The organism is Vibrio sp. 704 (genome assembly GCF_033339295.1).
This window is the reverse complement of the sequence record NZ_JAWOUH010000022.1, coordinates 1-57671: the sequence shown is the minus strand read 5'-3', so window position 1 is coordinate 57671 and position 57671 is coordinate 1. Positions and strand designations below refer to the sequence as shown.

General features: G+C 44.0%; 54 protein-coding genes. 23 read left to right on the top strand and 31 right to left on the bottom strand.

Going from position 1 to position 57671, the window contains the following annotated elements; genetic code table 11:
• Positions 1-60: 60 nt before the first annotated feature.
• Positions 61-405, top strand: coding sequence for a DUF3316 domain-containing protein (locus R7R24_RS21010; protein WP_005377323.1), 345 nt, complete (start codon positions 61-63; stop codon positions 403-405).
• 608 nt (positions 406-1013) lie between these two features.
• Here the strand turns inward: R7R24_RS21010 and R7R24_RS21005 are convergent.
• Together R7R24_RS21005 and R7R24_RS21000 are read right to left on the bottom strand one after the other, a co-directional pair.
• On the bottom strand, positions 1014-1988 hold the full coding sequence (locus tag R7R24_RS21005; protein WP_054579513.1) for a porin: 975 nt from the start codon (positions 1986-1988) through the stop codon (positions 1014-1016).
• Between the two features lie 140 nt (positions 1989-2128).
• Positions 2129-3052: a LysR family transcriptional regulator gene (locus R7R24_RS21000; RefSeq protein ID WP_005377321.1), complete on the bottom strand. Its 924-nt coding sequence runs from the start codon at positions 3050-3052 to the stop codon at positions 2129-2131.
• A 378-nt stretch (positions 3053-3430) separates the two neighbouring features.
• On the opposite strand from R7R24_RS21000, the gene R7R24_RS20995 reads away from it, so the two are divergent.
• From R7R24_RS20995 to R7R24_RS20985, 3 genes are all read left to right on the top strand, one after another.
• Positions 3431-4600, top strand: a complete 1170-nt coding sequence (locus tag R7R24_RS20995; protein ID WP_064353960.1) for an efflux RND transporter periplasmic adaptor subunit — start codon at positions 3431-3433, stop codon at positions 4598-4600.
• Between the two features lie 12 nt (positions 4601-4612).
• Positions 4613-7753: an efflux RND transporter permease subunit gene (locus R7R24_RS20990; protein ID WP_005377311.1), complete on the top strand. Its 3141-nt coding sequence runs from the start codon at positions 4613-4615 to the stop codon at positions 7751-7753.
• Between the two features lie 145 nt (positions 7754-7898).
• Positions 7899-8828 (top strand): LysR family transcriptional regulator, encoded by a 930-nt coding sequence (locus tag R7R24_RS20985; RefSeq protein WP_191116238.1) that lies wholly within the window; start codon positions 7899-7901, stop codon positions 8826-8828.
• Between the two features lie 1233 nt (positions 8829-10061).
• Here the strand turns inward: R7R24_RS20985 and R7R24_RS20980 are convergent.
• Positions 10062-10961, bottom strand: a complete 900-nt coding sequence (locus tag R7R24_RS20980; RefSeq protein WP_017821689.1) for a LysR family transcriptional regulator — start codon at positions 10959-10961, stop codon at positions 10062-10064.
• Positions 10962-11073: 112 nt separating this feature from the next.
• Between R7R24_RS20980 and eamB the strand changes: the two genes are divergently transcribed.
• From eamB to queC, 3 genes are all read left to right on the top strand, one after another.
• Positions 11074-11658, top strand: a complete 585-nt coding sequence (gene eamB / locus R7R24_RS20975) for a cysteine/O-acetylserine transporter (protein ID WP_005388201.1) — start codon at positions 11074-11076, stop codon at positions 11656-11658.
• Positions 11659-11957: 299 nt separating this feature from the next.
• Positions 11958-12296 (top strand): helix-turn-helix domain-containing protein, encoded by a 339-nt coding sequence (locus R7R24_RS20970; RefSeq protein ID WP_005388200.1) that lies wholly within the window; start codon positions 11958-11960, stop codon positions 12294-12296.
• 58 nt (positions 12297-12354) lie between these two features.
• Positions 12355-13011 (top strand): 7-cyano-7-deazaguanine synthase QueC, encoded by a 657-nt coding sequence (queC, locus tag R7R24_RS20965; protein WP_005377298.1) that lies wholly within the window; start codon positions 12355-12357, stop codon positions 13009-13011.
• 310 nt (positions 13012-13321) lie between these two features.
• Here queC and queE read toward each other — a convergent pair whose 3' ends face one another.
• Positions 13322-13972, bottom strand: a complete 651-nt coding sequence (queE, locus tag R7R24_RS20960; RefSeq protein ID WP_053350378.1) for a 7-carboxy-7-deazaguanine synthase QueE — start codon at positions 13970-13972, stop codon at positions 13322-13324.
• 216 nt (positions 13973-14188) lie between these two features.
• Here queE and R7R24_RS20955 point away from each other — a divergent pair, with 216 nt between their 5' ends.
• On the top strand, positions 14189-14998 hold the full coding sequence (locus tag R7R24_RS20955; protein ID WP_017821691.1) for a Cof-type HAD-IIB family hydrolase: 810 nt from the start codon (positions 14189-14191) through the stop codon (positions 14996-14998).
• A 160-nt stretch (positions 14999-15158) separates the two neighbouring features.
• Here R7R24_RS20955 and R7R24_RS20950 read toward each other — a convergent pair whose 3' ends face one another.
• The 10 genes from R7R24_RS20950 to R7R24_RS20905 all read right to left on the bottom strand — a co-directional run bounded on the left by R7R24_RS20950 (position 15159) and on the right by R7R24_RS20905 (position 28651).
• On the bottom strand, positions 15159-16604 hold the full coding sequence (locus R7R24_RS20950) for a bifunctional NUDIX hydrolase/phosphatase PAP2 family protein (protein WP_054579509.1): 1446 nt from the start codon (positions 16602-16604) through the stop codon (positions 15159-15161).
• A 385-nt stretch (positions 16605-16989) separates the two neighbouring features.
• Positions 16990-18321 carry a trypsin-like serine protease gene (locus tag R7R24_RS20945; RefSeq protein ID WP_054579508.1) on the bottom strand — a complete coding sequence of 444 codons (1332 nt, stop codon included), beginning with the start codon at positions 18319-18321 and terminating at the stop codon, positions 16990-16992.
• Between the two features lie 191 nt (positions 18322-18512).
• The gene (locus R7R24_RS20940) at positions 18513-18992 is read right to left on the bottom strand and encodes a GNAT family N-acetyltransferase (protein WP_054579507.1); all 480 of its coding nucleotides are present in this window, start codon (positions 18990-18992) and stop codon (positions 18513-18515) included.
• Positions 18993-19181: 189 nt separating this feature from the next.
• Positions 19182-21059, bottom strand: coding sequence for a propionyl-CoA synthetase (locus R7R24_RS20935; RefSeq protein ID WP_054579506.1), 1878 nt, complete (start codon positions 21057-21059; stop codon positions 19182-19184).
• 77 nt (positions 21060-21136) lie between these two features.
• Complete coding sequence (prpF, locus tag R7R24_RS20930; protein WP_005377286.1) at positions 21137-22333, bottom strand: 2-methylaconitate cis-trans isomerase PrpF; 1197 nt, start codon at positions 22331-22333, stop codon at positions 21137-21139.
• A gap of 9 nt (positions 22334-22342) precedes the next feature.
• Entirely contained in the window at positions 22343-24934 is a 2592-nt protein-coding gene (acnD, locus tag R7R24_RS20925; RefSeq protein ID WP_191116240.1) for a Fe/S-dependent 2-methylisocitrate dehydratase AcnD, read from the bottom strand.
• Positions 24935-25090: 156 nt separating this feature from the next.
• Complete coding sequence (prpC, locus tag R7R24_RS20920; RefSeq protein ID WP_005377283.1) at positions 25091-26233, bottom strand: 2-methylcitrate synthase; 1143 nt, start codon at positions 26231-26233, stop codon at positions 25091-25093.
• A 132-nt stretch (positions 26234-26365) separates the two neighbouring features.
• Positions 26366-27262: a methylisocitrate lyase gene (gene prpB, locus R7R24_RS20915; protein ID WP_054579504.1), complete on the bottom strand. Its 897-nt coding sequence runs from the start codon at positions 27260-27262 to the stop codon at positions 26366-26368.
• 12 nt (positions 27263-27274) lie between these two features.
• Complete coding sequence (locus R7R24_RS20910; RefSeq protein WP_005377279.1) at positions 27275-27988, bottom strand: GntR family transcriptional regulator; 714 nt, start codon at positions 27986-27988, stop codon at positions 27275-27277.
• A gap of 264 nt (positions 27989-28252) precedes the next feature.
• Positions 28253-28651 (bottom strand): GFA family protein, encoded by a 399-nt coding sequence (locus R7R24_RS20905; RefSeq protein ID WP_005377278.1) that lies wholly within the window; start codon positions 28649-28651, stop codon positions 28253-28255.
• Positions 28652-28917: 266 nt separating this feature from the next.
• On the opposite strand from R7R24_RS20905, the gene R7R24_RS20900 reads away from it, so the two are divergent.
• The 5 genes from R7R24_RS20900 (at position 28918) to R7R24_RS20880 (ending at position 33815) form a co-directional block, all read left to right on the top strand.
• The gene (locus R7R24_RS20900; RefSeq protein ID WP_005388181.1) at positions 28918-29889 is read left to right on the top strand and encodes a tripartite tricarboxylate transporter substrate binding protein; all 972 of its coding nucleotides are present in this window, start codon (positions 28918-28920) and stop codon (positions 29887-29889) included.
• Positions 29890-30127: 238 nt separating this feature from the next.
• On the top strand, positions 30128-30622 hold the full coding sequence (locus tag R7R24_RS20895) for a tripartite tricarboxylate transporter TctB family protein (RefSeq protein ID WP_005377273.1): 495 nt from the start codon (positions 30128-30130) through the stop codon (positions 30620-30622).
• A gap of 19 nt (positions 30623-30641) precedes the next feature.
• Complete coding sequence (locus R7R24_RS20890) at positions 30642-32168, top strand: tripartite tricarboxylate transporter permease (RefSeq protein WP_005377271.1); 1527 nt, start codon at positions 30642-30644, stop codon at positions 32166-32168.
• Between the two features lie 279 nt (positions 32169-32447).
• Positions 32448-32963: a hypothetical protein gene (locus tag R7R24_RS20885; RefSeq protein ID WP_005377268.1), complete on the top strand. Its 516-nt coding sequence runs from the start codon at positions 32448-32450 to the stop codon at positions 32961-32963.
• 81 nt (positions 32964-33044) lie between these two features.
• Entirely contained in the window at positions 33045-33815 is a 771-nt protein-coding gene (locus R7R24_RS20880; RefSeq protein ID WP_005377266.1) for a sulfite exporter TauE/SafE family protein, read from the top strand.
• Positions 33816-34108: 293 nt separating this feature from the next.
• Here the strand turns inward: R7R24_RS20880 and R7R24_RS20875 are convergent, their stop codons facing one another.
• The 13 genes from R7R24_RS20875 to sctW all read right to left on the bottom strand — a co-directional run bounded on the left by R7R24_RS20875 (position 34109) and on the right by sctW (position 44948).
• Positions 34109-35080, bottom strand: coding sequence for a TAXI family TRAP transporter solute-binding subunit (locus R7R24_RS20875; RefSeq protein ID WP_005377264.1), 972 nt, complete (start codon positions 35078-35080; stop codon positions 34109-34111).
• 205 nt (positions 35081-35285) lie between these two features.
• Positions 35286-36290: a type III secretion system translocon subunit VopD gene (gene vopD, locus R7R24_RS20870; RefSeq protein WP_005377262.1), complete on the bottom strand. Its 1005-nt coding sequence runs from the start codon at positions 36288-36290 to the stop codon at positions 35286-35288.
• Positions 36291-36300: 10 nt separating this feature from the next.
• Complete coding sequence (vopB, locus tag R7R24_RS20865; RefSeq protein WP_005377260.1) at positions 36301-37500, bottom strand: type III secretion system translocon subunit VopB; 1200 nt, start codon at positions 37498-37500, stop codon at positions 36301-36303.
• Positions 37501-37507: 7 nt separating this feature from the next.
• Positions 37508-37993 carry a SycD/LcrH family type III secretion system chaperone VcrH gene (vcrH, locus tag R7R24_RS20860; protein ID WP_005377258.1) on the bottom strand — a complete coding sequence of 162 codons (486 nt, stop codon included), beginning with the start codon at positions 37991-37993 and terminating at the stop codon, positions 37508-37510.
• Between the two features lie 12 nt (positions 37994-38005).
• On the bottom strand, positions 38006-39829 hold the full coding sequence (locus tag R7R24_RS20855; protein WP_031778956.1) for a virulence-associated V antigen: 1824 nt from the start codon (positions 39827-39829) through the stop codon (positions 38006-38008).
• Positions 39830-39839: 10 nt separating this feature from the next.
• Positions 39840-40124 carry an LcrG family type III secretion system chaperone gene (locus R7R24_RS20850; protein ID WP_005377254.1) on the bottom strand — a complete coding sequence of 95 codons (285 nt, stop codon included), beginning with the start codon at positions 40122-40124 and terminating at the stop codon, positions 39840-39842.
• Between the two features lie 60 nt (positions 40125-40184).
• Positions 40185-40598, bottom strand: coding sequence for an LcrR family type III secretion system chaperone (locus R7R24_RS20845; RefSeq protein ID WP_005377252.1), 414 nt, complete (start codon positions 40596-40598; stop codon positions 40185-40187).
• On the bottom strand, positions 40598-42724 hold the full coding sequence (vcrD, locus tag R7R24_RS20840; protein ID WP_086013853.1) for a SctV family type III secretion system export apparatus subunit VcrD: 2127 nt from the start codon (positions 42722-42724) through the stop codon (positions 40598-40600). The genes R7R24_RS20845 and vcrD overlap by 1 nt, the downstream gene beginning before the upstream one ends.
• Positions 42708-43049, bottom strand: a complete 342-nt coding sequence (gene vscY / locus R7R24_RS20835; protein ID WP_005377248.1) for a type III secretion system chaperone VscY — start codon at positions 43047-43049, stop codon at positions 42708-42710. Before vscY ends, vcrD begins: the two co-directional genes overlap by 17 nt.
• A gap of 5 nt (positions 43050-43054) precedes the next feature.
• Positions 43055-43432, bottom strand: a complete 378-nt coding sequence (gene vscX, locus R7R24_RS20830; protein WP_005377246.1) for a type III secretion system protein VscX — start codon at positions 43430-43432, stop codon at positions 43055-43057.
• Complete coding sequence (gene sycN / locus R7R24_RS20825) at positions 43429-43803, bottom strand: type III secretion chaperone SycN (RefSeq protein ID WP_005377240.1); 375 nt, start codon at positions 43801-43803, stop codon at positions 43429-43431. The genes vscX and sycN overlap by 4 nt, the downstream gene beginning before the upstream one ends.
• Positions 43790-44074: a TyeA family type III secretion system gatekeeper subunit gene (locus R7R24_RS20820; RefSeq protein ID WP_005377239.1), complete on the bottom strand. Its 285-nt coding sequence runs from the start codon at positions 44072-44074 to the stop codon at positions 43790-43792. The genes sycN and R7R24_RS20820 overlap by 14 nt, the downstream gene beginning before the upstream one ends.
• Positions 44055-44948, bottom strand: a complete 894-nt coding sequence (gene sctW / locus R7R24_RS20815) for a type III secretion system gatekeeper subunit SctW (protein WP_005377238.1) — start codon at positions 44946-44948, stop codon at positions 44055-44057. Before sctW ends, R7R24_RS20820 begins: the two co-directional genes overlap by 20 nt.
• Positions 44949-45133: 185 nt before the next feature.
• Here sctW and vscN point away from each other — a divergent pair, with 185 nt between their 5' ends.
• The 10 genes from vscN to R7R24_RS20765 all read left to right on the top strand — a co-directional run bounded on the left by vscN (position 45134) and on the right by R7R24_RS20765 (position 53690).
• Positions 45134-46456 carry a SctN family type III secretion system ATPase VscN gene (gene vscN, locus R7R24_RS20810; RefSeq protein ID WP_005377237.1) on the top strand — a complete coding sequence of 441 codons (1323 nt, stop codon included), beginning with the start codon at positions 45134-45136 and terminating at the stop codon, positions 46454-46456.
• Positions 46453-46914, top strand: coding sequence for a type III secretion protein (locus tag R7R24_RS20805; protein WP_005377236.1), 462 nt, complete (start codon positions 46453-46455; stop codon positions 46912-46914). Before vscN ends, R7R24_RS20805 begins: the two co-directional genes overlap by 4 nt.
• Positions 46915-46923: 9 nt before the next feature.
• The gene (locus tag R7R24_RS20800; protein WP_005377235.1) at positions 46924-48129 is read left to right on the top strand and encodes a type III secretion system needle length determinant; all 1206 of its coding nucleotides are present in this window, start codon (positions 46924-46926) and stop codon (positions 48127-48129) included.
• A complete protein-coding gene (vscQ, locus tag R7R24_RS20795; RefSeq protein WP_005377234.1) occupies positions 48126-49094 on the top strand; it encodes a SctQ family type III secretion system cytoplasmic ring protein VscQ in 969 nt (322 codons plus the stop codon). Before R7R24_RS20800 ends, vscQ begins: the two co-directional genes overlap by 4 nt.
• A complete protein-coding gene (vscR, locus tag R7R24_RS20790; RefSeq protein ID WP_005377232.1) occupies positions 49091-49741 on the top strand; it encodes a SctR family type III secretion system export apparatus subunit VscR in 651 nt (216 codons plus the stop codon). The genes vscQ and vscR overlap by 4 nt, the downstream gene beginning before the upstream one ends.
• Before the next feature lie 13 nt (positions 49742-49754).
• The gene (vscS, locus tag R7R24_RS20785) at positions 49755-50021 is read left to right on the top strand and encodes a SctS family type III secretion system export apparatus subunit VscS (protein ID WP_005377227.1); all 267 of its coding nucleotides are present in this window, start codon (positions 49755-49757) and stop codon (positions 50019-50021) included.
• Positions 50018-50803, top strand: a complete 786-nt coding sequence (sctT, locus tag R7R24_RS20780) for a type III secretion system export apparatus subunit SctT (RefSeq protein WP_031778955.1) — start codon at positions 50018-50020, stop codon at positions 50801-50803. The genes vscS and sctT overlap by 4 nt, the downstream gene beginning before the upstream one ends.
• 15 nt (positions 50804-50818) lie before the next feature.
• Positions 50819-51868, top strand: coding sequence for a SctU family type III secretion system export apparatus subunit VscU (vscU, locus tag R7R24_RS20775; protein ID WP_005377219.1), 1050 nt, complete (start codon positions 50819-50821; stop codon positions 51866-51868).
• A gap of 102 nt (positions 51869-51970) precedes the next feature.
• On the top strand, positions 51971-52681 hold the full coding sequence (locus R7R24_RS20770; RefSeq protein WP_021707757.1) for a helix-turn-helix domain-containing protein: 711 nt from the start codon (positions 51971-51973) through the stop codon (positions 52679-52681).
• A 106-nt stretch (positions 52682-52787) separates the two neighbouring features.
• A complete protein-coding gene (locus R7R24_RS20765) occupies positions 52788-53690 on the top strand; it encodes a DMT family transporter (RefSeq protein WP_373921414.1) in 903 nt (300 codons plus the stop codon).
• Between the two features lie 89 nt (positions 53691-53779).
• Here the strand turns inward: R7R24_RS20765 and R7R24_RS20760 are convergent, their stop codons facing one another.
• The 4 genes from R7R24_RS20760 to R7R24_RS20745 all read right to left on the bottom strand — a co-directional run bounded on the left by R7R24_RS20760 (position 53780) and on the right by R7R24_RS20745 (position 57391).
• Positions 53780-55258: a hypothetical protein gene (locus R7R24_RS20760; protein WP_017821337.1), complete on the bottom strand. Its 1479-nt coding sequence runs from the start codon at positions 55256-55258 to the stop codon at positions 53780-53782.
• Between the two features lie 9 nt (positions 55259-55267).
• Entirely contained in the window at positions 55268-55726 is a 459-nt protein-coding gene (locus R7R24_RS20755) for a CesT family type III secretion system chaperone (protein WP_005377211.1), read from the bottom strand.
• Between the two features lie 230 nt (positions 55727-55956).
• Positions 55957-56934 (bottom strand): type III secretion system effector VopR, encoded by a 978-nt coding sequence (gene vopR / locus R7R24_RS20750; RefSeq protein ID WP_054579503.1) that lies wholly within the window; start codon positions 56932-56934, stop codon positions 55957-55959.
• Positions 56935-56944: 10 nt separating this feature from the next.
• The gene (locus tag R7R24_RS20745) at positions 56945-57391 is read right to left on the bottom strand and encodes a type III secretion system chaperone (RefSeq protein WP_025768119.1); all 447 of its coding nucleotides are present in this window, start codon (positions 57389-57391) and stop codon (positions 56945-56947) included.
• Positions 57392-57671 lie beyond the last annotated feature (280 nt).

The following is a 57671-nucleotide window of genomic DNA, read 5'->3' as shown; positions in this document are numbered from 1 at the left end:
GATATTAACAAGGATTCGTTGGACATCTTGACTTTGTAATACAAATAAAAAGGTGACTATATGAAAAAACTAATGACGCTCTCATCACTATTATTATTCAGTTTATCTGCTACTGCTGGTATTCATGTCGAACACTCTACAAACAAAGTTGTTCTCAATGACTTTACGACAAAAGATGCCGCTTATAGCTCTGCGTTTGATCTTGTCGATGAATACCAAACGCTATCAAAACATGAACTTAGAAATCGTCTAAACATCATTGGAAGCGGTTTCCCTCGTGATATTGCAATCGATGATAGTAAAGTGAGAGTTGAAGAATACGCACTTAACCGTGATGAAGTTAAATATCGTGCAATCATAAACTTCGATTATCACTTCAGAACAAGTGACGGCGGTAAAAACTAAAAAATGATCTGCACCTTTACTTTCTTAGAGCCCTTCCTATTTTAAGAAAGTAAAGGTGTCTAATCATATTGAAACGACTGCTTTTCATAAATCGCTCTCTCCTTACATAAACAGTATCAATCCCTACCTCTATCGTTTACATAAAAATAATTTTTCCAATCTTCATTGAGATAAATTTCGTCGTTTGGCGCTTTATCATTCACTTGGTTCGCCATATGGATTCCACATCACTTAAATGAAAAAGACCCTTGAAATTGAGTTTAATTTTCTATGAAGATTAACTAAATCTAAGATCGACAATTGTCGTTACATTTTTATCGTTTATAGCAATATATAAAATGACTCTTTTTTTAATTAACCATAAAGCGTGAAAATAAAAAAAGGCAACAAGACACTTCTTGTTGCCAAAGAAAAAATACATCATTCAGAAAATATGAAAATGAAAACTAGCAGTGGACTAGCTAACAAAACAATTATATTCAAAACACTTAAACAAGTAACGATCAATATAATCCATTATATATGGATGAAAATCATCACTTATAAAATCACACCGATAAATAAAAAAGCCTGAAAATAGTTTCAGGCTTTTTAGATTTATTAATTTTTTAGAATGAATATCTCGCAGCTATTGCAAGAATATCGTCTTCATTGTCTACATCTGTAATTCTGTATTCTGCTAGTGCTTTAAAATTAGAAGTCAAATCGTACTCTGCACCTAGTGAGTAATAATCGACGACATCTTCATCATCACGCTCTAGGTTGTTATAGCCAACTAGTGCCCAAAGCTTATCTGTTACTTCATAAGTGGCAACTGCTTCAATACCGGTGTAATCAATATTACTTTCAGAACCATCTTTAGCCCAGTTTTCACCATCACTGTATAAAACAGAGGCATAAAACTTGTCGTATTCAAATGCAATAGCACCCGTTAGCAGCTCTGCATCTTCTGCACCCGATTGCCCTTCACCTTCGTTATAACCAAGCGCAACTTTGAAGCCATATGGCAACTTGTAGTCAGCCGCCGCACCATAAGAGGCTGCATCTGTTGACACTTCATCGTTTTCAGCCTGATAGCTAACATGAATATTCAAACCTTCATAGCTTGTCGTTAGCTTAAATACTGAATCGGAGCGACCGGTACCATATAGATCCGCACTTACGCCAGCAGCTTCATTACCAAACTCCGGGAAAATATCCGTGTAGTCAGATACTAAAGTGACCGCACCGTATTGACGTCCATAACTTACTGTTCCGTAATCTGCACCAACTCCTACATAGCCTTTTCGGATATCAAATTCATCATCTTCAATCCCATCAGCATCTCTGCGATTAGACTTAAATTCCAACTCATATAAGCCGAAGGCATAAAGATCTTCATTTATTTTAGACTCACCTGAAAGTCCTACACGAATGTAGCTATTATCTCCGTCAGCATTTTTATCATCAGAGAAATAATACATCCCTTGCGCTCGGCCATGAATATTTAACACTGATTCTTGATCTTCATAAACTACGGCTGAATTTGCAGCACTTGCAGAGAAAAGTGCTGCGATTGTGATCGACGTTCTTGTCATTTTCATTTAATTACCACTACTTGTGTTGTTTTAATCGAGTGAAATTATGAACAATGGCAATTATTTTTAAAGTGCAAATTCAACCATATTCTATGGATAAATATAAACAAGCCCTCAATCTAAAACATTATGTCCTAGTACTCATATTAGTTGAGATAATCCATCCAAACAGGAGGCGTCCCTATTATTTTTTGAACAGTATCAATGAACAGTTTGGCTAATGGTTGTTGATTTCGGTGAGTATACATTGCATATATTTCCCCTATTGCGGGAAGATTATAATCAGGAAGCAACTGTACAAGATCTTGTTTACTCAAACTCTCCTGAAGAAAGAACTGCCCAATTAAAGCATACCCTAGATCAGATTTTACGGCATCGAGCATTAACTCAGTTTCATTCACGAAGTACTGCCCATTGATATTATACGTTCTAACGTCGCTTGATGACTGGCTTGGCGCTATACGTAGCTTATCCGCCTTAAAGTTAGCATTCGAGTATATTACTGCTGGCATTTTTATAAGCTCTTCTGGAGAGCTCGGGGTTCCATACTTGTCAATAAAACTCTTCGATGCAACCAGTGCCATATTATTACTTGCCAACTTACGTACTATCATATTGGACTCTCGGATTGGTCCGATACGAAACACAACGTCAAAACCTTCGTGGATAACATCGACTCGATTATCATCGAGCAGCAGCTCTACAGTAATGTTTGGGTACTGTTTTATAAACTCTTTAACTGCCTGATTTAAGTAAGCTCTGCCAAAGAAAGTGGAGCTTGATATTTTCAGGTTACCCTTCGGTTCATCCTGAAATGTAGCAGCAATACTACGAGTTTCAGTTAGAACCTCTCTTACTTTCTTAGCTTGCGCCACCATCTCAACACCAGCATTGGTCAGGGATAGCGAACGCGTGGAACGGTTTAACAGCCGTAAGCCCAATTCATCCTCTAGCTTTTTGATCTGTTTTGACAAAGCTGAACGATCTATATGATTTCTGTCAGCAGCCTTAGCAAAAGTTCCGTATTCAGAGACATCCAGTAGTAATTCAAGTTGGCTTGCGAGATCCACTGCACAATTCCTTATTTAGTTTTTATTCTTTATGTGATGGGAAATGGATTTTACAAAATTAATTTCAATTTTTTATGGTTCAAATTGCATCAGTGAATTGCAAATAATGCACGAATTAAAAACGCTTTAATTTTCGTCGCTATCTTTAGCTTCTGTTTAGTTATTCCTATCTATTATGGCTTATTACATTTAACAATACTCCACGTCTTTAAAACCCTAAACTGACCTTTTTCAAACCAAAAAATGAGCATTTTGACCAATATTTAATCGTGCATTTTTATCACTACTCTATGTTCGCTGAGGGCCTATTTACCCATAGGTACAATGAATACAATGCCGTTCCTTTTAGTATGAACAGAATCATTTAGGGCGCGACAAATGTTAAAGAAAGTTTTCGGCATTGGCCTTTTATCCGTTTTAGCTGCTTGTGCAGACGAAGAGATAACCAAACAACCTAATACTCCCTTACCTACGATAGACGTCTCCAAAGTCATCTATGAGCCCGTTCAATCGTGGTTCACCTTTACAACAAGGCTTCAAGCCCCAGAGAAAGTTTCTTTAATGCCACGCGTTTCCGGAGTTATTGAAACGGTAGAGTTCAAAGACGGACAGAGTGTCAACAAAGGCGACTTACTCGTCACTCTTGATGATCGAACCTTCAAAGCTCAGGTCTCACGACTTGAAGCGCAAGTTAAGAGTGCTCGAGCTGCGCTAGAGCAAGCAGCAAACGAACAAAAGAGAGCCGCTCAACTTGTTAAGCGAAAAGCCATCTCAGCGGAACAAGCCGAGGCCCGAGATACCGCAGTAAAACAACGCTCTGCAGAACTAATGGCTTTGCGTGCTCAGTTAGAATCCGCAAAGTTAGATCTTGAGTTTACGAAGATATATGCCCCTATTAGCGGCACTATTTCAAGAGCATTCATTACTAAAGGAAACAATGTAAACGCAAATCAAAGCGTTATATCAAACATTGTCTCTAACGATCAGGTATATGCATACTTTGATGTCGATGAGCGAACTTGGAACCGTTACTTCTCGACAATTAATGCCGACTCTAACTTACCTACTCGTCTTGAACTATCTGGACAAAATGGGCAAGAGTTTTTTGGACGCGTTGACTTTGTCGACAACTCCATCAACGAAAACACCGGTACTTTGCAGGTTCGAGCGGTGTTCGATGCAACAAAATCAAACTTAAAAGTGGGATCGTTTGGCCGAGTTCAGATATCAACAACCAAACCAGTTGAACGAGTTCTCGTTCCAGAGCGTTCTATTGGCACAGATCTAGAAAACCGCTTTGTATTAACACTCAATGAAGAGAATACGTTGCAATACAGCATCGTAACCTTAGGCGAACGTTACGGAACATTTCGTGCTATCGAGAATGGCTTGAACGCCGACTCAATTATTGCGGTAAATGGCCCAGCAAAAGTTGGCCCAAATAGCAAAATCACACCAAAAAATGTCACGCTAGATATTAGCAACACCTCATTGATTATGGCTTCAAACTCAACATCGTTGCCAAATAAACGTTTAGCTCAAGACTAAGAAGACAACCGAATGAAATTTGCACACTTTTTTATTCAAAGACCCATATTTGCCTCTATGTTATCGCTATTGATATTAATAGTAGGCGCAATTTCACTTTTACAGTTGCCTGTGAGTGAATATCCAGAGGTTGTCCCTCCTACAGTGGTAGTTACAGCAAACTATCCTGGTGCGAACCCAAAAGTAATCGCAGAAACAGTTGCTACGCCTCTGGAGCAAGAAATTAATGGTACAGAAAACATGTTATATATGTTTTCGCAGGCAACCAGTGACGGCAGAATGACATTGACCGTAACCTTTGCTTTAGGTACGGACTTGGACAAAGCTCAGGTTCAAATTCAAAATCGCGTCACTACAGCTTTGCCCCGATTACCAGAAGCCGTCCAACGGTTAGGAGTTGTTGCCGAAAAAGCCTCTCCTGATCTCACCATGGTTGTGCATATATATTCTCCAGATTCTAGCCGTGAAGTCAGTTATTTAGCTAACTACGCTAATTTAAACTTGAAAGATGAGATAGCTCGGCTCGGAGGCGTTGGTGATGTGCGCCTTTTCGGTGGTGATGAGTACTCAATGCGCTTGTGGTTAAATCCAGATGAGCTCGCTTCTAGAAATCTAACCGTAATGGACGTTGTCTCAGCCGTACGCTCTCAAAACCAACAGGTGGCAGCAGGCTCATTAGGTGCGCAGCCAGCCGCTAATGAAAACCAATTCCAAGTTTTGTTGAACGTAAAAGGCCGCTTGGAGAATATTGATGAATTCAACGACATTGTAGTAAAAGTTGACGAAACAGGGGCTTTGACACGCCTTAAAGACGTTGCACGCGTAGAGCTAGGTCAAAACTCTTATGCACTGCGCGCCTTGTTAAATGGTAAACCAGCGGTGGCGATGCCCGTATTCCAACGCCCTGGTGCTAATGCTATTGAGCTATCTAATCAGGTTCGTTCAACCATGGACCGTTTACAAGCAGCCTTTCCAGCTGGAGTTTCATATGAAATAGCCTACGACCCGACCGTCTTTGTTCGTGGATCGATAGACGCGGTAGTTCATACTCTGCTAGAGGCAATTGTACTAGTTGTTGTCGTAGTCATTTTGTTTTTGCAAACATGGCGCGCGTCTATCATCCCTATCATTGCGGTGCCTGTTTCATTAATCGGTACGTTCGCCGTAATGCAAATGCTTGGAGTATCGATTAACACGCTTTCGTTGTTTGGGCTTGTTCTCGCCATAGGCATCGTCGTCGATGACGCCATTGTCGTCGTCGAAAACGTGGAACGGAACATCCATAATGGACTTGCACCACTAGAAGCAACGAAACAAGCAATGACCGAAGTTACCGGGCCAATTATTGCAATTGCTTTAGTGTTATGTGCGGTGTTCATCCCGACGACCTTTATTACAGGGTTATCCGGTCAGTTTTATAAGCAGTTCGCACTAACAATTACGATCTCGACGATTATTTCAGCAATTAACTCGTTGACGTTATCGCCTGCTTTATCAGCACTGCTATTACAAGATAAGAACGCAAAACCCGATCGGCTAACCAAGCTCTTGGATGCGGTTTTTGGTAAGTATGTTTTTGCGCCATTCAATAGAATTTTTGAGTATAGCTCGAACCAATATCAAGCTCTGGTCAAGAAGCTGATTCGCTTTAGCCTTGTTGTTGTGGTGGTATACATTGCGTTACTCGGGGGAACGGTTTCTCTATTCAAAGCTGTTCCTGGAGGATTCATTCCTCAACAAGATAAGCAGTATTTAGTTGCGATCGCCCAACTTCCAGATGCAGCAAGTTTAGATCGAACAGAGTCCGTTATTAAAGAAATGGAAAACCTCGCGCTGGCAACACCTGGCGTAGCACAAACCATTTCTTTCCCAGGCTTATCGGTCAATGGTTTTACTAACAGTCCGAATAGTGGCATCGTTTTTGTTACGCTTGAGGACTTCGATAAACGAAATGATCCAACTCTCGGAGCAAATGCGATTGTTGCATCTTTGAATAAGAGCTTTTCAATCATTGATGAAGCCTTCGTTGCGATTTTTCCACCACCACCAATCCAAGGACTTGGCTCTACTGGCGGCTTTAAACTTCAAATCGAAGACCGTGCGAACAAGGGGTTTGATGAGCTCTTCAAGCAATTGAACTTGGTAATAAGTGAGGCATCAACAAGACCCGAGCTGATGGGATTATATTCCACATTTCGTATACAAGTGCCGCAGATGGACATCCAAATAGATCGTGAACAAGCGATGCTGCAAGGTGTTCCTCTAGAGCAGGTTTTTGATGCGCTTCAAGTTTATTTAGGATCATTATACGTCAATGACTTCAATATGTTTGGTAGAACATACAAAGTGAATGCCCAGGCAGACATGAACTATCGTCTCGAACCTGACCAAATACTTAACTACAAAGTAAGAAATGCTGCCGGACAAATGGTTCCTCTCGGCGCTGTACTGGAGATCATACCCACGATTGGGCCTGACCGCGTGATGCACTATAACGGCTACCCTAGTGCAGAACTAAACGGCAGTCCTGCTTTTGGTTACAGTTCAGATCAAGCCCAAACGGCTATTGAGGAAGTACTGGATCAAAACCTAGCAGAGGGAATGGTTTATGAATGGACTGATGTAACCTACCAGCAGATTTTGGCTGGTAACACGATGGTGTATATATTCCCACTTGTTGTCTTGTTAGTTTTCATGGTGCTAGCTTCGCAGTACGAGAGTTTAAAACTGCCATTCGCTATCATTTTGATCGTTCCTATGACCATTTTTTCTGCACTAGCAGGTGTTTGGTTCATTGGTGGTGACAACAATATATTCACACAAATTGCTTTGATTGTCCTTGTGGCTCTAGCGTGTAAAAATGCCATCTTGATGGTGGAGTTCGCTAAAGAACTTAAAGACAATGGCCAAGATACCTTATCAGCGATTTTGGAAGCATGTCGTTTACGTCTTCGACCGATTCTAATGACATCAATTGCATTTACCGCTGGTGTTATTCCATTAATGATTGGTACAGGGGCCGGAGCGGAAATGCGACAAGCAATGGGTATTGCCGTATTCTCGGGTATGGTAGGCGTAACGGTATTTGGATTACTACTCACACCTGTTTTTTACATGTTAGTGAGTCGAAACAAAAAACGTCAAACACTATAACCATAATATAAATACTCATTTAAATTCATACTAAAGGGAGCTATTGCTCCCTTTCCTTTTGGTTATTAAGTATATTAATAATTTCTAGACAGAGCAGCAGTTATACATGAAACTAATACGCTAATATCTAACTTGGATAAACATTGTGGATTTAGCAAATAAACTACACCTGCTTTTAGAAGTCTCTAAAGCTGGATCTTTTGCAAAAGCAGCAGATGGGATGAATATCGACCGCTCTGTTTTATCTAAACACATCAAGCAGTTAGAAGAGCACTTAGGCGTTAGGCTATTAAACAGAACAACTCGCTCTCTTTCATTAACACAAGTCGGTAAGCAAATAGTTGAAAAAGCAGACCAAATATCTCAACTCCTTGATGATACTCAACAAATAGCGGAGAACTTTCAGACTGAGCCTTCAGGGAAAGTACGAATTTCAAGCTCAACATTATTTGGAAAACTCTATCTACAACCTTCGATAGAAAAGTTTTTACATAAGTACCCAAAAGCAAGTGTTGAACTAATGCTAGATGATCTTCATGTAGACGTGATTAGAAGTAATTTTGATATTGCTTTTCGAATCGGACCTATGAGGGATTCATCAATGGTAGCAAGAAAATTAGCAAAAAATACGACTGCAATCATTGCTTCTCGAAATTTAATTGAAAAACATGGTAACCCAGAAACGCCTGATGAGTTAGTTAAGCTACCTTTTATTATTTATTCAAATGGTAATTTTATTGTCGATAAACTTAAATTCTACGACAAAGCAAAATCAGATGGTTTAGATACATACCCAATATCAGGGTCATACATGGTAAATGAAGCTGAGCTAATAATTGAAAGCGTAAAGTCAGGTCTGGGCGCAGCACTTATAGGTCAATTTATGCTCCCTAACAACCTAGAGTCTTCTAATTTAGTTCAACTTTTACCAGAATATGAAACTCAAGATTTTGGTGATATTTATGCCATGTACTCACACCGTCAGCAATCACCATTGGTTAGGGTATTCATTGATATCGTTCAAGAAGAAATTGGCATACCACCAATATGGGAAAAGCATTTCAATAAAAGCTAGGTGATTCTATTTAACCAAAATTAACATAAAATAAAAAATCAAACAAAATCAATAAATTAAACCAGTAACGTTTAATATTCATCGAAGTTTAATGTTAGGTGAATTAAGTTCCATTCTAAATGGCGCTTAATTCACTAAATATAAAAAATTCTTGATTTATAATACTAACAAATCCATCACCTATACAAGTTACGATGTATATTGAAGAAAAACACACCTCGGTCACTAGTTTGTTAGTATATAAAATATCTTATCTTATTTTTTTGGTTATTTATACGTTAGCAACGATTTACTTTAGCGTAAAAATGGACAAAAGCACATCGGAGAACTCTCTTATAGAAATGACTCAAATAGCATTTGTGCTTTTTTCATCGTCAATGTGTTTGTATAAATCTAAGGAATATCTTGAACTCAAACACATATTAGTAATAATGTCTTCATTTTTTATGGTTATATTCGTTAGAGAAATGGACTACCACATAGAGCAGTATTTCCCTCACGGTTCATGGAAGTATCCTGCTTGGATTATAATAGTCTCGGTCTGTTATTTTTGTTTTAATAATATAGTTAACATAAAAAATGAGGTAAAACTTTTCATTTCTCATTCTAGCTTCACGACATTAACGATTGGATTTTTTATTGTTTTCTTATTCTCACGATTTGCAGGGTATGGTGATTTTTGGGTCGAGTTCATGGGGAACTCATACAATAGAGACGTGAAAAACTTGGTTGAAGAAAGCTTAGAGTTACTAGGTTACGCGATACTTTTAAACGGTGTTTTACTTATTAAAGTAGAAAATCACTAAGTATAAATAAGAGTTCAGAGCTTGTAGTTCAAGCTTTGAACTTTTTTGGCTAAAAAAAAGCAGCAAATTATATTTGCTGCAAATGATGAAAAAAACAATATGCGTAAGTTAACTTCCTAGCAATGGATGCGTTAACGAGTTAATAATAACGAACCGTAACAATTAAGTCTCGTTGAAAATAATCCATAAAGAATGGCATTTATTACACTGTTAATTATGTAACCTTATCTAATCTAGTTATCACACGCCGTCGTTTTTATATCTTATCTCTTTCCGTCAATAAATAGCTCTTCACATCAGATCCCATTTATCATCCCACAACAGTCGGATTCACAACAAAGCAATAAAAATCAATAAATTAGAAGTAGCCACTTAAAAAGTAAAAAGGAGTAAAAACGAAACTATGTCAGATAGAACATATTAAAGATCACCGGCTCTGAGTAGAAAACCGTTCATACTCGTTACGCATACAATCAATAAAGACTTCCATCGCCGGCGTCACACACTTCCCAGCATGATAAGCACAAAGTGGCTTGATCATCTGTGAAAATTCGGTGAACTCAAGCTCTTGTAAACTGCCCTCTTGCAACTCTTTTTCAACCGTAAAACGAGGTAAATAAGAGATACCAATATTACTCTCAACGCAGTTTTTGATCGTATTAATACTGCTAAGTTCGATCATGTTGTCGATGCTAATATCACGCTCCTGAATAATGCTCTCAAACATCTGTCGAAAAAGGCACTTAGGGCCATTGCTTATAAACCCTAAATCAATATGTTGCTCTCTCTTCTTTAAATCTAGCCCTTTTAAAAGCGGTGAAGCAACCAATACCAGTGGCTCCTGCTCAAACTCGTGGACCTTGAGCGTATCGTCATTACCTACTCGATAAAACACACCTAAATCAGCTTTATCCGCTATCAACTCATCTCGAATCTGATAGCAATTTTGTGATTGCAGAGAGAGTCTTACATTGGGCGCTCTGATCCTGAACTCTTTTAAAACATTAGCCATCTTATAAGCAAGTTGAGTCTCAGCAACCAGCACTTTCAATTCACCGGTCGGCTCCGAGTTTTCTTGCTGTGCTGTTCCCTCAATATTTTCCATCACTCGCGCCAGTTCATAGACGTAAGGCAGTATCTTTTCTCCTGCTTGAGTCAAAACCATCTTACGCCCTATTTTTTCGAACAGCTGCAGAGACAGATCTTGTTCCAACTGCTTGATTTGAAAGGTGACGGTTGATTGCGTGCAATAAAGCTTCTGTGACGCTTTTAGAAACGATCCTTCTTCAACAATAGCTTTAAAAGTAAGAAAGCGTTTTAGATTCATGACTAGACTCCACAACCAACAGTTTAATAAATTAAAAGTCTAAGTTTTAATTTATTCAATTTTTTAATCAATTGTAGCGAAGTATAGTGCAGTAAAAACAGGAGAGATAGAGATGACCGCCATCTACACCGCATTTTTTACTTACGTAATCATTACTTCAATTACACCAGGGCCAAACAACATTTTATCGCTCAGCATCGCGACGCAATATGGACTAAAACGCTCAACAAAAGTGATTTCGGGGATGTTTTGTGGCTATGTTGTTTTGATGCTACTTTGTGGCGCTTTCACGTATAACATGATCAGCCTCTTGCCCGTGATTACACCTTGGCTAACATGGATTGGAGCAGCTTATATTGTTTGGTTGGCTTGGGGGCTTGCTACGAGTGAGATCAAAACTTCATCGGATAATTCTAAAGGTATCAGTTTCTTAACAGGTTTCGGTTTGCAGTTCGTTAATGTGAAAATCATTCTTTATGGAATTACCTCTATTTCTACGTTCGTACTGCCCCACACTCAGAATATCTACTGGATCTTAGCGACTAGCCTCATTCTTGCTTTGATCGCACTCCTTAGCAACGTAGTTTGGGCCGTTGCAGGAAAGCTACTTCAATCGCAATTCCAGAGATATGGCAAAGTCATAAATATGAGCTTAGCAGCAGCTCTGATCTATTGTGCGACACAGTTATTTACTTAAGTATATAGTTGATCATCAAGAACAATATTGCTCTTCAACTTAGACGACTACGTTTATGTGAAGAGCAAATTCTGCTCTACAAATAGCTGCGGTTTCTCGTGCCCTTACTCGCTCCTTCATACGGCAGTTTTTGAAGAAGTAGGTTCAACGTCACTTAATCAACCTAAAGATACGAAATCTTTTTTAGTTTTACAGACACGGCCTTGGCGACCTCGGCAATAACTAAGCATTACTTAGTATACACAAATCAGAAAAACTAAGATAATCTTAGTCATCCAAGTCCTTCGTATGAACTTTAAGTGTTGTTTAATAACCCACTCCCAGCCCGCCTTAAGCATGCGCGTAAACAAGCGAATCTGTCCCAAAAAGCACTGGGCATCCGTATCGGCATGGATGATAGTTCTGCAAGTGCAAGGATGAATCAATACGAAAGGGAGCGCCATACTCCCGACGTAAAAACGCTCAAACTTATCGCAGATGAGCTAAACGTGCCTCTAAACTATTTTTTTTGTGAAGATGAAATCACCGCTGAACTTGCTGTGAATCTCCACAAGCTGTCAAATGATGACAAGCAAAGAGTGCTTGAGAGCACAGCCCAGCTGATTGCAGACGCAATCGCCACGAAGTCGAGTACGTAATTGGGATAAGAATACGTATCAATACCAAAGAATCAAAGAGCATAACTAAGGGTTCAACATGGCTACAACAAAAGCACTTGTGGTTTTTTCCGGTGGGCAGGACTCTACGACCTGCTTAATCGATGCATTAAATACATATGATGAAGTTCATGCTATAACGTTTGATTATGGCCAGCGTCATTCAGATGAAATAGATATCGCTATCGAATTAGGTAAGCAACTTAACATCAAAAGCCACAAAGTCCTGGATGTAAAATCAATTAATGAGTTAGCGATAAGCTCGCTGACAAGAGACAACATTCCGGTATCTAATGACTTAAGCGACGCTAACGTACCCAATACATTCGTTCCAGGGAGAAACATTCTCTTTCTTACTTACGCATGTATCCATGCTTACCAGCTTGGCATTCAAGACATCATTACGGGAGTTTGCGAAACAGACTTTAGTGGTTACCCTGACTGCCGAGACAACTTTATTCGCTCTCTAAATCTCTCTTGCAATTTAGGTATGGATAAAGCCTTCAATATTAAGACTCCTTTAATGTGGCTTACTAAAGCCGAGACCTGGGCTCTAGCTGATAAGCACAATATGTTGGAGTTTGTCCAAAACAATACTTTAACATGTTACAACGGAATCGTTGGTAAAGGCTGTGGTGAATGTCCAGCGTGCCTACTGCGACAAAGCGGCTTAGAAGAATACTTAGCGAGCAAATAGTCTTTGTTAGCGGTAATAGCGCTGGGATAAAACCTTTTGCGTTAGCTTCTAAACGTTTTATCTCAGCGTGAAACTCCAGCCAACAGAGCTTCATTTTGATGCCGCCAGATTGGTGGCATCAATTAAATGCGAAACGATTGTCGAACCAAAGATAGCACCACACCACAGCAGCCAACACTGCTTAGCTTTTACAACGCTATAAATTGTTTAGATACATCGACAATGATTCCATAGCAAAGCTACCAACGGCATTACTCGCGAAACCGGGATTAGATAGAAAAGCCACTTCGAATGATGACGAGCCTCTCGTCTAAGCAATACTCAAATATTTATGAGTTTGAACAGACAAACGCCAATTGCGGGCAATACACGTATCAATACACAATTGCGTAGCACGAGGCTTCTGGCTAATTGGTTGTAGTGCAATGATAGTCTCAGCCGCTACGTTCGCATTTGCTAAAAGATCATCAAGGTGGTCGATGTCTTTCTGGGTGCCGACTGGATGCTTAATCTCATTTGCCCGCTCTAACGCGCTATTAAGCACTGGTAATTTACCTTTCATTGCCACTTTTGGTGACACTGTCACCCACGTATTTTCTGAAGTAATCACTTCTGATGTGCCACTGGTTTCAATTTGGCATTGGCACCCCATACCTTCAAACGCCTTTGTTAAAGGGCGCAGATCATAAATACAAGGCTCTCCACCAGTAATCACGATATGCTTAGCATTAAAGCCTTGCTGTTGATATTGCTCTACGATGTTCTCGGCAGATGCAACACACCAAGTCGGAGAGTCTTCCGTTTTCACCAGAATATCGCCTATTTGACGTTGATCATTCTCATCTGCATACCACGTTTGTTTGGTATCGCACCATGAGCAACCAACCGGACACTCTTGAAGCCGAACAAAAACAGCAGGGACTCCAGTGAAAACCCCTTCCCCTTGGATGGTTTCAAACATCTCATTTAGCTTATACAACGCAGAACTCACTCAACTCATAACATTTCGAGGCGAAGACCATAATGGACACGCGTGTCTAGGTCAATTTAAACCAAAAATTAATTGTTAAAATAGACCATTTTGTAGTTTCATAGCGTAATGAATATAGGTTTCTGGTTAACGTTAAACCAAGCCTTATTCACTGACAGCTCCCAAAAAACTTTAAGGTAAGAAATGATGTATAAACTGATCGCACTAGATATGGATGGCACGCTACTCAATAGTGATAAAGCCATTTCTGAAGAAAACAAACAAGCGATCGCAAAAGCTCGAGAAGCAGGCGTTACTGTCGTTCTCGCTTCTGGTCGCCCATTAGAAGGAATGCAAGACAAGCTCGACGAACTGAATATCCATTCCGATCGAGATTTTGTTCTTTACTACAACGGTTCGATGGTCAAGAACGTAGGCACAAACGACATCATCCACCAGCAAATCATAGATGGTAAAGCTGCAAAATTGGTGGCGCGAAAAGCCGAAGAGCTAGGTGCGTACGTCCATGCTTTTAGTCAAGTTCATGGTTTAATCACCAACGAACACAACCCTTACACCGATATTGAAGCAAAGATAAATGGCTTAAATGTCACCGAGATGAACTTCGAATCACTAGAAGACGATCATCCAATCATCAAAGCTATGATGGTTGCAGAGCCAAGCAAACTAACAGAAGTTATAGCAGCACTGCCAGCTGAAATGCGCGAAGCGTTTACGGTTGTTCAAAGCGCTCCGTTTTTCCTTGAGTTTCTTAACCCTGCGAGCAACAAAGGTATTGGTGTTGCCGCAATTGCCGAGTATCTGGGAATTAAACCGGAAGAAGTTATCTGTATGGGTGACGCAGAAAATGACCACCACATGCTGAAATACGCTGGCCTTGGTATCGCGATGGCAAATGCAATGGAAGAAACCAAGCAAATCGCTGACTACATTACGGCAAGTAATGATGAGCACGGTGTCGCTAAAGCTATAGAAAAGTTCGTGCTCAATGCATAGTCCTTTCCGCCATGTCTGTTGCGTTAAGCTTCTTACGTTTAACATCCCTAGCCGTCCAAGATAGGCAAGCGGCGTTGTTCGTGGACTAAACGTGTAAAAGCCTTGCTGTAATGCAAGGCTTTGTTTTTACTTAAATACTAATAGATAACAAATACAGCCATCAATCTAGCAACGTTTTGCTCGGTTGGTTTTCACAAGTCAGCTTCCTTGCAAGCAGCATAAATAACAACATTAATAATGGATAATGTAACGTCGACAAGACTAATGACCACAAACCGCTAAACGATACGATATTAGCCGTGTACAAATAGAGTTGATCAACAAGCAACAATGCCAGCGTCACAAAGATCATCTGCCGAGTATCTAAATGTGCTTTCGACTCTTTAAATGTCATGACCAACGCTGATGCAGTGATTAAAATTGCTAGCCAGCGACCAAACACAGGTAATGGCCAGATGACGGAGATGACCGCTGTTGCCGCAGTCATAATGAACCAGACGCCTTTTGCGCTTAGAACTTGATCAACGTTCACATCTTGATTTGTTTCCAATCGAAGAACATGCCAAGCCACCAAGCTGCCTAACAGCGCGCCAAATAACATATCTAAAATAAAGGCACTGCCGAGGAAAAACTTACCTAACACCACTGTAAGAGTGATGAACACGAAGACTGCCGTTGTTCCATTCAAACCGAAATACTGGGTTCTATGAAACAAGAACGTCAGAACACAAAACCACACAGCGATAGGCAAGCTAGGAAAACTAAAGCCAAAGCTGTGCGTTAACTCCAACATTGGTATATAGACATGTGGGCGCGGTAACGAAAAGCCTTGTTGAGCGACAAGCACCATAAGCGACGTTGCACTAATTGCAAAAAAGAGTCGGTACACAAACCGGCTACCAAAGCGCATCATGGCAAAAGGAAATAGAAAGAGTAGTACCGTCGGTTCTGTCAGGTCTATAACCAGTTTCGAGATCTGACTAGCTACCTCGTAACTCGTTTCTGACAACGCCCCTACCCAACTCTGTAAATCTATCAGCCACGCCAATTCAACCTGACGAAATGAAGGCGCGGATTCGATCAACTGAGTCACATAAGATACTGATTGCTTGGTAGCTTGATCAAAAAACTGAGTGGCTTGTGGCCATTGCTCAGGATAACGATATAAAGATGATGGTAATTCAGATGGGCTAAGCAACATCGCTGACGCAACTTCTACTCCATAATGAGGGGCAAACCAAATAGGCAGTTCATTTCCACCTAAAGAATTATTCATAGAAAAAGCGATAATGTCAGAGTCTGATATACAGTCGTAAAAAACCGCAGTGTCCGTTCTGCCAAGCTCCTCTCCAACCGTAACCACTATACCGGTTTCTTCCCACGTTTCTCGTTGAGCAGCAACTTGTGGAGACTCACCATCAATAATGGTTCCGCCAGGTAGAGAAATCTTATCCGTTAATACTTCATGAACTAGCACTAACTTGTCATCAGCGCGAACAATACAGAGCGCTCCTTTAACTTCGCTCGCAGTGGCTTTAGCCGTAGAGATCGGTGAAACAGGTAACAAAATAAAACAAAGGATGAGTAATAACAGCTGTCTCAACACAAAATATGACCTTAAATAAACATAATGATAACCAATGAATCATGGCAGTTAATCTTATCTTTTTCGACAAAAATTAAGTAACGAGTTATGCCAAACTGAGTTGATCGCGTAAAACCTGATCTCAACGCTCACTGGAGAATAATTTAATGCAAACCTGACAAAAATCAGACAAAACATAAAATGTTGATCGCAATTCTGCCAGTTATATAAAGATAACGTCAGGAAAAAGTCATACACATTTTGTGGGTTCTCATAGTTGACACAATAAAAAAGGGCTTATTATTCGCAAACAATAAACCCCAGTTATGGTAAATATGTACTGATCGTTGAAACCAAGAATGAATCTTATCTCATGGTCAACGAATCAAATTCACTGGCCCGATCGTTAGTTAGACTTGCAATTCGCATCGCCGACTTTTTGCCAAACACCCCAAGGCCCTGAGTCTGCTGGATTATCACCTTGAGTCCACCACTGCGCTTGCCAAACTTTACCATTCCAAGTAACCGTATCTCCTTTGAGATACACTAAGCTGGCTTGCCATACAGTTTTACAGCTATCTGTGGGAGGCGTTGTCACCGTTTTCGCTTGAGCGGATACTAACGCTTGGTATTGTGTGCTGGTCTTATCAACGTTGAAGTTCAAAGCCACTCTTGCTTCTCCGCTCTGAGTAGCACCAAATTCAACATCAATACGACAACTTGCATTCATTGCTAACGTCGCCTGAGAGCACTGATCATTGGCAATAACAGCTGCATCAGTAACACCCGAAGCAAACGCGCGAACATTTTCCACAGTGAAGGTGGTGTTCCCTGAATTCTGGATAACAAAGCTATGTTGCTGTAACTCCCCAACATTAAATGATGCCAGTGTCTGTTCGGTGGTGTATCCAACAGAAACATTCTCTTTTAGTGGTGTTACTGTTCCGATAACACCATCGACAAAATTGCGCATAGCAGCGATATCGCTATAAACCCCATACATACCAGGACGAGCACAACCTATTCCCCAACTGACCACACCAAGTTGAGTAATTACACCACTGCGATTAATGACGATTGGACCACCACTATCTCCCTGACAAGAATCTATCCCACCTTGAGGAATACCCGCACAGAATGACACTTCTCCAACCGTTGTGTAGTTGCCACCGGCTTGACGGCAAGTCATATCCGACACAAGTGGGACGTCAACCTCTTGCAATCGAGACGGAGAGCTTCCTCCTTCAGAAGTTCGCCCTAAGCCAGCAACACTAAGCCAATCTCCGATGCTCGCGTATTGCGTTAGACTGCCATTCGCAATCTCAACTGAAGAAACACCTTGAGGCACAGAGTCGAGCTTCAATACCGCGAGGTCATGAGAAAGCGTCGCGCGGCGATATGCCGGGTGCATATGGATCTCACTGACGTTTGCACGAACACCGTCACTACCGTTATAAACAACGCCACCGATTTTAACCGCTATCTGATTCGGAGAATCACCCTCAACACAATGCGCAGCAGTCAGGACGTAACCATTCCCGATATAACTGGCCCCACAATATGATCGGTTACCATAACGACTAACAATTTGGGTGTAGAATTTCCAGTCACGTGGGTCGGCAGTTACTCCGCCTACGATCTGGGGTTGGATAGTGTGATTTTGCGTCTGTGACAAATCATCAGCACTTGCGAACATTGGCAAAACGGCTAAAGCAAGTAACGATTTTGTTAGTTTCAAAATATTGTCCTCTTGTTTTTGTAAGCACGATCCTCGTGCTACTAATAAACAAGCAGACAAAAACGCCGATACCAATGTGGGTGCATATCAATTTATTAACATTGCGAGCAACTTATAGAGAAAAGTCTATTGACGAACTGAATGATTTCAATTCGATAGAACCTAAATCACAATATTAAAGTTAAATACGATTATTCGTTCAGCGGTTTTCTTAAATAGTGGATATGGTGTGCAAATCCTTGTTTTTCATACAAAGATATTGCGCCCTGGTTAAAATGCCATACTTCAACAAACATCTGTTTTGCACCGTAATCAGAGAACGTTGACTCAATTTTATTAATCAATGCCTGCGCCGTACCTTGTTTTCGATATTCAGGCAGCACATAGAGCTCATCCACACTTCCCATCATAACTGGCTGGCTGACGGTAGAAATAAGTTCACAGAAGTGACCAGAGATAAAGCCAATAATTTCATCTCCTTGTTTTGCTGCGTAAACAAGGCACTCAGGGTCGTCAATATATCGAGCAATGCTTTTTTCTTGTTCTATCTCCTCTGCCGTTTTGAAAAGCTCAGGAGATTGAAGATGATGCTCATCATGAAGCTCGAACATAAGATCGTTGAGCAACTCTAGGTCGCTAAAACACGCAGGTTTAATCGCAAACGTGGTCATACAAAGGGTCACTAAAAATGGAATGGCTGTAGTTTGTGAGGAAAACGTCGTATTGGCAAGTCACAAATGCTTTCACGATACGTTTGTACTGTTTGAACAACAAAAAGGCCCCTGCACTTAATAAACGTACAGAGGCAGAACCAACCAACAGAGTTCGAGGATCAGGGGTTAGTTAGAATTGAGTTTTTCTCAGCGTCGTAGCACTCGCTCAATTTCGTTCAAGCTACTTGGGTCATCAATCGTTGACGGAACGGTGTATTTTTCACCATCAGCTATTTGACGTATAGTTCGGCGCAAAATTTTACCTGAACGTGTTTTCGGTAAACGGTCTACAACCAACGCATGCTTGAAGCAAGCAACTGCACCTATCTCACTACGCACTTTGCCCACAAGCTCACCTTCAAGGTCTAGCTCATCCACTTTGACGCCGTCTTTTAGTACCACAAAGCCAAGTGGAAGCTGACCTTTTAGATCATCGTGGATACCAACCACCGCACATTCTGCAATCGCTGGGTGGCCTCCTACTATTTCTTCCATTTCACCTGTCGACAATCGGTGTCCCGCGACATTAATCACGTCATCAATACGTCCCATAATAAACAGGTAACCGTCTTCATCCAGATAGCCACCATCACCTGACACGTAGTAGCCTGGTAACTGGCTAAGATAACCAGTTTCAAAACGGTCATGATTACGCCAAACCGTTGGCAGACAACTTGGTGGTAGCGGACGTTTTAATGCGACAAAGCCTTGTTGGTTAGGCCCGACAGCCTCTCCAAGTTCATTCAGAATTTCGACCTGATAACCCGGAATGGGCTTCGTCGAAGAACCAGCTTTAACTGGCATCATTTCGACACCTGTCGGGTTGCCCGCGATGGCCCAGCCCGTCTCGGTTTGCCACCAGTGGTCAATAACGGGCTTGTCCGCTTTGCTCTGAACCCACTCCAGTGTCGGAGGGTCGAGGCGTTCTCCCGCCATAAAGATGGTTTTCAGATTCGACAAGTCGTACTGTTTTAAGTGCTCACCTTCCGGGTCCTCTTTCTTAATCGCACGAAACGCCGTTGGTGCAGAGAACAACGCATCTACTTTATATTCATCACACACTCGCCAAAATGCCCCAGGATCCGGTGTTCGAACAGGCTTGCCTTCGAATAGGATAGTAGTGCAACCGTGAATCAGTGGAGCGTAAACAATGTAAGAGTGCCCTACTACCCAGCCCACATCAGATGCCGCCCAAAAGACGCCATCTTGAGGAATGTTATAGATTGCGCTCATGGAGTACTTCATCGCGACAGCATGACCACCGTTATCACGCACAACGCCTTTCGGCTTACCTGTCGTACCCGATGTATAAAGTATGTAGAGCGGATCGGTTGCTAACACCGGAACACAACCATGTGGCAGCGCTTGGTTGTACTCTCGCTGCCAATCTAAGTCTCTATCTTGGTTTAGCTCAGCGTCGCACTCTGGACGTTGGAAAACAAACACTTTCTCAGGCTTCCAACGGCTGTCCATAATGGCTTTGTCTACCATTGGTTTGTATGGAATGACTTTGTTGATCTCAATCCCGCACGACGCCGTCATGATCACTTTCGGCTCTGCATCTTCAATTCGTACAGCAAGCTCATTAGGAGCAAAACCGCCGAATACTACGGAATGAATCGCCCCCAAACGCGCGCAGGCAAGCATCGCCATTGCGGCTTCTGGGATCATCGGCATATAAATAACGACTCGGTCGCCTTTTTCAACACCTTGAGCAGACAGCATGCCAGCAATTTTTGCTACTTGGTCACGTAGGTCGCTATAGGTGTACGTGGCTTTACGACCTGTCACTGGCGAGTCATAAATGAGTGCAGTATTATCACCGCGTCCTTGCTCGCAATGGTAATCTAATGCTAACCAGCACGTATTCATTACACCATCTGGAAACCAACGTTCTATGCCGTTTTCATCAGATTTCAAGATAGTTTTAGGAGATTCAAACCAATCGATATTCTCCGCTTGAGCGCGCCAAAAACTCTCCGGTTCATTCTTCGCCCATAAGTATTCTTTTTCGTATGAAGACATATTGCTTCCTCCAGTATGTCCTGACATTGCTCTCGTTCTACTCAAAGATCGCTCTTTTAATCCAAAGATCGTCTCTTTTAATCGAAGACATAGAAGGGTACACGCACAAATCCCTCCATCAGTATTCTCGCACTTCGGCTCATAATGGCTTTTTGCACCACCCAGCCCTGCTCAGTTTGCTTCGCTTGTGCCCCAACTTTTAACGTTCCTGACGGGTGGCCAAAAGTCACGGACTCTTTTTCACCGCCACCAGCGGCTAAATTCACTAACGTTCCGGGCACACACGCAGCAGAAGCAATAGCAACGGCTGCTGTTCCCATCATTGCATGATGTAGCTTGCCCATCGACAGCGCGCGAACGAGCACATCAATATCCGACTCATTAACGGCTTTACCACTTGAAGACAGGTAACTTTTCGGTTTAGAAACAAACGCTATTTTCGGCGTATGTTGGCGTGTTTGAGCTTCTTCTAAATCAGAAATCAGGCCCATTTTTAACGCGCCATATGCACGGATGGATTCGAACATTGCTAATGCTGTGTCATCGTTGTTGATATCGTCTTGCAGCTCGGTGCCCTGATATCCAATCGATTCAGCATCAATAAAAATGGTTGGTATGCCCGCGTTAATAAAGGTCGCGTTGAACGTACCCACATCCGGCACCACTAAATCATCAACTAAGTTACCCGTAGGGAACATACTTCCTTCGCCATCAGAAGGGTCAACGAAATCGACTTGAATCTCGGCGGCCGGAAACGTCACGCCATCGAGCTCAAATTCGCCGGTTTCTTGAACGAAACCATTGACGATTGGCACGTGAATCAAGATGGTTTTGCTGATGTTCACCTGCCAAACACGCACCGTCACAATGCCATTTTCTGGAATGCGATCTTGTGGGATCAGACCAGCATGAATGGCGAAAGGACCGACAGCGGCAGACAAGTTGCCGCAGTTACCGCTCCAATCGACGAATGGTTTGTCGATCGACACTTGACCAAATAAGTAGTCAACATCGTGATCGGCTCTGCTGCTGCGCGAAACAATCACTGTTTTACTGGTGCTTGACGTCGCGCCCCCCATGCCATCAATTTGCTTCGCGTAAGGATCAGGGCTGCCAATAACGCGTAGCAACAGTTTGTCACGTGCGGCTCCAGCCACTTGCGCTTCTTGAGGCAAATCCTCTAGGTTGAAAAAGACACCTTTACTCGTGCCGCCACGCATGTACGTCGCGGGCACTTTTATTTGGCTTGTTTGATTCGGAGTATTATTTGACATACGCACTCCTTATTGTGCCAAGAAATCTTGCGCGAAACGCTGCAGAACACCGCCTGCGTTGTACACGTGAACTTCGTCAGCGGTATCTAAGCGACAAGTAACCGGAACATCGACTTTATCGCCGTTGCTGCGTGTGATAACCAGCGCTAAATCAGCGCCCGGCTTGATTTCTCCAACCACGTCGTAAAGTTCCGTACCATCCAGCTCTAGCGTATTGCGGTTAACGCCCGACTTAAATTGCAGTGGTAGTACGCCCATGCCAACCAAGTTAGTACGGTGAATACGCTCAAAGCCTTCAGCAACAATGGCTTCTACGCCTGCCAGTCGAACGCCTTTTGCTGCCCAGTCACGGGATGACCCCTGACCGTAATCCGCGCCAGCCACCACGATCAATGGTTGTTTACGATTCATGTAGGTTTCAATCGCTTCCCACATACGAACCACCTGCCCTTCTGGCTCTACACGCGCCAGAGATCCCTGCACGACTTCGCCGTTTTCCTTCACCATTTCATTGAACAACTTTGGGTTAGCGAAGGTCGCGCGTTGCGCCGTTAAGTGGTCACCACGGTGAGTCGCGTAAGAGTTGAAATCTTCTTCTGGCACACCCATTTTCGCTAAGTATTCACCTGCTGCGCTGCTTGCGAGAATCGCGTTGGATGGTGATAAGTGATCAGTGGTGATGTTGTCGCCCAGAATCGCCAATGGACGCATGCCAGACAATGTTCTTTCTCCCGCTAGCGCACCTTCCCAGTACGGTGGTCGGCGGATATAGGTACTCATCGGACGCCAGTCGTACAGCGGGTTGGGATTTTGCTCTTGATCATTCAGCTTAAACATCTGAATGTAAACTTGCTTAAACTGCTCAGGTTTAACATGAGTACCGACAACTGCATCGATCTCTTCATCGCTTGGCCACAAATCATTTAAGTAAATTGGTTTGCCATGTTGGTCAGTGCCCAGTGCATCGCGCTCGATACCAAAACGAATCGTACCGGCCAGCGCATAAGCGACAACCAATGGTGGTGAAGCCAAAAAAGCTTGTTTGGCGTACGGATGGATTCGACCATCAAAGTTACGGTTACCAGAAAGCACCGCTGTCGCATATAAATCACGGTCGATGATCTCTTGTTGGATTTTTGGATCCAGCGCACCACTCATACCGTTACAAGTTGTACATGCGTAACCAACAATGCCAAAGCCAAGCTTCTCTAGCTCTGGTAATAAGCCCGCTTCTTCCAGATACAAGCGTGCAACTTTAGAACCCGGAGCAAAAGACGATTTCACCCAAGGTTTACGTACAAGACCAAGTTCGTTGGCTTTCTTCGCCACAAGACCAGCAGCAACCACGTTTCTTGGGTTACTAGTATTCGTACATGAGGTAATAGCAGCGATGATCACTGCACCATCTGGCAACTCGCCTTCTTTCTCTTCCCACGCTCCAGAAATGCCGCGCTGTGCCAACTCAGAAGTTGGTAAACGACGATGAGGGTTTGACGGACCAGCCAAGTTACGGCTAACTGATGATAAATCGAACTCAAGTACGCGCTCGTAAACGGCGCTATCAAGATCGTCTGCCCAAAGACCGGTTTGTTTTGCGTAATTTTCTACTAAAGCAACTTGTTCTTCATCTCGACCAGTTAGTTTCAAGTAATTGATGGTCTGCTCATCAATATAAAACATGCCAGCTGTTGCGCCGTATTCTGGTGTCATGTTTGAAATCGTTGCGCGGTCTCCGATCGTTAGATCACGTGCGCCTTCTCCGAAGAATTCAAGATATGAAGATACCACACGCTCATTACGCAGAAACTCAGTAATCGCAAGGACAATATCCGTTGCGGTAATGCCCGGTTGACGTTTACCCGTCAGTTTGACACCGACAATATCTGGTAGACGCATCATTGATGGTCGGCCAAGCATGACGGTTTCTGCTTCCAGACCACCGACACCTATCGCAATAACACCAAGAGCGTCTACGTGAGGCGTGTGACTGTCCGTACCCACACAGGTGTCTGGGTAGGCAATGCCCTGCTTTGCTTGTACCACAGGAGACATTTTTTCCAAGTTGATTTGGTGCATGATGCCATTCCCAGCCGGAATCACGCTGACGTTTTCAAACGCTGTTTTACACCACTCGATAAAGTGGAATCGGTCTTCATTACGGCGCTCTTCAATCGCGCGGTTTTTGTCGAAGGCATCAGGGTCAAAGCCCGCATGTTCAACCGCTAAAGAGTGGTCAACGATCAATTGTGTCTCAACCACTGGGTTCACTTTTGCAGGATCACCGCCCTGATCTGAAATGGCATCGCGCAGACCCGCTAAATCGACTAGAGCGGTCTGACCAAGAATGTCATGACAAACAACGCGTGCTGGATACCAAGGAAAATCAAGATCTCGTTTGCGTTCAATTAACTGTTTCAGGCTATCTGTCAATGTGTTCGGGTCACAGCGGCGGACCAGCTGCTCAGCTAGCACGCGAGAGGTATAAGGGAGTGTTTCATAGGCTCCAGGAGAAATGGCATTGACGGCTTCGCGTGCATCAAAATAATCCAGTTGAGTTCCCGGAAGCGGCTTACGATATTGGGTATTAATATTTGTGTTCATGGTTTGCTTCCATTCAGTCTTTACATCTTGCCTTCATCAAGGTTTTCCATTGCTCCAGAAACACAGTGATGAGAGGATCTCCTTCCTCTGTTAGAGAGAATGACAAAGGAAGGAGGTGGTCAACCAAAGCATATAATGCCCTCGTTGACCTTCGCGCTAGCGATTCTCGATAGGCACCCATTCTTGATGATCTGGGCCCGTATAATCGGCACTTGGGCGAATAATACGGTTATTGGCACGCTGTTCATAAACGTGTGCAGCCCAGCCCGTTAAACGACTCATCACAAAGATTGGGGTAAATAGTTTGGTTGGAATGTCCATGAAGTGGTAAGCCGATGCATGGAAGAAGTCCGCATTACAGAACAGACCTTTCTCTCGCTTCATCACTGATTCAACACGCTCAGAAACCGCATATAGATGTGTATCACCAACTTGTTTCGATAGCTCTTTGGACCATCGTTTTATTAAGGCGTTGCGAGGGTCACTTTCACGATAAATCGCATGACCGAAGCCCATGATCTTGTCTTTATTGGCTAGCATTTTCATGATGTTCGCTTCCGCCTCGTCGGGCGTTTGCCAATCTTCAATCATTTCCATCGCCGCTTCGTTCGCACCGCCGTGAAGTGGTCCACGAAGCGTACCGATTGCTGCCGTGATACAAGAATGGATGTCTGACAACGTTGATGCACAAACGCGTGCTGCGAATGTAGAAGCATTAAACTCATGTTCAGCATAAAGAATGAGCGAGCAATGCATCACTTGTTTGTGCAGCGCAGATGGCGCTTTGTCTGTAAGTAATCGTAAGAAGTAACCACCGATGCAATCTTCAGTCTGATCCTCGGTGTTGATACGCACGCCATCATGACTAAAGCGGTACCAGTAACAGATGATGGCAGGGAACAAGGCAAGCATACGTTCGGTTGCTTTCAGTTGCTCCTCGAAGCTCATTTCCTGCTCTAGGTTACCCAATACAGAACAACCCGTGCGCATTACGTCCATTGGGTGTGCGCTTGCAGGAATCAACTCTAAAGCTTGTTTTAGCTCGGCTGGCAAACCTCTAAGGCTGAGTAGATGTGTCTTGTACGCATCAAGTTCTTGTTGATTCGGCAAGTGACCGCGTAACAGAAGGTGAGCCACTTCTTCAAACTGTGCGTTGTTCGCAAGATCAGTAATATCGTATCCACGATAAGTTAGACCAGTTCCCGTTTTTCCGACAGTACATAAAGCTGTGCTTCCTGCGCTTTGACCACGAAGGCCTGCGCCACCTAATTCTGCTTTCTTTTCTGCAGTTTGAGACATTGTTTGAACTCCTTTTCTGTCTGACTTTTCCCTCTCTGGGGTGTTTTTAGCCAAACGAATTTCACGTTATTAGATGAGATAAATTCCGATTATCTTTTTCTTGGGCTTCCGTCTATTTTTGCTTTTCCCCCGCTATTTCCCTTCAGAGAATAACTGGTCAAGTTTGTCTTCGTAGTCGTGGTAATTCAGGTGCTGATACAACTCTTTACGTGTTTGCATCGATTCAACCAGTGCTTCCTGATTACCCACTTCTAGCAAATGTTTGTAGACCGTTTCAGCAGCTTTGTTCATGGCACGGAACGCACTTAATGGGTAAAGCACCATATCGACTTTCGCTTTTGCAAGCTCATCGCAGCCGTACAGTGGCGTTGCGCCGAACTCGGTAATGTTGGCCAGAATAGGAACGTGCTTTCCAGTTGCTTGCTCAAGTGCGTTTGAGAACTGAAGGTACTGATCCAGCTTGGTCATCGCTTCTGGGAAGATCATGTCTGCGCCAGCTTCCACACACGCAATCGCACGCTCGATTGCGCTGTCCATGCCTTCAACAGCTAGCGCGTCTGTACGAGCCATAACCACGAAACTTTCATCATTGCGTGCGTCAACCGCGGCTTTTACGCGATCAACCATCTCTTGCTGGCTGACTATTGCTTTGTTCGGACGATGACCACAACGTTTCTGTGCGACTTGGTCTTCCATGTGCACCGCTGCCGCGCCTGCTTTTTCCATCGCTTTGATCGTGCGAGCAATGTTAAATGCACCGCCAAAACCCGTGTCGATATCAACCAAAAGAGGCAAATCACATGCGTTAGTGATGCGGTCAACGTCAACCAAAACGTCGTTTAATGTTGTGATACCGAGATCCGGCAATCCGTATGACGCATTTGCGATACCGCCACCAGACAAGTAAATCGCTTGGTGACCCAAGTTTTTTGCCATCATGGCGCAATACGGGTTTATAGTGCCGACAATTTGTAGTGGATTATTTTGTTCAATGGCGAGTCTGAATTTCGCTCCCGGTGTTAAGCTCATGACGAATTCCTTCTAGTCTTTGTCTAAACTTTCTGTATGTATAATTTGAGATTGGATGAGCTTTCGACTTCCTGATATGTGTCTTCTCATCAACATTTCTGCAAGCTCTTCATCGCGATTGCGAATGGCTTCCAAAATGAATTTGTGTTCGGTGAGCGCCTCATTCGGGCGAGATTGCGCACGTGGCGACTGGTAACGATACATCCGTAATAAGTGATAGAGTTCATCACACAGCAGAGATATTAACTTACTGTTTCTGCTCGCTTGGATGATGCGATAGTGAAAATCAAAGTCACCATGTTGATGGAAGTAAGACGCGCCTTCCATTTGGTCTATATGCTTGGAATGTGTCGACAATAGCATTTCCAAGCTTAAGAGCTCTTCTTGCGTAATGTGTCGCGCAGCTAACCTTGCCGCCATGCCTTCCAATGCTTCTCGAACGGCATAAAGTTCTATCAGCTTTTCCGGAGAAAAAGTGGTCACTCTAGCCCCAACATGAGGAATTCGCTCGATGAGCCCTAGCCCCTCTAAGCGCATCAATGCTTCACGCAAAGGCCCACGACTGACTTGATATTTCTTTGCTAGCTCAGGCTCTGATATCTTATGGCCAGGCTTCACGTCGCCATTAACAATGACTTCAATGAGTGTTTCGGTCAGCGTTTCGGATTTGGTGTGTTCTTTCTCAGAACCCAGCACTTTATAACGAGCTTTCAACTCAGAGTTCATATTCAGATACTCTTGTTACCGACATCGAAATGTCTACAATTTCTTAACCTGAATATAAAGTAGTCGATCAAAGTGTCGACAATCAAGTAAATTGTCGACAATTTAGACTAAGGTCGTAATTTAAATGGGCCTAAAATGCCTATTAAGTGCCATTTTTAGCAGAAATAAAGAATGGGGAACTCATATTGTCGACAACTTATAAACCTTTAAGCTTATGATCTAAAAACTAAAAGCTCAGCTGTCGAACAATAATCGGATAAAAAACTATTCTTTAGGTACAAATTGATCAAAGACTTGTTGCGAAGTCATCTTTTGTGAAGCGGAATTGAGGTCATAATAAGCTGGCTTTTCATCGGTAAAAATCTCTAAAGTGAGTTTGAAATCTGGGTTATCGAACAAACCAGCGGAAAGAATGTACTCACCTGTCGGCAACAAATGATAGAAAAGGTTTGTGCCGCATTCGCCACAAAAACCTCTCACCGCCCAGTCAGACGATTGATAACGCTTTGGCTCGGCCCCCTTAAACGTCACGTTAGGCCCACAATGCACCGCATGAAGTGCGCCACTCGACCATTTTCGACACATAGAGCAATGGCACAGGCTAACCTCATTTTTAACCTCAGCGATGACTTCAATTGCGCCGCACAAACACGTCCCTTTCATTCTCTTTTCCTCGTTCATTTTCCGTCATTTAATTATGGCCTACCAAAGCGTAAAGCCGCGTGACCTAACACCAACTTCTCGCCGTGAACTTTATGAACAAAATAACCGAAATGCTCAATATTCTCTTTATATCTCTTTTACAGACAGATATTTAACACTTAATTAACCTTTACACCAAGTTCAGCTTTAACGCTTACAAGGCATGACAACTGAGCAAAAACAATAAGGCTCAACTAAATAGAGTCGCTAACATAAGGAACGTGAACATGTTAAAGGTACTCAAACCAACGCTCGCCGCTTCAATCATCGCAGCTTCATTTTCATTCAACGCTCTTGCTGCAGATATTGAAAAAATGCACTTTCTTATCCCTGGAGGTGCCGGTGGCGGTTGGGACATGACCGCCCGAGGTACTGGTGATGTATTAATAAAATCAGACATCGTCGAAACCGTATCATTTCAAAACCTATCTGGTGGTGGCGGTGGCAAAGCAATCGCACATTTGATTGAAACGGCTGATCGTCAAGAAGACACACTCATGGTGAACTCAACACCGATCGTCGTTCGCTCGCTCAGTGGGATCTTCCCACAATCTTTCCGCGACTTGACACCTGTTGCCGCAACGGTTGCCGATTATGGCGCCATTGTTACATCAGCCGATTCTCCTTATAGCTCTTGGGAAGATGTCGTTAAAGCTTTTAAAGAAAACCCACGTAAGGTGAAGGTTGCTGGTGGCTCTGCTCGTGGTTCTATGGATCATTTGGTTATAGCAGCAGCTTTCAAAGGTGAAGGTTTTGATGCGCGCAAAGTTCGTTACATTGCCTATGATGCAGGTGGAAAAGCCATGGCTGCCCTACTTTCAGGCGAAACACAACTGCTCTCTACAGGGCTAGGTGAAGTACTCGAAATGTCTAAGTCTGGGCAAGTGAAAGTGTTAGCGATTACAGCACCAAAACGTTTAGAAGCTGCGCCTAACATTCCAACTCTCACCGAATATGGTAATGAAACTGTCTTTGCTAACTGGCGTGGATTCTTTGCAGCACCAGGCACAAGCCAAGAAAAGCTAGATGAATGGAATGCCGCATTTACTAAAATGTATAACACCGACGAATGGCAAGTCGTTCGAGACCGCAATGGTTGGATCGACAACTATAAAGCGGATAAAGCATTCTTCGCGTTTCTTGAAGATCAAGAGCAACAGATGGGTGACTTAATGCGCGAGTTAGGCTTCCTGAAGTAACAGTCGAATTGGGGTCCCTCAGATACCAACCTCAATGAATAACGTAGGTTGGTATTTCCCCATTGTATTTGCACTCTAAGTTTCACCGCATATGGACATTGTCGACAATCGGCATGCACACTCCTTTGTTTATATACCCAAAGCGGCTCGACTAGCAGCGAAATGCTTAATTGTTAATGGTTTAGTTTATTCATTGACGTCCATATGCGGTCTTTTTTACTTTTGTTAGGAGTTGAATATGCCTCGTTCAACCAACTTTTTCACCAAAGAGTACTTGCTCTGTCGTGACCGCGTCGGCGCAATGATCTTTCTACTCTTCTGTCTTTGCTACGGTTATCAAACCTCGCAGATTCCATTGTTTCCAGGTGATGAGTATGAACCATTCACCGCACGCACTCTGCCAACCATCCTGACTTACGTTGGTGTCGGCCTTTCTTTGCTATTGCTGGTGACAGGACAACCAGATAAACAAAGTGGCGCAGTGCTGACCTTCAATTGGAAGTTACTGATTGCCTTTTTAATTTTAATGGCGCTCTACGGCGTGGGCCTGACTTATCTAGGTTTTGTGATAGCTACTGGCTTGTTTTTATTGGCTGGCTTTTATCTGCTCGGGGAAAGACGTAAACCCGTTCTGTTTGGCGCGTCGTTTCCATTCGTGATCGCGTTCTACTTATTACTCACTCAAGGTTTGGACATCTATCTCGAACCGGGTTTGATTTTCACCATCTGGTAGCCAAAGAAAGGACTGAATTATGTTAGATGGAATTCTACAAGGTTTATCCACCGCAGTAATGCCAATGAACATTATGATGGTGATCGTTGGTTGCTTCGTCGGTACATTTATCGGCATGTTACCTGGACTTGGGCCGATCTCAGCCATTGCTTTGATGATCCCAATTACTTATGGTCTAGAGCCCTCCTCTGGCCTTATTTTAATGGCGGGTGTTTATTACGGTGCGGTATTTGGTGGTTCTACATCGTCGATTTTAATTAACGCGCCGGGTTGTTCTTCAACCGTGGTCACAGCATTCGACGGCTACCCAATGGCTCAAAAAGGCCAGGCAGGTAAAGCATTAGCTTTGGCAGCTTATTCGTCTTTCACTGGCGGTACGCTATCTGCCATTATGTTGCTTGTTGCCGCACCAGCATTGGCTAGCGTCTCCCTTAGCTTCCAATCGTCGGACTATTTTGCGTTGATGCTACTTGGGTTATCAGCAGTCGCGGCTTTTGCGGGGAAAGGTCAGGTAATCAAAGCGTGGATGATGACCATTCTTGGTTTGATGCTATCTACAGTTGGAATCGATAAAGGCGTAGGCGTTGAACGCTTTACCTTCGGTTTAACGGATTTAATGGATGGCTTTAGCTTCTTGTTGCTTGCAATGGCGACATTCGCACTGGGTGAGACACTGATGGGCATCCTTAAACCATCAAAAGACACCAGCAATGAAGAACAAGAAAAGCTGAGCAACATTGGCTCAATGAAAGTGACCAAGGAAGAAATCAAAGATGTTGCGCCTGTTTCAATTCGCTCTTCAATATTAGGTTTCTTCACTGGCGTTCTTCCTGGCGCAGGGGCAACCATTGCTGCTTTTTTAAGCTATGGTATGGAGCGCAACCTCGCACCTAAAGAGAAAAAGGATGAGTTCGGTAAAGGCAGTATCCGTGGTTTGGTTGCGCCAGAGTCTGCGAACAATGCAGCATCTAGTGGTTCATTTGTACCGCTATTAACGCTTGGTATTCCGGGCTCTGGTACAACAGCAATAATGCTCGGTGCGCTGATCGCTTATGGTATTCAACCTGGCCCTCGCCTATTTGTTGAACACCCAGATGTGTTCTGGTCAGTGATCATTTCCATGTACTTCGGCAACATCGTACTTGTGATCCTGAACTTACCATTGATTCCGTACATTTCAAAGCTTTTGGCGGTTCCAAGAACGGTGCTTCTACCGATGATTTTATTCTTCTCAATCACCGGGGTTTATTTGGTCTCTTTTAACACTATGGATGTGTTCGTGATGCTGATTGTGGCTATGGCTGCCATTGCACTTCGGCTCGCTAACTTCCCGCTCGCACCTTTATTGCTGGGCTTCATCCTTGGAGGATTAATGGAAGAGAACTTACGCCGCGCATTAATGATTTCAGATGGAGAACTGAGTTTCCTATGGGAGCGTCCTATTACCCTTACCTTTACTGTTTTAGCTGTATTGGTATTGGCAAGTCCACTAATCGTAAAGCTGATTCAAAAGTTTAAAGCACAGCCAGTCAGCGTTGAGCAGTAATCGCTGTCTCTTTCAACCTAGATAAAGCCATCCATCGTGATGGCTTTATCTTCCACCCTCCAAATCGTTCGCTTATTGTGCAGATGGTATTGACAAATCACTGTCGTTATATGAAGGTGATTGTATGAACACACACTTAGCGCAACTTAACCAACGAATTATCATCATTCCATAGGAATGGTGGGATTTTTTGATGCGCTCAGTATTTATCGAACCCACCCATAGCGGTGGGTTTTCTGTCTCTACCGTATGGGAAAAGCTCTCTTGGAGGCGGTCACAATGCAAAAAATAGCAGTTTTTGGTAAACCCGGCAGTGGAAAATCGACGGTAAGTAAAGCAATCGCGTCTGCTACCGGTCTTCCTCTTCATCAATTAGATTCAATAGTCTATAAACCAAACGGTGCTCCCGTTGAGCGTAACGTTTTTGATGAAGCCCATAGCAATATACTAAGCTCAGATCGTTGGATTATAGATGGCCTTGGACCGATCAGCTCTTTCAACGCTCGTTTAGATGCAGCCGATACTCTCATTTATATTGATCTACCATACTCCGTAAGCTATTGGTTTGTGACGAAACGTCTCCTTAAAGGACTATTCATAAAACCTGAAGGTTGGCCTGATGGTAGTTCGGTACTGAAAGGAACGTTACAAAGCTACAAAGTTCTTCAGCAATGCCCCGCATTCTGGAATGATGACTTTATGTATCGCCTCGAAGGGTACTCTCAAAGTAAAGCCGTTCATGTCATCAAAAACGTTACAGAACTGAACAATTTTGTTTTAGAGCGGGTAAAGTAAACCTCATATCAGAACATTAGAGCATGTAGGTTAGATCATCTGAAGCTCTAACAATAAAAAAGAACATAACAAGGATTGTTTATGCTTTTAGAACTCTCACTTTTATTCATTGCTGGCGTAATTGGTGGGATCATTAACTCCATAGCGGGAGGCGGAAGCTTTATTACTTTTCCGGCTCTATTGGCAGTTGGTGTTCCTCCTATTATGGCTAACGCAACAAACACATATGCTTCATGTGCGGGTTACATTAGTGGAGCCGTCGGGTTCAGAGAAGAGATCATGAAGAACAAGCATGAACTGCTGTTCACAGTCTCATTCAGTTTAGTCGGCGGCGCTGTCGGAGCATATCTGTTGCTCAACACGCCAGAATCGCTATTTATGGAAGCTATCCCTTGGTTACTCTTATTTGCCACCGTGCTTTTTCTCACCGGTTCTCGTTTAACAATGCTAATCAAAACTGTCGCGAAAGAGCACAAACATGCTGGCATACTCGGAGCAATCGCGTTGGGTTCACTACTTGTTGGTGTCTCTGCTTACGGTGGTTTTTTCAACGCAGGTTTAGGGGTTATTGTTCTGAGCTATCTGGTAGTAGCTGGCCACCAAGACATTAATTTAATGAACGGTTTGAAATTGCTCGTATCTACGTGTGTTTCACTCATTGCTATCGTGATTTTTGTTGCCAATGGCTCCATTGACTGGCACACAGGTAGTGTTGTTTTGGTCGGTACGTTGGTAGGTGGGTATCTTGCAGCTCGTGTCTCTCGTCAACTGAATCCTAATCATGTTAAAGGGTTTGTTGCTCTTTCTTCTATTCTCATCACTATCTACTTTTTCATTGATGTTTATGTTTAAGCAAAACTTGTACAAGTGGATAACACTCCTACAAAAACGCCAGCGCGAAAGATTAATGCAGATGGCTTAACGATTTTTTGTGTCACTCCAGCGAGGTTAGGAATCTAATAGCACTACACTGAGCGGCTAATGAAACCATTTTGATCACAAAGTGCTCGGATGGAAGAGCCTGTATCACGCTCCTTCGTCGCTGTACAGGGTGACGAGAAATAGAAATATGCCACTCGCGGTTAAACGAGTGGCATTGATCGAGAAAGATGGCGTTTTACATCAATAATAAGAGAAAGTAACGCTTACTTAATCAGCCCTACTTCTTTGTAGTATTTGAGCGCACCTGGGTGAAGAGGCGCAGATAAACCGTCTTTTACCATTTCCTCTTTCTTCAAGTTTGCAAACGCTGGGTGGAGACGGCGGAAATCATCGAAGTTTTCAAATACCGCTTTAACCACGTTATAAACCACATCTTCTGGTACCGCAGTAGAAGAAACAAACGTCGCGCCCACACCAAAGGTTTGAACATCACTATCTGTGCCACGATACATACCACCTGGGACATTTGCGACACGATAGAAGCTGTTGTCTGCAACCAGCTTTTCTACATTAGGTCCAGCTACCGTTACGATATTACTATCACACGACGTAGTGGCTTCTTTAATCGCTCCACTTGGGTGACCAACGGTATAAATCATCGCATCAATTTTGTTATCACAAAGTGCTTTTGATTGCTCTGCTGCTTTTAACTCAGAGACAAGCTTAAAGTCGTCGTTACTCCAACCATACTGGTTCATTAGCACTTCCATAGTACCTCGCTGACCAGAACCAGGATTACCAATGTTGACGCGCTTACCTTTCAAGTCATCAAAAGTTTTGATGTTCGCGTCTTTACGTGCAACGACAGTAAACGGTTCTGGATGAACGGAGAATACGGCGCGCAGCTCTTTAAAAGGCCCGCTTTCTTCAAACTTACTGGTTCCTTTGTAAGCATGATACTGCCAGTCTGATTGCGCGATACCGAGGTCCAATTCACCAGCACGAATAGTGTTGATGTTATAAATCGATCCCCCAGTACTTTCTACCGAACAACGGATACCGTGCTCTTCTCGCGATTTGTTAACCAAGCGACAAATAGCGCCACCAGTCGGATAATAAACCCCTGTTACGCCACCGGTACCAATCGTGACAAACGTTTCCTCCGCAGACGCAGAAAAGCCTGTTGTGAGTGCAGCCAAAGAAGCCGCAAGTGCGATTTGCTTAAACTTAAACATTGAACATCCCTTTTACCTGTGTTGATGACCGTTTAAGTATAGCAACCGTTAACAATTTGATAACGTTTGAGTTCTCATCCTTGGAGGTTGATTTATAGATATATATTTTTTTATCAACTTAACCTGCTGATAAATAGCGTTTATACTTTTATCCCATAAAAAAAGCGTTGTATAAACAACGCTTTGTAGTTAGTGAAACGGATGGTTACACCGTTGGGACTGACGCTCGCCACGCTTGGTTCTGGCTATCTGAGATAGATCGGAACAAGTCACGTAGCTCTTTCAATAAACCTTCTTGGAAACCAATGTTTTCATCGGCTTTCTGTTTGGCTGCTTGTGCGCGAGTCGCTTGTACTTCATCATCTTTGCTGCGCGCTTGCGCTTTGGTTTGCTCTACATTCGATGCTGAGTTTGCCATCTGGCCCAAAGCTTGAAGAATCGCGTTCTTCGCTTGGTTTGAGCTCATCAACTTATCGAACTTACGGCCACCACTTGTCAGCTGCGCTGTCGTGTCTGCGATATTGTCTTTCGCTAGTGAGTGCGCACGCTTAACCTGATCTTGCTGCGTTTTAGACAAGCTATTGTTATTTAATAACTCTTCTGCTTGATCGAAGCCAGCTTTTTGCGTTTTCAGTACATTATTGCTCGCCATTTCATTCTTGATTTCTTTCCCTGCTTTGAAAGAACCAAGGGCACCAATAATTGCGGTAGCACCCGCTAATACACCCGAAACGACTGCCATCGCGATCATTGCGCTTGCCGAGTTGTTTAGTTCTGCCGCTTGGCTTTCTAAACTCGCGACGTTTGCTTCAACAGCAATTTCACGTTGTAGCACTTGCTGCTCACGGCTCAGCTTTGATACTTGATACAACAATGTTAATAGCGTCAACGATTGTGATACCGCATCTGATGGTGACTTGATCACCTCCTCACCGTTAAGCGCTTTCATCGTTGTGCTCATTAATGAGCTCACCGTCGGCGCAAGAGCACTCATTAAGTTTGCAACAACTTGAGCTTGGTTACTCACTGTGGGAGCTTTAGGTGTCTCTAACTGGTAGCGTGCTGCACCAGAAACACCTGACTCACTTTGGCTTTTAACGGCACCCGCTTCAAGCTTTGTTTCCGGCGCTTTTTCTGCTTTGTTGGTTTTAATGGTATCGCCTAAACCGTATAGTTCACCACGACCCGTTCCGCCTACTTTATCTAGCATAATAAACTCCTTATACCGTTGCAGGACGGCTTAACACCGTTTGCATAGTTTCACTTTTCGCTTGAATCATTTGCATGATGAGGCTCATCAGCTCTTGGAAGTCTTCCATCAACTTACCAATCTCTTCTTTGAGCTTATCAATGACAGCCTGGCTTAACGTCATTTTGGCTCGAAGGTCTGTGATATCAGCCTGAATCTCTGTTACGTGAGCATTGTTAGCAGCATGGACACTGTCCGTTGCGCCTTTACCCACGTTGACGGCAAGATCGACGGTTTCTGCGCCATAACGAATCGCTTTCGCTGTTGTTGTCGCAGCTTTTGTGCCCATATCCGCCACTTTCGCCATGTTTGCAGCGGCTTTCGTAGCGATTTCCGTGACCTTTTGAGCTACCTTACCAGCACCTTTTGCTGCAAGTTTCGCGATACCGCCAGCAGCTGCACCACCAAACGTCACAACAGCTCCGATAACCGCGACGGCGATTTCTAATGCCATTACGACTTTGTTTAGCACATCGACATTTACGCCCGCTTCTTTTAGCGCATCTTGAACGGCTGGCTCTTGCAACGCCATGCTCACTGCTCCCATGACGCCACCAGCGATCATAAGTGCACCGGCTGCTGCACCAACACCCGTTGCCACCATTACGGCACCAACAACAATAGAAACCACCGCACTGATCCAACCAAAGATCTTCGCTGCTAAGCCTGATTTTTGGGCTTCTTTTGCAGCGGCTTCCGATTCTTTGATTTTGTCTTGGTTTTCCACCATCTCTTTTTCGTGCTTAGCTTTTGCGACCTTCACTTCCTGAATTTTCAGCTCGTTTTGAGCACTTTTCAGTTTATCCGTGATAGCAGCAAGCTCTACTTCAAAATCATCAGCAGATCCTGCGATGATTTTGACGGCAATCGAACCTGTTTGGTCTGCAACTGCATGGAGAGATTTTGCAATGGTATCGACGATCTTTTGCAGCTGTGCCATGGCTTTTAGCGTCAAATCATTCACTTTGTCACTAACAGCTGCGTTAGGTGCATCTAACTGAACTTTTACTTTTCCGGTGTTCAGTACATCTGCATCTTTACTCTTCACGTTTTCTACCGTCACAGAAGGCGTCGCTGTAGACGCCGTTTTCTGCACGTTATCTAACGTGGCTTGGCCAGATTCAGGGCTATAAACCTGTGTCTGGATGCGGTCAAGTGCAATAGAACTCATAGTCTAATTACTCCTTTTTATTTCTCACCGCTTCTAACATGATGCCTGCACGCTCATGCAAATCTGCATATTGTGATTTTCCGGCAGACATCTCCTTCGCGCTGTAAAACCCACTCTCTGCTTCTGTCAGTTGTTCCAGTTTAAGGTGACATTCAGCAGAGTGAAAAGGTGGGCGTGGATCATTTACGTCCACTAGCGCTGCGTAGCTGTAGGCGTCTATTGCCTGCAGATACTCACCCAACTCCTGACGAGCCGCGCCAAGGCCAATGAAAAATCGCGCCTGATAATGATCAAGCATGCTGAGTAATTGAAATACTTTCGCTGCTTGCTCAATCTTTCCCGATTGGAAAAAGTTGTAACCTACGGCATAAATGTGTTCGATGGTGTCCTGAGACACATCGTGCAACATTTTTAGCGTGCCTCCCTCTTCCAAAAAAGACAGCAGTTCTTCTGCTTGCATTTGAGATGGATCGGTCGCGTTTGTTTTAGTCATGGTTGGTTATCCTTAAATGGCTCGTAGGATTTCTTGTAAAATACTGTGGTACTTCTGAACAAACTTGTTCATCGCTTCAACGGTCGAGTTGTATTGAGAACTGGTGTCGTTCAGCTCAGTGGTTTTGATTTGCACTTCATCGTTAAGCAACTTGGATTTAGCACTGACAGAACTAGAAAAATTAGACAGCTTTTTCGACTTCTCTTCGTCTTGGTACGAAGCACCATCACCGATAGTAATACCTTGTGTTTGAAGGAAGTCTCGATGGTTTGTTATCTTATTATCCGTCAAATACTTGTACTCAGGTGAAGCTTCAAAATCCGTTTGATTGCTGTAGTTAAAGTCACTCGCTTTGAAGTTACTTTCTGGATATCCCGGTTTATAAACCCCATCAACACTTTGCGTAGAGTGAATTTTTGATTGCACAACACCAAAAACTTTAAGCTGTATTGTGAGATCCTCTAATGCCTCTTTCTGGTCATTACGTTTCTCTAAACGGTTAACACGACGCTCATTTAGTGCAAGCAGCACTTGCTCATCAAAACGGTCTCCAATGCTGGACTCAACAACGGCCAACAAATCACGAGCCGTTAGAGAGTGCTCTGCTCTCACCTCGCGATCCGCTTTCTCTTTATCGGTGATATTGAGTAGACGCTCTTTCAATGCCCCTAAGTTTTTGCGCAATGCCTCGTATCGCTCAGTAAATGAAGCCCCGGTAGATTCACCTTTTACTATTTTTTCAAACTGTAATCGGATATCTCGTTCGGTGTTTTCTTTGATCAAATTAACTTGAGCTGCCGTTATTTGTGTCTTTTGGACATCGGCTATCGCGCTGTCCTGGTAAAAGTCATCGATTTCTATATTTGTTAAACTCACCGCGAAGTTGGCGAACAGACTAGAAAGGGTCAAAGGCTCAGTTCCACCAATGACAGTATTAAGTGTTGCTTTTAGATTGTTCGTTCCACTCGCCTCACCATAAGCTGCGCTATATTGGCCTTTCACTTGAGCGGCCATTTCATCTAACGCTTCTTTAAGCTGCTGTTTAGAAATACCAGGAGTCCAGGTAATTCTGCTAGCTAGCGCACTTGCGTCATCGGTGCTTAAAGTAATACCAATGCCTTGAAAACTACTTTTTAATTGAGCTGAGACTTGAAGGGCGAAACTCTCTTTAGTCAACAGAAAGTCCGAGCTCTTCAGTTGCGCGAGATTAACGGAACCTAAGCTACTAAAGGCATTGCGAAGAAAAGAAATAGAAGCATCTCTCACTTCACGGGAGCCCATTTGATTAGCAAGCTCTGCAACAAAAAGAGAAATTTCTTTGGTGGCATTAGCCAGTTCTGTCTCGGAGAGGTTGGCGATCTGCTCCGCTTGGTTACTCTGGGTGCCCAGATTAAATTGACTAACAAACTCAGTAGATAACGAGCTATCTACGTTTTCCGTCAGTAGCTTACTAAACCAAGCCTGAAACTGATTTGATAGCGTTTGGTTTGTTTGAGCATTAAACTCGGCTGCGGTTAATTCGCCATCTGAGTTAGCACTTTGTAGCGACTTTATCCAAACAGATGCGGTGTCGGTCAATGATATACCAGCAAACGTGTTATTTTTCGCTTTTAGGTTTTCAAGCGTATCAACATAAAGCGCGATGCTTTGTGATTCCGTTTGTCCCGAGATAGTTGGCAATGAAGAGATTATCGAGGCAAGTTGCTGAGTCTCTGCTTCACCCAGTACAGGGGTAAATGCCTCTATCAAGTTTTGTTGGAAAGTGGGTAATGGTGCACTACTCGCAGCTGTGTCTGTTGCTCCTGTCGTAGAGCCAGTCGTTTTCATATTCGTCATTTCCAAACCTCTAAATCATCATGCCGCGCATCACTGTGGGACGCTTTCTGCGTTTACCTGACGTACCTTGTAGCTGAGTTTGTTGCTGCCGGCGGCGCTGGACTTCGTCTATTAGCTCTTGCTCTGCACGTTTCATGGTATCTACTGGCGCTTTTATGCCGCCAAGTAAAACATCCCCCGCAACAGGACCAACACCTAAGCCTTCCAATAGCTCGTTAAAAATATCGGTTCTGTCTTCAGCTTTTCTAATGGCAAGCTCAGCGTTCTCAATCGCATCGGTAAACGGTTGCTTCATCTTGATTCCTATCTTAAAGCGGGTCATCTCATCGGTGCTGTCAGTAACAGTCGTGAGTTTTTACTTTTTCAACTTTTTCAAAGGTCTATAATCTGCTAGGCGTAAACAGTACCAGTCTTCTAGCTCATCATGGCTTGCACCGCATGCTTTTAGATAGAACTGTGCCAATCGCTGGCTGCTCATGTTGCTACCACGTAACACATCGACGTTGCCGCGAATGACCCAATCGGAGGGATAAAGTTGAATGGCATGTTCAGCCAAGAGAAATAAGCCGGCAAAGGGGTTACTCAACCCCAATTTTGGACGAACGCGTTTCAGAAGAACGATGATGATTTCACCGTCCTCCACCCGAAAAACGAGCTCTAAGCCCTCAACTTCAATTCGATAACCAAGTTGAATTTCACTTTGTTGCCAAAAGTATGGCGTCACTTCGATCCCCGCTTGCGCCAGCGAGAGTATTAGTTTTGTTTTCATTACATACCCACCCTTCCAAGTGGCTGAATATTGATTTGCTGGGTTAGTTCTTGAAATGACAAAACGGGCAGATCGTAGTATTCCGATTCAATAAGCTTTCGCACATATCGGCGTACATCCATAGACACAACTAGCACAGGTTTATTCGGCATGCGGCTTAAGTCACCAATGGTCTGTTTCACATCACTGACAAATTGTTGCGTTACTGACGGATCTAACGCCAAGTAACTCCCTGCTGAGGTTTGACGAATACCGCTGCGTATTGTGTCTTCGAGATTTTGATCCAATAAGTAAGCGGGCAACATGTTTTGTCCGCTCGCGTATTTGTAGCAAATGTAACGTTTTAAGCTGGAACGAATGTACTCCGTCAGCTGTACAACATCTTTCTCTTTTTGGCCCCACTCAACCATCGCTTCCAAGATCACGCGAAGGTTTCGGATAGAAATGTCTTCAGAAACCAAGCGTTGCAAGATTTCCGTCATTTTTTGCAACGGAACAATACGCTGGGCCTCTTTGACTAGCTCCGAATAACTGCCTTCCATCTGCTCCAACAGATAACGCGTCTCCTGAATACCAATAAAGTCTTGTGCGTACTCCTTAAGAACATGAGACAAGTGGTACGTTAAAATCCTGTCGGGTGTGAGAAAACCGACATGACTGGCTACGAGTTTTTGCTCATAACTCTGTGCCACCCAAATGCTAGAAATACCGGGTAGAAAATCTTCATCTTGCTCATAAGGCACGCCTAATAAATCGATCTGTTCATTCCCTTCTGTCACCAAGAGTTGATCTTTAACAATTCGTCCTCGTGCAACCGGGACTTCTTGTAACTGAATTAAGTACTCGCCATTTTGCATCCCCTCGTTAAAGCGCAGGTGGATGCCTGGGAAAGGCACGCCTAGGTCGAGATATAGTGCGCGTCTAACCCTTGCTAGCTCTTCATTTAATGCGACCGCTTCCAAGCTTTCCTGAAGGCTCGCGTCAAGATCGATCAAGAGTGGGACCGTCATGGCAAACTCTTCTTGCTCACCTAATTTGCCTTTACTGTTTCTAGATGGAGTGGGTTTGTTTGGCTTCGCTGCTGGCGAACCGGCCCCTTGCGAAACAAAGCTTGATAAGTCGGTGCTATCTGATTCAGCTTGTTTTTTCTGTTGATAGAAAAGGAAGAAACCACCACCACCAACCACGGCGGCCAAGACCAGAAAAGTGATTTTTGGAAACCCAGGGATGAGTGCGAACAGCACCAAAAGCACACCACCAATAAGAAGCGCACGTGGCTGAGCAATGACCTGCCCACCAATGTCCGACCCAAGATCAGAAGAATCTTCATGAGAAACACGCGTCACGATAATACCGGCGGTAATCGCGATAAAGAGTGCCGGGATCTGCGATACCAAACCATCGCCAACGGTCAAAATCGCAAACAATTCAAGTGCTTCAGAAGCACTCATGCCTTTTTGCGTTACCCCGATCGTGACGCCACCTAAGATGTTGACCACAATGATGACCAGACCCGCAATGGAGTCGCCTTTAACGAACTTCATCGCGCCATCCATCGAGCCATACATTTGGCTTTCTTTTTCAATCAGTGATCGTCGGTGCCTAGCTTCGTGTACGTCAATTACTCCGGCACGCATGTCACCGTCAATACTCATCTGCTTACCAGGCATCGCATCGAGTGAGAAGCGCGCACTAACTTCTGCTACCCTTTCTGAGCCTTTGGTGATCACCATAAACTGAACAATGGTAATGATCAGGAACACAACGATACCGACCACTAAGTTACCGCCCACAACGAAGTTACCGAATGTATAAACGATTTGACCAGCATCGCCTTGTAGCAAGATCAAGCGGGTTGTCGTGATAGATAAAGACAGACGAAACAATGTCGTGATCAATAGCACCGCAGGAAATGCAGAGAACTCAAGTGGCGTGGTGATGTAAATCGCTAACATAAGCAGCACCACCGCAATGCTCATGTTGGTGCCAATCAGCACATCCACCAGTGCGGTAGGAAGTGGCAATATCATCATAAAGACGATCGCGAGTAACATCACCGCAAGCATGATGTCTTTGCGTTGCCCTACTTTGTTTAGAATATCGATCAACTTATTCATGTGATTCACTATTTAAAGATTGCAGATAGCGTCGGTGCGCTTGGCGTGCCCCATCGACGTCATTTTGTTTCCAACGCGCTTGGCTTAAACAAAACCAGAGTCCTGCCGAGTCAGGATGAAGGTCAGATTTTAATAAGTGCTCACACACCTCAATCGCCCGGGTATATCGACCACTTTGTAAACACGCCACAGCAAGTGTTTGCATCGCCTCTTTGTGCTGCGGTTCTATTTCTAGAACCGCATCGAGAATAGAAATGGCATGCTCTGGCTTTTGGTATTGAACTTGTAGCGCAGCGTGAACAAGTAAGAGTTCAATGTCTTTGGATCTCAACATGTTGGTTAGACCTGAATAAGGAGATTGAGCGCCATAGTGAGGTAACGCTGATCTAGTTGCGTACTTTGTAGCGTTTCAGATGCTTTGATAAAAGAAGCGGAGCCTGAATCCTGTGCAAGAACTTGCAGCTGAGCTAACGTTTCATCAAATTGTTGACGGTATTTTTCTGGACGCAACAACTCTGAGTGCAGCAGCTTGGGCTTAGTTAACGCGATGAGATATTGGTCTGAAGGCCTGAGATCATAGAGCTTCTCTAAATGTGTAGCGACCGCCTGACCATCAGGAAGCAATTGAAATCGCTCTGGGAAATCGGCCTTAACTTCACTATGAGTAACATGCGTAAAGGCTTCGATGCCTACGTTTAAAGTGCTGACTCGAGTCATGAGCCTGCCACATCGTTATGTAGACGAGCCAAAAGCGTAAACGCTTGCTCTAAGGTCGGAAGTGTTACTTCTTCTCCTTTTAGCCTTGCTGAAAAAACCAGAGTTTGTTCATCTAACAAGCCGGTTTTAATTTCGAAAGGCCAGCCTTGATCGGCATGACACAAACACAGTGCACTTTGAATAATGTCACTGGTTTGATGCCAAGATAACGCTCGAGACAACATCAAGAATAACTGCTCACCCTGTCGCTCAATATGCAGCGTACCACTTTGCTCAAAATCCAGCTGCACCCGTCCAGCTGATGAGAAATCGACGGCATCGAGCCCCATTCCTCGGCAAAATTCATCGACGGATGCATCAATCCAACTCATCTTCCCACGCTTCCTCTTCTTCTATATCAATGGCTTCGTCTAGCGCCTTTTGTACCGCTTGGATTAAATTCTGTCGTTGTTCTTCATCGGCGAATACGTCAATTGGGATTGCGCGAACTAACTTATGGAACTCTCGAAAAAAATCGATTTTTTGTTCTACCGCCGTCAATTCCATTGCGTTGGCGACTTTCCATATCTCATCACTGCTTACCCATCGCTGCTCTACCAACGCAATCACATCAGCCATCAAATTAGAAACTTGATAAGCCATAATTCGTCCTTTCCGGTTTAAACATTTGGAACAGCTGACTCACACGATCTTGCAACGTATTTAGAGTTTTGAGTTTTTGCATATCGGACATCAACCACTTCAACTTAACCGAATCGATACTGCTACCTTGAACACTAAGATCTGCACTCATGCCTTGCAGCATAAAGTCAACAGCGGTCGATACCTCCTGCTCACCAAAGCGCGCCACAACATCTTGATAAGCCGCGCCGAGCCCTTGATAACTATGAACGGTATCGCGGTAGAAGCCGCGCAGCTGATGCAAAGAGCTAAACTCTTGCTCTTGGCTGTATTCATCAGCAAAATTTGAGACACGGATTTCCGTATCAATTTGAGACCATGTATCTGGGTTTTGCTCGATTCTTAGAAGTGCTTGGTCAATCAGCGCTAGTAGGTGTTTACTTTCTGGACTCGCACTCAAAAACTTTTTAACGGCTTTTAGGGCTAGGTATTGATGGCTTTTCTCATCGGAAAACCCATTCAAGTAGGCTTGTAATTGCGCGATGGTCGAGATATTTCCTCCCGCCATTTTTGTAGCCAAATCTTTGATTTTTTGATTCTTTTCAAGATCAGGGACTTTTCTTAAGTAGTCCGAAACGAGTTCATGTGCTTCATTAACTCGAACACCACTGTCTTTCACTTTGCGCTTGGTCAGATCTTTCTCTGCTTTTTCGGAACCGAGTGAAGTGAGTTCTTCCATCGCATCAAAAAGTGATTGTGTGGCATTGTGAACACGGACGGTTTCACCGCGATAATTGCCTTTTTGTGAAACGTCGGGACGAGACGATTCCAACCCGTTTTGGATAGACGCATCAAACTTTGGATTTGTTGCGATATGATTGTTGATAATACTCATTCACTTGCACTCCTTCCGCACAATACAGGCGAATTATAGGAAGTGCGCTTTGTTGAAGCTGTCAAAATCAGACGTGTTTTTTTAGTGCGCTTTCAGTTTTCTAAAAACTCCCGACTGATATTCACTATAAATTGATTCTTATACTTTCTATCCTCTCAGCATCAATCATTGCGCATATTTTTACCTTGAACGATTTCTCATACATCACTGATATCCAACAATCTGCGATTAAACACACGCGTTTGATCCAAATTCGCGGGCGCGTTACACAAGTCACCGGCACCATTATCAAAGCTGTCGTCCCTGGCGTTCGTGTAGGTGAACTGTGTGAGTTGCGTAATCCCGATCAAACTCTGTCTTTGTTAGCGGAAGTGGTTGGCTTCCAGCAGCATCACGCTCTGCTCACCCCATTAGGAAATATGTTTGGGATTTCCTCAAATACAGAAGTAAGCCCAATGGGCAAAATGCACGAAGTGGGTGTTGGCGACCACCTGTTAGGTACAACGCTTGACGGGCTTGGGCGTCCTTTCGATGGTACGCAAAGTCAGGAACCAAGTGCTTGGTATCCTGTTTATCGCGATGCGCCACCACCAATGCAACGTAAACTGATTGAAAAGCCAATCTCTCTTGGCGTTCGATCCATTGATGGGCTACTGACCTGTGGTGAAGGTCAGCGCATGGGTATTTTTGCAGCGGCTGGCGGGGGTAAAAGTACCCTACTGGCAAAACTGATTCGCTCCGCAGAAGTTGACGTGACCGTTCTCGCCTTAATTGGTGAACGCGGACGCGAAGTGCGCGAGTTTATTGAGCATGACCTAGGCGAAGAAGGAATGGCCAAATCGGTTTTAGTGGTCGCTACCTCTGATCGCCCAGCAATGGAGCGCGCCAAAGCCGCTTTTGTTGCCACTTCTATCGCAGAATATTTTCGTGACCAAGGTAAACGCGTGCTACTGCTGATGGATTCTGTAACGCGTTTCGCCCGCGCACAGAGGGAGATTGGACTAGCCGCAGGCGAGCCACCAACACGACGTGGCTATCCGCCTTCCGTTTTTGCCGCTTTGCCAAAGCTGATGGAACGAGCTGGACAATCAGACAAAGGATCAATTACAGCACTGTACACCGTGTTGGTGGAAGGTGACGACATGACAGAGCCTGTCGCGGATGAAACTCGCTCCATTTTAGATGGGCACATCATTCTCTCGCGCAAGCTTGCGGCAATGAACCATTACCCCGCCATTGATGTACTTCGGTCAGCAAGCCGAGTGATGAATCAAATCGTTGAACCCGATCATCAGGCGTCTGCTGCTCATATTCGCGAAATGTTAGCTAAGTATGAAGAAGTTGAGCTGCTAATCAAAATTGGCGAATACCAACATGGCGCAGATAGCCTAGCAGATATGGCCATTGCACAAAGTGATGATATACGCGCCTTTTTACGCCAAGGCACTCATGAACCAAGCGATCTTGATGGCGCTATCGCTCAACTTAAAGGGATGGCGAAACAATGATAGAACGTTTATTAGAAATCAAAAAAATTCGCGCTGACCGTGCGGATAAAGCCGTCAAGCGTCAAGAATACCGAGTGTCAAACGCCGCAGCACAGGTTCAAAAGGCCGAACGTTCTGTCGCGGACTATCACGTTTGGCGCCAGGAAGAAGAAGAGCGACGTTTTGCTAAAGCAAAACAACAAACGCTCGTTCTCAAAGAGCTGGAAACATTAAGACAAGAAATCGCGTTGTTAAGAGAGAGAGAAGCCGAACTTAAACAACGTGTGGCCGAGTCAAAAAAAGCGCTTGAAATCGAACGCTCGGCACTTAAAGAAAAGCAAAAAGAGGCGCGACAAGCCCATAAAACCAAAGAAAAATTCGTTCAGTTGCAGCAACAAGAAGTCGCGGAAAAATCGCGAGAAAGGCAATACCAAGAAGAACTCGAACAGGAAGAGTTTCGCACTGTCGACATTATCTAAAGGTTCACTATGCGCATTACCCCAACAACTGAAGCATCGAATACGCTGCACAAATCAACGCCAGAACAAGCGCCTCTCGAGAAGGAGGCCGAGCTTCAATCACAATTCGAGCATGCAATGACGAAGAAGCCTAGCAAGGGAAAGGAGTCTATCGTTGGGAATCCCCAAAAAAATCATACTGGCGAAAAAGACATACCGCTAAGGCATAAGACATCTCAAGGTCTAGATAAGAAACATAACCTATCGAACCAAGAAGCCAACGCTGACAAAAACATCTCCACCTTAAACGGTCAAAGTGACGTCGTCACTAAGAGAGACGTAGAGAAATCGCAAGACGACGCAGCAAATAGCGAAGAAATAATTAGCGAAAACAATAAACTGCTTAAAAATGACGGAAAAAGCGATGGCGACACAGTTCTAAGCTCCCCTTCTACCGAGCTTGTTGATCCTCACTTTCAAGCTCATTTGAAAGATGACAAACCGACGCCGATGGATAAACGTATCTCACCGGATTGTCTCTCTACGCTTGAATCTGGCTTGCTCCCCCAAAGTGCGACAGCGACAGAGCTCGCTCAAGATGGGATTAACATTGTTGGCCTAACGAAAAAGCAAACTGAAAAAACGCACAATAAGCGTGCAACTCCGCCGCTACAGAATACAGGCAAACGATCAGACCAAACTGATGGCCTGCCTGAAACCAAGCCTCTTGAAAAAATCGAGACGAAAAGCGCACTATTCGCCGTTAAAACGGATGAAGAAAAAGTGCCTTCTCAGCCCTTTGCAAGTGCGGTAACACAAGGCGATGTCATCCTAAAAAGTGTTGCTTCGCAGGCTCAACCAAGCCCAACGCGAGACGTAAACCAATTACTCCAGCAATTGGTGGACAAAATCTATGTTGCTCTGCCAACCGCATCGGACAACAAAGAGGTTCGGCTGTTTCTAAGTGAAGGGCAATTAAAAGGTGGTGAAATCCACATCAAGTTGGACGCTCAAGGGTATAGCGTGACGATTCGACAAGAGCATGCCCTTTCCATTATTAGCCAGCAAGCTAGACAAGATCTTGCTGAACGGCTAAACCGATTCGGCGGTGAGCAGCCACTTCGCTTAGCGATCAGCGAACAAACTCAACAGCTCGATCAACAACAACATGAACAACAACACTCACGCCAACAACGCAGCGTGTATGAAGAATGGCAAGCGGAGAATGACCTATGACGCCGTTAATAATCCCCAAAGTGGATGCAGAAAGTATCGCGCTCAGCAATCAACTTTGTGCAAAACAGTGCCACTTCCAAGGGACTGATGGTCAGAGCGTATCGATTACTGTTGCTCAAATCCCTTCATTTGAAGGGTTCCGTTTAACCACGTTGATTGGAGGGCAAACCCTACAAGTAGACTTTTCTCGTGCGCAGCTCCAACATTGGCTGAAATCGACCTTAAATGCTACTGCGTTTGAGTCCCTGCCTAACTCCCTCCAGTTAGCACTTTTGAGCTCACAGATAGAACCGCATAGTGAGGCAATCAAAGCGCTATTTGGTCAGTTACCCATTCTTAGTCAACTACAGCCGTTAGAGGCGAGCCAGGCCCAAGAGCATACTTTAATGTTAACCCTCAATAAGCCTAACGGCTCTCTTTGTTTGTGGGTTAGCGAAGGATCAGACGTGTTGTTGGATGCGCTACCAAACAGCGCTGCTCTACAAGCTCGACACCTCGCTTTACCTGTGTGGTTAAGTCTTGGAAGGACCCATTTGACGTTAAGCGAATTTAATTCGCTCGAGCTGGGAGATGTCATCTTTTTTGACGATGGTTACATCGCCAAGCAACAAACCATTTTTCAAGTATCTAACCAGAATCTCTGGCGCTGCCAACTGGATGACCAAACTCTTCACATTATGGAAAAAGAAACCAATATGAATGACGTAAACACTTCAGAAATGTTAACCGACCACCAGCAACTACCTGTGGAACTCACGTTTGATATCGGCCATCAAACCATCACGCTAGAGCAGCTTAACCAGCTCCAGCCAGGGTACGTATTCGAGCTAAACCAGCCTGTATCTAAGCCGGTAACATTGCGTGCCAACGGCAAAATCATTGGTGAGTGTGAACTGGTTAATGTTAACGAACATTTAGGTGTGCGCGTACTGGAGCTGTTCGGTGGCACGCAGGAGCCAGCATGATCCAGTTACCCGACGAGCTCAACCTCATTGTCAGCTTAGCACTGCTGGCACTGATCCCATTTATCGCCATGATGGCGACGTCGTTTGTGAAACTCGCCGTTGTATTCTCACTGCTGCGTAACGCTCTCGGTGTACAGCAAATTCCGCCGAATATGGCGCTTTACGGATTGGCCATCATTCTGTCAATTTTCATCATGGCTCCCGTCGGGTTTGAAACCTACGACTACGTAAAGCAACATGATATCTCCCTTGAAGATTCTGCAAGTGTAGAAGGCCTCATTGAAAGCGGTTTACAGCCTTATCGAGAATTTTTGAAAAAGCATATTCGGGAAACCGAAGCCATATTCTTCACTGATGCTGCACGCACATTGTGGCCACAGAAGTACGTAGACCGTTTAGAGTCGGACAGTTTATTGCTCTTACTGCCCGCATTTACCGTCAGCGAGCTTACTCGCGCTTTTGAAATTGGCTTTCTGTTGTACTTACCGTTCATCGCTATTGACCTAATTGTGTCGAATATCCTACTCGCGATGGGGATGATGATGGTATCGCCAATGACGATTTCCCTCCCCTTCAAATTGCTGCTTTTTGTCTTGCTTGACGGCTGGACAAAGCTTACCCACGGCTTAGTGTTGAGTTACGGTTAATCACGGAGAAAGTATGCATTCTGCTGAAATCATTCATTTCACGACTCAAGCATTAACCCTAGTGTTGTACTTGTCATTACCGCCGATTTTAGTCGCAGCATTGGTTGGTACATTGGTGTCGCTTATTCAGGCGTTAACTCAGGTCCAAGAACAAACGTTAGGCTTTGTGGTCAAGCTTATCGCGGTCATTATTACGCTGTTCGTCACAACGCAATGGCTAGGGGCAGAGCTCCACGCCTTCGCCTCGCTTGCTATGGATAAAATTCCTCAAATACGATGAGTTATCACGACTTACACCAGGCTTTATTTTTGTACAGCCTGACGTTACCTAGGTTAATGGCATGCTTCATCTTTTTGCCTATTTTGAGCAAGCAAATGTTAGGCGGCACCATGGTGAGAAATGGTGTGCTTTGCTCACTCGCACTGTTTATATTTCCGATGATTAATCAGCAAAGCTTGCCCGCAGAAACCGACGGCATTTGGCTGATAATGATTTTGGGTAAGGAGGTATTAATTGGGCTATTGATAGGGTTTGTTGCTGCTATCCCTTTTTGGGCGATAGAAGCGGCCGGTTTTCTGGTCGACAACCAACGTGGGGCTGCCATGGCAAGTATGTTTAACCCAACGCTAGGCTCACAATCCACACCAACAGCGGTATTACTGACCCAAACGTTGATTACCCTGTTCTTCTCTGGCGGGGGCTTTGTCACTTTTATCTATGCGTTATTCAAAAGCTATACATCTTGGCCGATCGTGGACTTTTTCCCAACCGTTAGCGACGCATGGGTGAGCTTCTTCTACGCGCAATTTGAACAGCTTATGTGGCTTGGTGTGTTGATGTCCGCTCCATTAGTGTTGGCAATGTTTCTTGCTGAGTTTGGTCTAGCGCTTATCAGTCGTTTTGCACCGCAATTGAATGTTTTTTTCCTTGCCATGCCAATAAAAAGTGCCATCGCGAGTGTTTTACTGATCGTGTATCTCGGAATAATGATGGATCACTTTGAAGTACAGTTTTACGGCATTACCCGATTCGCAGAACAACTCAATACCATTTGGCAATAACGCTTAGGATTCTTTATGAGTGCAGAAAAAACAGAGCAACCCACCGCAAAAAAGTTACGCGATGCTCGGCAGAAAGGTCAGGTTGCCAAAAGCCAAGAAATCGTATCGTCTGCATTAATTTTGGCGCTCATAATTGTACTGTTTGCGTTCGCCGATTATTACATGTCGCACATCTCAGCGCTTATTCTCCTACCAAGTAAGCTTGCTTATCAGGGTTTCCAAGAGGCGCTAGTCGATGTCGCTATCGCCATCGCAAAAGAAATTGCCTATCTACTCGCTCCGATTATTCTGGTTGCTGCACTCGTCGCCATCTTTTCCAATATGGGGCAGTTCGGGTTCCTATTTAGTGGTGAATCCGTTAAACCCGACATCAAAAAGATCAATCCCGTCGAAGGGGCCAAACGCATTTTTTCCCTCAAGAGTGTGATTGAGTTTATCAAGTCGATCCTTAAAGTCTCTCTTCTTTCCTGCATTATCTGGGTGACATTACGCGGTAACATCAACGCTTTAATGCAAATTCCAACTTGTGGGCTAGAATGTGTCCCGACCATTACTGGCGTCATGATTAAACAATTAATGATTATCTCTTCGGTAGGCTTCATCGTCATCGCTGCCGCAGATTTTGCGTACCAGAAGTTTGATCACACGAAAAAGCTCAAAATGAGCAAGGACGAAGTGAAGCGCGAATACAAAGAGATGGAAGGCAGTCCAGAAATAAAAAGCAAACGTCGTCAGTTACACCAAGAGCTACAAGCCTCTAATCAACGTGAAAACGTTAAACGTTCTAATGTATTAGTTACAAACCCAACACATATCGCGGTTGGCCTTTATTACAAGAAAGGCGAAACGCCCCTGCCCGTCATCACTTTGATGGAAACCGATGCGGTAGCCAAACGTATGGTCGCAATCGCTAAAGAGGAAGGCGTGCCTGTGATGCAAAAAGTCCCTCTTGCTCGTGCACTATACGCCGACGGTAACGTCGACCAGTACATCCCAAGCGATCTTATTGAGGCAACTGCGGAAGTGCTTCGTTGGTTGGCTTCGTTAGAGTCCGAGGCGGACTAACAAACCACATCCCATTCAAGATCTGGGCTTACAACTGCCCAGCTTTCAACCTCGATACTTTCAACGCTATAATGCGGTATCCTTTAACTGTATGTTGTTTTTATGAAATCTAGCTTAAGCATTCGCTCCTACACGAAACGTATGAGCCGACATACTCATAGTGATTATCATCAACTGGTGCTTCCTCTCCAGGGCAACATACATATTGATATGGATAGCTATGTCGGAAAGGTGGCGGTTGGCGACTGCATAGTCATCCCCAAAAGTTGTGCTCACGGGTTTAATGCCGAAGAGTCATCACGCTTTATTGTTGCGGATATGACCACTTTGCCCACTCATTTGATGGATAATAGTGTGGCTGTGTTTTCGATTAGCCCGCCTCTACTGAGCTTTATCCAGTTTGTCGAAAAGCAACTTGAGTATCAGGTTAATGATGAAATTGAAAACTCAATGGTTGCAACCTTCTATCTGTTGCTGGAGCAGCAAAAGCGGTCTCGCTCCGTGGATTTGCGTATTCGAGATGTACAGGTTGTGATCGCGGAGCAGCTTGATCAGCCACTCACCATTGCCTCATTAGCGAATGCCGCTTGCTTGAGTCCGACGCAGTTTAAAAAGCTTTTTAAAGAACAGCTAAAAGTGAGCGTCCATAAGTACATTACACTACAACGTATGGAAAAAGCCAAAGCACTACTGACTCATACAGACCTTCCAGTTCAGTTGATAGCTGAACGAGTTGGTTATAGTGACCTTTCCGCGTTTAGTCGACGGTTTTCAATGCATTTTGGTATGTCTCCTAGAGAGTTTTCCCGATAGTCACTAAAATAGTCTTCTGGAACAAGTATTCCGTCTTTTCAGCACAAAAATCTCTATCGCTTTCTTTTATTCTTTCTACCCTAAAACAGCCATTCACTAGGTAGAAATTACAGTGTTAAAAAAACATTTCACCGACTATCAATTAGGAACTTTATCCATACTTTTTGCTTCAACCCTGTGGGGAACGACGGGCACCGCTGCCAGCTTGGCACCGGATGTCAGTGCTCTCGCCATTGGCGCATTTTCTATGGGTATTGGTGGGTTTATGCAAGCATGTCTATCTGCGAAGTCACTGAAGAGAGATTTTCGAAAAGTCGTACATAAGAAGAAAACGTTACTGATTAGTATTATCGCCTTAGCCACCTACCCACTGGCTTTTTATTCATCAATGCGATTCACTGGTGTGGCTATTGGTACGGTTATTTCTATCTCCACTGCTCCTTTCTTTTCTGCTTTGTTAGAGTGTCTCTTTAGCCGAAATCAGACCATAACCAAGCGCTGGATGATGAGTTTCGCAATCGGGGTCATTGGCATTACCTTGTTGCTGGCTTCTGAGTCATCCGCAAATAGCTTATTTGATCAGGATATGAAGCATTGGGGTGTATTACTTGGCCTATTGGCAGGTTTGACGTACGCCATTTACTCATGGGGAGTAAAGGCTATGATTGACCACGGCATTGAATCGCAAACGGCCATGGGAAGTGTTTTTGGTATTGGTGGAGTTTTGCTTCTACCAACACTTTTCATCACGGGTGATAATCTATTTGCATCGTCAACTAATACGGCGGTCATGCTCTACATGGCCTTGATTCCAATGGGGTTAGGTTACGTCGCTTTTGGGTTTGGGCTACGGTTTGTTACAGCCAGTGGAGCTAGCATACTCACGCTATTTGAACCTGTTATCGCAGCAGCACTAGCAGTTGCGATTGTTGGGGAAGAAATTTCTTTCATTGGTTGGGTTGGTATAACGTTGACACTTGTGTGTTTGTTTCTTCAGTCGAAAAGTTAAATTAAACCGATATTAGCCAGCCCCAAAAAGGAACGCTGACGGTAGATAAAGTAAGGAGCAGCACCTACTCCCTACTTTACCATTTGAAATTACACCCAGCCTTCTGCCAAGTACATCAATCGCAATTGACTTGGTGAGCCTAGTTTTTCTAGCGCATCTAATTGGACGTCACTCAGGTTTGGGCATTTATCAAGATAAACTCGTCCGTTTGCTGCATCTAGGGGGAGCTTGTAGGTTAGCTTTTCGTTTATTTTACTTGCTTCCCCTTTATCAATCGCTCGAACAGCTGGCATGAGCCAATCCCAATCTTCTCCTAACAGTTTTTTAAACGCCCCGTTAGCAATAGACTCGGTTTTACTTGGTGCATCCTCTGGGCTTAGCTTCAAGATAGAGTCTACGTCAGGAACCAAGTGCTCACTTGGTTCTGAACCCAACATCTTTTTCAGTGTTAATCGAGCGGCTTCCATCTCTTGTGCCTCTTTAGGCGCTTGAGGAGAAGTCATTTCAGTATTCTCCTTAGGACCAAGGTACGCCATTAATGCGCGGACAGAAGCCGGATCTTGCATACTAAAGGTAAAGTCTCCTTTGGCATTAGAAACTTCAAGCCTTGGTAAAACACCAGACATCTCACCTTGCATGAGTTGTTCTTTGACTTCTGTATTTAGTCCGTATGCTCCAGCTTGGTTCGCAACAAAACCACCACCACTCATGATAGCAGTCGTTGCCGCAGAACCGATTGCCTCTTTTGCTATCGGTGTGACGCCCACCGTTGCTACAGAGCTAACACCGAACGTGCCCAGGCTCCCCGTCGCCATACCTAATGTAGCTCCAATGCCACCTTCAGCCGACAGTATCGCATGACCTTGAGCCAAGGTTTGCTGCATCGGCATAGAAAGACGTTGATCTCGCCCTGGCAGCTGTGAAATTTGTTCTAACTGATGATGGTAAGCCTCAGCATCACCATTTACGGCCGCTTTGTGCAGCTCTCGACCTGTAGAAATCAATAAGCCAACGCCAGGTAATGCCAAGTTAATAACGGCGTTAACACCAGAACCTTTTAGCTTTTCTTTGCCCATCTGCAGCAGTTCAGCAGCAAAGCCATCCATTTTTCCCGGATACTGGGCTTCTAAGCTCACCTGCATACGCGGATCTTTGCTGATCGCATCAAACGTATTTTTAAGCTGCTGGTACGTATCGCTGCTCACTTTTATTTCATCCAATAGGCTGACAACTTCTAAGATTTTACGCTCAGTAAGTGGCTCACCGCGATAGCCTGAAGGACTCACTAGGGAGTAAGCCAACAGCGCAACCTCAGGTTTTTCTTGCTTAAGTAGCGCTTGTTTTAAATCAAGGTGAGTTTTGATGTTTTCTTGGAAAAACTTAGTGTATTTGCTTCTCAATACGCCTTCGTGAATAGAAGCAAACTTGTGACCTTTGTGGAATGTGGAAGGTTCTTTTACTTCACCTCTTTTACTGATCACTCGGTCATCTTTTTGCGCAGCAACTGCACGAAACTGCTCTAGATCAGGTACTGGGCTTTGGCTGATTTTTTGTGTTGTATTAACCATTTTTCTCTCCTACACACGAAGTGATTGAACATGAGCTTGTTCATGATTAGAGGTGGTTGGAATCGCTTGATCCAACATTGCGAAACGCGCTTGCCACAGCTCGGCCTGTTCAATAACTTCGTGAAACCAAGCGGTAAGGTTCGTCGTATTTAGATGCTCAACGGGTTTACGTCCTGCTAAGACAAGCTGTCGACCGTTTGGAGCCAAAGCAAGTGCGAGGTTGCCACTACCAATTCCTTGATAGTTCGCATGAGCAAGAAGCTCTAAACCTTTTAGTCGTTGTTCACCGGATTTTTCTAACCCTCCGAACGTTACAGACAACATCAAATCATCCGTATCTGTCGCGATGAAATACAACATGTAGCGATCATCGACCAGTAGCTGACAACGTTCATTTTCTTCAAAATTCAGTTCGGGCAACTCATTGAGTTGGCAAAACTCCAAGAGCAGTTGTTGAATCGTGTTCATAACTTTTTCCTTTTGTTTCAATAACTCTATTGAACAACGATTGCAGATTGAACGATGTCGGTAATGGCTTTATTTTTGTCACTTTTTCGCCTTCATTGTGAGGTTTTCCGCAGAAATCTCGCTCTAAAATCGAGTTGCCAGAGTAATAAAAAAGAGCAGCTCAGAGCTGCTCTTTCAATAAAGGTTAGATGCTTAGCATGGTGTATTTGCTCACTTCTTTTGCAGAGTGACTAACCCAGTTTATGGCTATCAAAAATGACTTCTGTTGGCGGGAACATATTCGAAACAGGTGGTCGTTGTGCATCTCCAAACATTGGTGCACCGAATGCAGATGTCGCCCAAGGGTCAACAATTTTCACATCCTTACTCCACGTTGATGGATCTTTTATGTCGCTCCCCTCTTGTCGACCAACCAGTACATAAAGGTGTGTACCTGAATGACCCTTTTTAAACGCAACCACTTCTACTTTGGGTTCACTTTCAGGTGTTCCTGACATGCCTTGAATCATCTCAGCGGCGGCAGCAAAGGCAAATGTAGTACAGCAGCCGGCTTTCGCGGTTTGTACTGCCTTAGCAATGTTCTGTAGAGTGCTTAATTGCGGTGCGGTTCCTCTTTGTGCTGCAGCTTGAACTCCGTTTGCGGACATCGTCGCTCTGTGATCTTGCATGATTCGCGCTTGATCCGCGTGAAGCTCTTTTAGTCGTGGCTTTCCTTTTGTTTCATAAAACTGTGACCCCTTAACACCGAACGTATTTAAGTCCGTACAGGCAAAATCACCAAGCTTTTGAAGGTTGGCTTTATGTTCGTTGATAAGCGCGACACTCGATGAGGCTTTATTGGTTTTGGAAGAAGAGGCTGCCGTTTGTGCAGTGGGCCAATTTGAGCTAGGACCAGACGACAATCTCTCAAGATTTTTCAGGCTCCCAAGCGTTAACTTGTTTTCACCGTTCAACACATTTTTCAGCATCAGCTTCGCAACATCTTTAGGAATACCCTGCTTAGTAAGCAGGTTCACTACAATATCTTTCGCTTTATTCTGGTGGCTAATACGCGCGCTGATACTTTTATTTTTTGGTGCGCCCTCTTTAACAAAAATATCTTTGCCGTTGTGTGCTCGAACCTCTTTGTCGTCAGCTTGATTTTGTGTCGCCAAATGTGACGTTAACTGACTCAACGAGTGCATGTGCGATGTATTAATATTGACCATGTGTGATGCCTTAAACTTGAATAAATGCGTGTACGTCTGTTTGGCTAAAATCTACAACCGTGTTGTTTTGAAATAACTGTCCCCAAGTATCAACTAATTCGTTCAACTGAATGATTAAGTTAGCAATGTTGGTGAGTTCACTTCCAGTCGCGATAGCAACTTGAAGAACAACGTCTTTGCGTGTTGGATTCACACAAAACTGCACACCACCTGTTTCTCGATACAAGAAGTTGTATTCAAGTAAAACTTGAAGTTTATCTAGCGTAATATCATCTTGTTCTATAAGCAGGTTTTTGGAAATCAATAACTCGCCTTTTTCCTCTACGAGCAGAACATCGACACTGTTGTTTTCAGCAAAATGCAGTGACCACATTTGATCGTCATACGCTGTCACGCGCTCAAGGTTCAGCACTTCTCCTAGCTCAGAGAGAAGCATATTAATCTTTCCTGTATCCATGTTGTGTCCTGTCTAATTTATTATAACTAAGTGACATCGATATATTTATTGCAGCGAAGCCACTTGGGTATAACGGCTCATTTAAATAAGCGAATAAGGATAAAAGAGATTTTATGGCGAGATAGAAACCGACACTTTATTTCAACGTCTCATTTTTATTGCTATTAGCCGTTTTATTGAGAAGAAAAATTAAGATTAAGCTGGAAAGTAAATTACCACCTTCTAAAGAAGGTGGCTTTGTGTGAGCCCCCTAAAAGGGGGCCTTTGTTTAGTCCAGCGC

Bases quoted from the DNA above. Each gene is read 5' to 3' on its own strand.
- queE (WP_053350378.1), bottom strand. From the start codon at position 13,972: ATGTTTGAAACCATCCAAGGGGAAGGGGTTTTCACTGGAGTCCCTGCT.
- prpC (WP_005377283.1), bottom strand. From the start codon at position 26,233: ATGTCTCAAACTGCAGAAAAGAAAGCAGAATTAGGTGGCGCAGGCCTT.
- R7R24_RS20770 (WP_021707757.1), top strand. From the start codon at position 51,971: ATGAAATCTAGCTTAAGCATTCGCTCCTACACGAAACGTATGAGCCGA.
- eamB (WP_005388201.1), top strand. From the start codon at position 11,074: ATGACCGCCATCTACACCGCATTTTTTACTTACGTAATCATTACTTCA.
- vscX (WP_005377246.1), bottom strand. From the start codon at position 43,432: ATGACTCGAGTCAGCACTTTAAACGTAGGCATCGAAGCCTTTACGCAT.
- R7R24_RS20885 (WP_005377268.1), top strand. From the start codon at position 32,448: ATGCAAAAAATAGCAGTTTTTGGTAAACCCGGCAGTGGAAAATCGACG.
- sctW (WP_005377238.1), bottom strand. From the start codon at position 44,948: ATGAGTATTATCAACAATCATATCGCAACAAATCCAAAGTTTGATGCG.
- R7R24_RS20755 (WP_005377211.1), bottom strand. From the start codon at position 55,726: ATGAACACGATTCAACAACTGCTCTTGGAGTTTTGCCAACTCAATGAG.
- R7R24_RS20905 (WP_005377278.1), bottom strand. From the start codon at position 28,651: ATGAAAGGGACGTGTTTGTGCGGCGCAATTGAAGTCATCGCTGAGGTT.
- R7R24_RS20880 (WP_005377266.1), top strand. From the start codon at position 33,045: ATGCTTTTAGAACTCTCACTTTTATTCATTGCTGGCGTAATTGGTGGG.
- vscU (WP_005377219.1), top strand. From the start codon at position 50,819: ATGAGTGCAGAAAAAACAGAGCAACCCACCGCAAAAAAGTTACGCGAT.
- R7R24_RS21005 (WP_054579513.1), bottom strand. From the start codon at position 1,988: ATGAAAATGACAAGAACGTCGATCACAATCGCAGCACTTTTCTCTGCA.
- vscR (WP_005377232.1), top strand. From the start codon at position 49,091: ATGATCCAGTTACCCGACGAGCTCAACCTCATTGTCAGCTTAGCACTG.
- vcrH (WP_005377258.1), bottom strand. From the start codon at position 37,993: ATGACTAAAACAAACGCGACCGATCCATCTCAAATGCAAGCAGAAGAA.
- queC (WP_005377298.1), top strand. From the start codon at position 12,355: ATGGCTACAACAAAAGCACTTGTGGTTTTTTCCGGTGGGCAGGACTCT.
- vopR (WP_054579503.1), bottom strand. From the start codon at position 56,934: ATGGTCAATATTAATACATCGCACATGCACTCGTTGAGTCAGTTAACG.
- R7R24_RS20990 (WP_005377311.1), top strand. From the start codon at position 4,613: ATGAAATTTGCACACTTTTTTATTCAAAGACCCATATTTGCCTCTATG.
- R7R24_RS20980 (WP_017821689.1), bottom strand. From the start codon at position 10,961: ATGAATCTAAAACGCTTTCTTACTTTTAAAGCTATTGTTGAAGAAGGA.
- R7R24_RS20760 (WP_017821337.1), bottom strand. From the start codon at position 55,258: ATGGTTAATACAACACAAAAAATCAGCCAAAGCCCAGTACCTGATCTA.
- vscS (WP_005377227.1), top strand. From the start codon at position 49,755: ATGCATTCTGCTGAAATCATTCATTTCACGACTCAAGCATTAACCCTA.
- R7R24_RS20890 (WP_005377271.1), top strand. From the start codon at position 30,642: ATGTTAGATGGAATTCTACAAGGTTTATCCACCGCAGTAATGCCAATG.
- vopB (WP_005377260.1), bottom strand. From the start codon at position 37,500: ATGAGTTCTATTGCACTTGACCGCATCCAGACACAGGTTTATAGCCCT.
- R7R24_RS20900 (WP_005388181.1), top strand. From the start codon at position 28,918: ATGTTAAAGGTACTCAAACCAACGCTCGCCGCTTCAATCATCGCAGCT.
- R7R24_RS21010 (WP_005377323.1), top strand. From the start codon at position 61: ATGAAAAAACTAATGACGCTCTCATCACTATTATTATTCAGTTTATCT.
- R7R24_RS20940 (WP_054579507.1), bottom strand. From the start codon at position 18,992: ATGACCACGTTTGCGATTAAACCTGCGTGTTTTAGCGACCTAGAGTTG.
- sycN (WP_005377240.1), bottom strand. From the start codon at position 43,803: ATGAGTTGGATTGATGCATCCGTCGATGAATTTTGCCGAGGAATGGGG.
- R7R24_RS20995 (WP_064353960.1), top strand. From the start codon at position 3,431: ATGTTAAAGAAAGTTTTCGGCATTGGCCTTTTATCCGTTTTAGCTGCT.
- R7R24_RS20855 (WP_031778956.1), bottom strand. From the start codon at position 39,829: ATGACGAATATGAAAACGACTGGCTCTACGACAGGAGCAACAGACACA.
- R7R24_RS20955 (WP_017821691.1), top strand. From the start codon at position 14,189: ATGTATAAACTGATCGCACTAGATATGGATGGCACGCTACTCAATAGT.
- R7R24_RS20935 (WP_054579506.1), bottom strand. From the start codon at position 21,059: ATGTCTTCATACGAAAAAGAATACTTATGGGCGAAGAATGAACCGGAG.
- R7R24_RS20895 (WP_005377273.1), top strand. From the start codon at position 30,128: ATGCCTCGTTCAACCAACTTTTTCACCAAAGAGTACTTGCTCTGTCGT.
- R7R24_RS20820 (WP_005377239.1), bottom strand. From the start codon at position 44,074: ATGGCTTATCAAGTTTCTAATTTGATGGCTGATGTGATTGCGTTGGTA.
- R7R24_RS20910 (WP_005377279.1), bottom strand. From the start codon at position 27,988: ATGAACTCTGAGTTGAAAGCTCGTTATAAAGTGCTGGGTTCTGAGAAA.
- sctT (WP_031778955.1), top strand. From the start codon at position 50,018: ATGAGTTATCACGACTTACACCAGGCTTTATTTTTGTACAGCCTGACG.
- vopD (WP_005377262.1), bottom strand. From the start codon at position 36,290: ATGCTAGATAAAGTAGGCGGAACGGGTCGTGGTGAACTATACGGTTTA.
- R7R24_RS20805 (WP_005377236.1), top strand. From the start codon at position 46,453: ATGATAGAACGTTTATTAGAAATCAAAAAAATTCGCGCTGACCGTGCG.
- vscQ (WP_005377234.1), top strand. From the start codon at position 48,126: ATGACGCCGTTAATAATCCCCAAAGTGGATGCAGAAAGTATCGCGCTC.
- acnD (WP_191116240.1), bottom strand. From the start codon at position 24,934: ATGAACACAAATATTAATACCCAATATCGTAAGCCGCTTCCGGGAACT.
- R7R24_RS20845 (WP_005377252.1), bottom strand. From the start codon at position 40,598: ATGAAAACAAAACTAATACTCTCGCTGGCGCAAGCGGGGATCGAAGTG.
- vscY (WP_005377248.1), bottom strand. From the start codon at position 43,049: ATGTTGAGATCCAAAGACATTGAACTCTTACTTGTTCACGCTGCGCTA.
- R7R24_RS20800 (WP_005377235.1), top strand. From the start codon at position 46,924: ATGCGCATTACCCCAACAACTGAAGCATCGAATACGCTGCACAAATCA.
- prpF (WP_005377286.1), bottom strand. From the start codon at position 22,333: ATGTCAAATAATACTCCGAATCAAACAAGCCAAATAAAAGTGCCCGCG.
- prpB (WP_054579504.1), bottom strand. From the start codon at position 27,262: ATGAGCTTAACACCGGGAGCGAAATTCAGACTCGCCATTGAACAAAAT.
- R7R24_RS20875 (WP_005377264.1), bottom strand. From the start codon at position 35,080: ATGTTTAAGTTTAAGCAAATCGCACTTGCGGCTTCTTTGGCTGCACTC.
- R7R24_RS20850 (WP_005377254.1), bottom strand. From the start codon at position 40,124: ATGAAGCAACCGTTTACCGATGCGATTGAGAACGCTGAGCTTGCCATT.
- R7R24_RS20745 (WP_025768119.1), bottom strand. From the start codon at position 57,391: ATGGATACAGGAAAGATTAATATGCTTCTCTCTGAGCTAGGAGAAGTG.